This window comes from Brevibacterium sp. (genome assembly GCF_052105255.1).
GTDB classification, from domain to species: Bacteria; Actinomycetota; Actinomycetes; order Actinomycetales; family Brevibacteriaceae; genus Brevibacterium; species Brevibacterium linens_B.
This window is the reverse complement of sequence record NZ_JBQDYQ010000017.1, coordinates 1-57,671: the sequence shown is the minus strand read 5'-3', so window position 1 is coordinate 57,671 and position 57,671 is coordinate 1. Positions and strand designations below refer to the sequence as shown.

35 protein-coding genes and 2 pseudogenes (1 of these 37 running past the window's edge) are annotated in these 57,671 nt (G+C 65.1%); 19 read left to right on the top strand and 18 right to left on the bottom strand.

From position 1 onward, the window contains the following. The 6 genes in view from ACTIIH_RS07030 to ACTIIH_RS07005 are tightly spaced (at most 53 nt apart) and all read left to right on the top strand, a layout consistent with a single transcriptional unit that may run on beyond the window. Positions 1 to 9,317, top strand: the 3' portion of a protein-coding gene (locus ACTIIH_RS07030) for an amino acid adenylation domain-containing protein (protein ID WP_441451242.1). Its footprint begins 754 nt before the window's first position; only the last 9,317 of its 10,071 coding nucleotides appear in the window; its start codon lies off the left edge, out of view; its stop codon occupies positions 9,315 to 9,317. Then, complete coding sequence (locus ACTIIH_RS07025; RefSeq protein WP_096157087.1) at positions 9,314 to 14,800, top strand: non-ribosomal peptide synthetase; 5,487 nt, start codon at positions 9,314 to 9,316, stop codon at positions 14,798 to 14,800. Before ACTIIH_RS07030 ends, ACTIIH_RS07025 begins: the two co-directional genes overlap by 4 nt. Next, complete coding sequence (locus ACTIIH_RS07020) at positions 14,797 to 15,906, top strand: saccharopine dehydrogenase NADP-binding domain-containing protein (protein WP_441451241.1); 1,110 nt, start codon at positions 14,797 to 14,799, stop codon at positions 15,904 to 15,906. Before ACTIIH_RS07025 ends, ACTIIH_RS07020 begins: the two co-directional genes overlap by 4 nt. Positions 15,907 to 15,959: 53 nt before the next feature. After that, a complete protein-coding gene (locus ACTIIH_RS07015) occupies positions 15,960 to 16,715 on the top strand; it encodes a thioesterase II family protein (protein WP_096157089.1) in 756 nt (251 codons plus the stop codon). Positions 16,716 to 16,755: 40 nt separating this feature from the next. Further along, entirely contained in the window at positions 16,756 to 18,390 is a 1,635-nt protein-coding gene (locus tag ACTIIH_RS07010; protein WP_096157090.1) for a (2,3-dihydroxybenzoyl)adenylate synthase, read from the top strand. A gap of 45 nt (positions 18,391 to 18,435) precedes the next feature. Then, complete coding sequence (locus tag ACTIIH_RS07005) at positions 18,436 to 19,110, top strand: 4'-phosphopantetheinyl transferase family protein (protein ID WP_096157091.1); 675 nt, start codon at positions 18,436 to 18,438, stop codon at positions 19,108 to 19,110. A 439-nt stretch (positions 19,111 to 19,549) separates the two neighbouring features. Here the strand turns inward: ACTIIH_RS07005 and ACTIIH_RS07000 are convergent, their stop codons facing one another. From ACTIIH_RS07000 to ACTIIH_RS06955, 10 genes and pseudogenes are all read right to left on the bottom strand, one after another. Continuing rightward, complete coding sequence (locus tag ACTIIH_RS07000) at positions 19,550 to 21,331, bottom strand: type IV secretory system conjugative DNA transfer family protein (protein WP_441451240.1); 1,782 nt, start codon at positions 21,329 to 21,331, stop codon at positions 19,550 to 19,552. Between the two features lie 50 nt (positions 21,332 to 21,381). Next, positions 21,382 to 21,858: a hypothetical protein gene (locus ACTIIH_RS06995; protein WP_441451239.1), complete on the bottom strand. Its 477-nt coding sequence runs from the start codon at positions 21,856 to 21,858 to the stop codon at positions 21,382 to 21,384. Positions 21,859 to 21,979: 121 nt separating this feature from the next. Then, on the bottom strand, positions 21,980 to 22,291 hold the full coding sequence (locus ACTIIH_RS06990) for a hypothetical protein (RefSeq protein WP_441451238.1): 312 nt from the start codon (positions 22,289 to 22,291) through the stop codon (positions 21,980 to 21,982). A gap of 143 nt (positions 22,292 to 22,434) precedes the next feature. Continuing rightward, a complete protein-coding gene (locus ACTIIH_RS06985; protein ID WP_441451237.1) occupies positions 22,435 to 23,859 on the bottom strand; it encodes a conjugal transfer protein TrbL in 1,425 nt (474 codons plus the stop codon). 36 nt (positions 23,860 to 23,895) lie between these two features. Beyond that, a complete protein-coding gene (locus ACTIIH_RS06980; protein ID WP_101593292.1) occupies positions 23,896 to 24,219 on the bottom strand; it encodes a DUF6112 family protein in 324 nt (107 codons plus the stop codon). Between the two features lie 86 nt (positions 24,220 to 24,305). Next, positions 24,306 to 24,605 carry a DUF6112 family protein gene (locus tag ACTIIH_RS06975; protein WP_219618100.1) on the bottom strand — a complete coding sequence of 100 codons (300 nt, stop codon included), beginning with the start codon at positions 24,603 to 24,605 and terminating at the stop codon, positions 24,306 to 24,308. Between the two features lie 81 nt (positions 24,606 to 24,686). Continuing rightward, positions 24,687 to 25,028, bottom strand: a pseudogene (locus tag ACTIIH_RS06970) (M23 family metallopeptidase); the annotation flags it as partial. A 43-nt stretch (positions 25,029 to 25,071) separates the two neighbouring features. Further along, positions 25,072 to 26,358: an ISL3 family transposase gene (locus ACTIIH_RS06965; protein ID WP_441451236.1), complete on the bottom strand. Its 1,287-nt coding sequence runs from the start codon at positions 26,356 to 26,358 to the stop codon at positions 25,072 to 25,074. A gap of 1,170 nt (positions 26,359 to 27,528) precedes the next feature. Continuing rightward, entirely contained in the window at positions 27,529 to 29,016 is a 1,488-nt protein-coding gene (locus ACTIIH_RS06960) for an APC family permease (protein WP_441451235.1), read from the bottom strand. Positions 29,017 to 29,208: 192 nt separating this feature from the next. Beyond that, positions 29,209 to 30,612, bottom strand: coding sequence for a glutamate decarboxylase (locus tag ACTIIH_RS06955; protein ID WP_101593283.1), 1,404 nt, complete (start codon positions 30,610 to 30,612; stop codon positions 29,209 to 29,211). A gap of 153 nt (positions 30,613 to 30,765) precedes the next feature. Between ACTIIH_RS06955 and ACTIIH_RS06950 the strand changes: the two genes are divergently transcribed. The 4 genes and pseudogenes from ACTIIH_RS06950 (at position 30,766) to ACTIIH_RS06935 (ending at position 33,810) form a co-directional block, all read left to right on the top strand. Continuing rightward, positions 30,766 to 30,999 (top strand): hypothetical protein, encoded by a 234-nt coding sequence (locus ACTIIH_RS06950; RefSeq protein ID WP_127364485.1) that lies wholly within the window; start codon positions 30,766 to 30,768, stop codon positions 30,997 to 30,999. Then, entirely contained in the window at positions 30,999 to 31,949 is a 951-nt protein-coding gene (locus ACTIIH_RS06945; protein ID WP_441451234.1) for a carbohydrate ABC transporter permease, read from the top strand. Before ACTIIH_RS06950 ends, ACTIIH_RS06945 begins: the two co-directional genes overlap by 1 nt. Beyond that, positions 31,946 to 32,785: a carbohydrate ABC transporter permease gene (locus ACTIIH_RS06940; RefSeq protein ID WP_101593278.1), complete on the top strand. Its 840-nt coding sequence runs from the start codon at positions 31,946 to 31,948 to the stop codon at positions 32,783 to 32,785. The genes ACTIIH_RS06945 and ACTIIH_RS06940 overlap by 4 nt, the downstream gene beginning before the upstream one ends. Then, positions 32,782 to 33,810: pseudogene (locus ACTIIH_RS06935) on the top strand (glycoside hydrolase family 66 protein). The gene ACTIIH_RS06940 and the pseudogene ACTIIH_RS06935 overlap by 4 nt, the downstream one beginning before the upstream one ends. 337 nt (positions 33,811 to 34,147) lie before the next feature. On the opposite strand, the gene ACTIIH_RS06930 reads toward ACTIIH_RS06935, so the two are convergent. The 4 genes from ACTIIH_RS06930 to ACTIIH_RS06915 all read right to left on the bottom strand — a co-directional run bounded on the left by ACTIIH_RS06930 (position 34,148) and on the right by ACTIIH_RS06915 (position 38,976). Next, positions 34,148 to 35,401, bottom strand: coding sequence for an MFS transporter (locus ACTIIH_RS06930; protein WP_441451233.1), 1,254 nt, complete (start codon positions 35,399 to 35,401; stop codon positions 34,148 to 34,150). Then, positions 35,398 to 36,789 carry a sodium:proton antiporter gene (locus tag ACTIIH_RS06925; RefSeq protein WP_441451232.1) on the bottom strand — a complete coding sequence of 464 codons (1,392 nt, stop codon included), beginning with the start codon at positions 36,787 to 36,789 and terminating at the stop codon, positions 35,398 to 35,400. Before ACTIIH_RS06925 ends, ACTIIH_RS06930 begins: the two co-directional genes overlap by 4 nt. Before the next feature lie 219 nt (positions 36,790 to 37,008). After that, positions 37,009 to 37,512 carry a DedA family protein gene (locus tag ACTIIH_RS06920; protein ID WP_025780077.1) on the bottom strand — a complete coding sequence of 168 codons (504 nt, stop codon included), beginning with the start codon at positions 37,510 to 37,512 and terminating at the stop codon, positions 37,009 to 37,011. A 249-nt stretch (positions 37,513 to 37,761) separates the two neighbouring features. Then, complete coding sequence (locus tag ACTIIH_RS06915; protein WP_441451231.1) at positions 37,762 to 38,976, bottom strand: amidohydrolase family protein; 1,215 nt, start codon at positions 38,974 to 38,976, stop codon at positions 37,762 to 37,764. A gap of 257 nt (positions 38,977 to 39,233) precedes the next feature. Between ACTIIH_RS06915 and ACTIIH_RS06910 the strand changes: the two genes are divergently transcribed. Both ACTIIH_RS06910 and ACTIIH_RS06905 read left to right on the top strand, forming a co-directional pair. Further along, on the top strand, positions 39,234 to 43,172 hold the full coding sequence (locus ACTIIH_RS06910; protein ID WP_441451230.1) for a Pls/PosA family non-ribosomal peptide synthetase: 3,939 nt from the start codon (positions 39,234 to 39,236) through the stop codon (positions 43,170 to 43,172). Beyond that, the gene (locus tag ACTIIH_RS06905) at positions 43,165 to 44,619 is read left to right on the top strand and encodes a M1 family metallopeptidase (protein ID WP_441451229.1); all 1,455 of its coding nucleotides are present in this window, start codon (positions 43,165 to 43,167) and stop codon (positions 44,617 to 44,619) included. Before ACTIIH_RS06910 ends, ACTIIH_RS06905 begins: the two co-directional genes overlap by 8 nt. Before the next feature lie 45 nt (positions 44,620 to 44,664). Here ACTIIH_RS06905 and ACTIIH_RS06900 read toward each other — a convergent pair whose 3' ends face one another. Both ACTIIH_RS06900 and ACTIIH_RS06895 read right to left on the bottom strand, forming a co-directional pair. Next, complete coding sequence (locus tag ACTIIH_RS06900; RefSeq protein ID WP_441451228.1) at positions 44,665 to 45,525, bottom strand: GNAT family N-acetyltransferase; 861 nt, start codon at positions 45,523 to 45,525, stop codon at positions 44,665 to 44,667. Then, the gene (locus ACTIIH_RS06895) at positions 45,522 to 46,838 is read right to left on the bottom strand and encodes an MATE family efflux transporter (protein WP_441451227.1); all 1,317 of its coding nucleotides are present in this window, start codon (positions 46,836 to 46,838) and stop codon (positions 45,522 to 45,524) included. Before ACTIIH_RS06895 ends, ACTIIH_RS06900 begins: the two co-directional genes overlap by 4 nt. A gap of 368 nt (positions 46,839 to 47,206) precedes the next feature. Between ACTIIH_RS06895 and ACTIIH_RS06890 the strand changes: the two genes are divergently transcribed. Beyond that, the gene (locus ACTIIH_RS06890; protein ID WP_441451226.1) at positions 47,207 to 50,140 is read left to right on the top strand and encodes a hypothetical protein; all 2,934 of its coding nucleotides are present in this window, start codon (positions 47,207 to 47,209) and stop codon (positions 50,138 to 50,140) included. 65 nt (positions 50,141 to 50,205) lie between these two features. Here ACTIIH_RS06890 and ACTIIH_RS06885 read toward each other — a convergent pair whose 3' ends face one another. Continuing rightward, complete coding sequence (locus tag ACTIIH_RS06885) at positions 50,206 to 51,540, bottom strand: acetyl-CoA C-acyltransferase (protein WP_441451225.1); 1,335 nt, start codon at positions 51,538 to 51,540, stop codon at positions 50,206 to 50,208. Positions 51,541 to 51,591: 51 nt separating this feature from the next. Continuing rightward, on the bottom strand, positions 51,592 to 52,335 hold the full coding sequence (locus ACTIIH_RS06880) for an SDR family oxidoreductase (RefSeq protein WP_101553332.1): 744 nt from the start codon (positions 52,333 to 52,335) through the stop codon (positions 51,592 to 51,594). 447 nt (positions 52,336 to 52,782) lie between these two features. Between ACTIIH_RS06880 and ACTIIH_RS06875 the strand changes: the two genes are divergently transcribed. The 6 genes from ACTIIH_RS06875 to ACTIIH_RS06850 all read left to right on the top strand — a co-directional run. Further along, positions 52,783 to 54,000: an ABC transporter substrate-binding protein gene (locus ACTIIH_RS06875; protein ID WP_101593266.1), complete on the top strand. Its 1,218-nt coding sequence runs from the start codon at positions 52,783 to 52,785 to the stop codon at positions 53,998 to 54,000. A gap of 87 nt (positions 54,001 to 54,087) precedes the next feature. Further along, positions 54,088 to 54,954 (top strand): branched-chain amino acid ABC transporter permease, encoded by an 867-nt coding sequence (locus tag ACTIIH_RS06870; RefSeq protein WP_101593264.1) that lies wholly within the window; start codon positions 54,088 to 54,090, stop codon positions 54,952 to 54,954. Positions 54,955 to 54,959: 5 nt separating this feature from the next. Beyond that, positions 54,960 to 56,066 (top strand): branched-chain amino acid ABC transporter permease, encoded by a 1,107-nt coding sequence (locus ACTIIH_RS06865; protein WP_257943946.1) that lies wholly within the window; start codon positions 54,960 to 54,962, stop codon positions 56,064 to 56,066. Between the two features lie 85 nt (positions 56,067 to 56,151). Beyond that, positions 56,152 to 56,835, top strand: coding sequence for an ABC transporter ATP-binding protein (locus tag ACTIIH_RS06860; protein WP_308297795.1), 684 nt, complete (start codon positions 56,152 to 56,154; stop codon positions 56,833 to 56,835). Continuing rightward, the gene (locus ACTIIH_RS06855) at positions 56,835 to 57,227 is read left to right on the top strand and encodes an ATP-binding cassette domain-containing protein (RefSeq protein WP_101593261.1); all 393 of its coding nucleotides are present in this window, start codon (positions 56,835 to 56,837) and stop codon (positions 57,225 to 57,227) included. The genes ACTIIH_RS06860 and ACTIIH_RS06855 overlap by 1 nt, the downstream gene beginning before the upstream one ends. A gap of 89 nt (positions 57,228 to 57,316) precedes the next feature. After that, positions 57,317 to 57,671: transposase family protein (locus tag ACTIIH_RS06850; RefSeq protein WP_441451224.1), on the top strand; the 355-nt coding region annotated here is incomplete at its 3' end.

Sequence of the window (57,671 nt, the reverse complement as noted above, 5' to 3'; positions counted from 1 at the left end):
TGCACGTCAATCTCGACATGATTGCCGCCGATGCAGCCAGCTTCAGGGTCCTCATGGCCGATCTCGCTACCTACTATCACGACCCGGACTCCGTACTGCCGAGCCTGACGTACAGCTTCCCTCAGTATCTTGCCGACCGCCGTCAGGCGGAACAGTCCGAGACTCACACGCGGGAGTATGCCGAGGCTCGCGACTGGTGGCAGGCACGGTTGCCCACACTGCCTGGTGCTCCTGACCTGCCGCGTCTGAGGCAGACACCCGGGCGGACGCCGACGCGCGTGCAGCGGCTGCACCACTGGTTGAACCCGGTTGAACGCGAACGGTTGGAACATATCGCGCGAAAGCATGGCGTGACGCCGGCAATGGCATTGGCGACCGCCTTTGTCGAGGCCATTGGCGGGTGGGCCACCGATCCGCAGTTCCTGCTCAACCTGCCCCTTTTCGACCGTGCAGATTTACACGCCCAGGTGCCACAGTTGGTCGGAGATTTCAGCAGCTCAGTGCTGTTGGCCGCAGATGTCACGGACCGTATGCCGTTTGCCGAAAGAGCTGTTCGTCTACAACAGGAGTTGCGAGCGGCGATCGATCACCGCGCCTATCCCGGCGTCGAAGTGCTGCGCGATCTGTCCCGCCTCGCCGGAGGAGAACGAGTCTTGGCACCCGTCGTGTACACGAGTGCGCTCAACCTGGGAGAACTGTTCGCACCGAACGTGCGGGAGGTCTTCGGTGATCCGGTCTGGCTCGTTTCACAGGGGCCGCAGGTATGGCTCGACGCGCAGGCCACGGAACTCGATGGTGGCTACCTGGTGAACTGGGACGTCCGTGAGGGCTTCTTCGCCCCCGGCGTGGCTGAGTCGATGTTCGGTGCGTACCGGGATGTGCTGTCCCAGCTCGTCGCAGACGACGCCGCCTGGCAACGCCCCATTGACGACCTACGGCCCCCTGCGCAGGCAGCCCGACATTCCGCTGTCAACGAAACCGGCGCACCGCAACGGGCCAACATCCTGCACGAGCCCTTCTTCCGGGTGGCCGCCGAGTGTCCTGACGCGACTGCGCTTGCATGGGAGACCGCCGAGGGGCCAGCCTCCCTCAGCTATGGCGGTCTGTGTGAGCAGGCCCTGCGTGTGGCCGGTGCTTTGGACGCCTCCGGGATCAGTGCCGGCGACCTGGTCGCAGTGAGCCTGCCGAAGGGTCCAGCACAAGTGGCAGCCGTTCTCGGTGTGCTCGCGGCCGGCGGCGCCTATGTACCGATCGGCGTCGATGAGCCGCCTGCCCGACAGACGGCGATATACCGCGCCACTCCGATGGTAGCCGTCATTACCGACGCCAACGCCCATCTTCCAGAGGATCTGCCCGGTAGCCCGGCCATCGTACGAATCGCTGATGCTCTGGAAGCCACCCCGCTGTCGGCAGCCCGTCGTTCTGATCCCGATGGGCCAGCCTATGTGCTGTTCACCTCCGGTTCTACAGGCACTCCGAAGGGAGTGGAGATCACCCATCGTGGGGCAAGCAACACCATCGAGGATCTCAATGACCGGTATGAGGTCGGCCCCACCGATGCTGTGCTTGCCGTGTCCGCGTTGAAATTCGACCTGTCTGTCGTCGACATCTTCGGATTGCTCAGCGTCGGTGGAACCGTCGTCCTCCCAGATGAGGCCCGCCGCGCCGACCCTGATGCGTGGATGCAGCTGATGACCGACACGCCGATCACCGTCTGGAACACCGTGCCCGTGCTCCTCGATATGCTGCTCACGGTCGCCGAGTCGTCCCCGCCCGCCGCCCGACTGGTCGCCAGCTTGCGGCTAGTGATGTTGGGTGGTGACTGGGTGGCGTTGGATCTTCCGCGCCGACTGGCGCGTTTGGCCCCCGGCTGTCGGTGCGTTGTGCTCGGAGGGGCGACCGAAGCATCGATCCAGTCGGTGCTCTTCGACGTCAACGACATCGATCCTTTGTGGCGGTCGATTCCATATGGGCATCCGATGCGCAATCAGAAAGTGCGGGTCGTCGATGGACAGGAGCGTGATCGCCCAGACTGGGCCGCGGGCGAACTCTGGATCGGCGGGGCGGGTGTCCACGGCCGCTACCGCGACAACGACGAGCTGACTGCGCAGAAGTTCGTTGAGCGGGACGGGCACCGCTGGTATCGGACCGGTGACCTCGTGCGCTGGCGAGACAGCGGCGAGTTGGAGATTCTCGGGCGTACAGACTTCCAAGTCAAGATCGCCGGTAATCGCATTGACCTCGGCGAGGTCGAATCCGCGGTTGAGCAGTATCCCGGCGTTCGGCGGGCAGTCGCGACCGTCATCGACGCGGAGAAGAGACCGCGGATCCGCGTGCTTGCCGTCGTCGATGACCCTGAAAACCATGCGCCGGACCTTGACGCGACCATTCGCGAACGGGCCAAGAAGTATCTCCCTGAGGCGATGGTGCCGGAACTCATCGTGAGCGTGACCAGCCTGCCATTGAACAGCAACGGCAAAGTGGACCGTCAGCGGGTGGCCGCTCTCCTGCAGGAGGCCGCTCCTTCGGCGGACGTCGACGGCGAACCACCGCAGGGGCCGGTGGAGGGGGCAATCGCACAGGTGTGGTCCGAGCTGTTGGGTATCACTGTGTCGGGACGAGACGATGACTTCTTCCGACTCGGCGGTGACAGCCTCACCGCGACCCGTTCGGTGGCCCGACTGCGCACCTACACGTTGCCGGGCGGCGTAGCGATCGCTGAATGCACCATATCCGGCCTGATGCGGGGCCGCACGGTGAGAGGGTTCGCATTGACTCTTCGCACGACGCAGGCAGGGCCGCGCTCTGAGAACGCGGTACTTCGCGCCCGCCCTGAGGCCCGCTTCGAGCGCTTCGCGTTGACACCCGTGCAACATGCCTACCTCGTCGGGCGTGACGAGACGCTCGCCCTGGGCGGAATCGGCGCGAACTTCTATCTCGAGCTCGATGGTGACCGTCTCGATCATGAGCGCTGGGAGAACGCGTGGCGGCACCTGGCAGAGCGCCACGACATGCTGCGAGTCACGGTCCGGGACGGACGCCAGCAAGTGGTCGAACAGATGACCGTGACCGAGCTTCCCCGACTGACCGCACCCACTCTTGAAGCCGCACGAACGCTGCTGGAACCCTTGCGGCGGCGGTCGTTCGATCTGGCCAGTGAGCCGCCCTACGCTGCCATGGCCGTCGAGTACGGACCGTCTGCACGTGTCAGGGTCGGGATCGTCGTGGATCCGATCGTGTTCGATGGGCGCAGTGTGAAGACACTTCTGTCTGAACTGGCACATCTGTACGACGATCCTGACTTCGACCTGCCGCCGTTGGGTCTCACCTTCCGTGACTATCTCACCGAAGTCGCCGTCGATCCGGACGACAAGGCCCGCGCTGAGGCGTACTGGGACCGTGTGGGTCCCGAATTGCCGCCAGCTCCTCTACTGCCCCTGGCTTCGGCCCCTGCGGCCCTCGGGCGGCCCCGCTTTGCGCGCGTCGCCCACCGGGTGCCCCGTGCACGTTATCGGCTCCTGCGGGAACGAGCGGCCTTGGTCGGGCTCACACCTTCAGCGCTCCTCCTAACTTGCTACGCACAGACGCTGTCGCGGTGGAGCGCCCGCCCGGAGCTGACGCTGAACCTCACCTTGTTCGACCGCCAGCCCGTGCACGACGATGTCGATTCCGTCATCGGCGACTTCAGTTCGCTGCTGCTGCTCGCACATCGTCCTGATGGGCAGGACGATCTCGTGAACCTCGCGCGTCAGGTGCAGGACGAACTCGCCCGGGCACTTGAGCATCGCAGTGTCTCGGCAGTGGAAGTGCAACAGCGGATCGCGCTGACTGAGGGGATCACCCAGGCCATCTTTCCGGTAGTGTTCACCAGCACCCTCGGCATTGGCGGCGGGCTCCTCGACGACGCGCCAGGCGGGTTCCCAGCGTACGCCGACGGCGCATCACAGACCTCGCAGGTGTGGCTCGATCATCAGGTAGTTGAGCAGGCTGGGGACTTGCTACTCAGCTGGGACTCGGTAGAGGGGCTCTTTCCGGAGGGACTCGTCTCGGCGATGTTCGAGGCCTACCTCGGTCTCGTGGACACGTTCATCGACTCCGCAGACGTTGACGCGATCCCCGCAGACGTCGCACTGCCAGCGGCGCAACAGGACAGCCGTGCTCGCGTCAATGCCGTGCCCAGCCTCGCGCCACAGGCGAATGCCTTGCATGTCGAGTTCTTCGCCAGGGCAGCCAAGCAACCAGCGGCTGTCGCGTTGCGCTGGGGACTGCCTGGCGCATCCGAGTCGGGATCTCTCACCTACGGTCAGCTCGCCGAGCGGGCGCTTCGCCTGGCCCGGCATCTTCAGCAGAACGGAGTGAGACGCGGCGACGCCGTTGCCGTGAGCATGCCGAAGGGACCAGACCAGGTCATCGCGGTGCTCGGAACGCTCGCCGCCGGCGCCAACTACGTACCGATCGGAGTCAATCAGCCCACCGCCAGGATCGAGCGCATCACGCGAACCGTGCAGCCTCGGTTGTTCCTCAGCAGCCTGCCCGACCTGAACGACCTCGCCCCACTCCCGGAACCTTCCCCGACAAAGGCTTCGGAGACGGCGTACACGATCTTCACCTCGGGCTCCACCGGCGAACCCAAAGGCGTACAGATGAGCCATCGAGCCGCCTGGAACACGATCGCCGACATCAACGCGCGGTTCGGGATTACAAAGGCTGATCGGGTTCTGTCGATCTCTGCGCTCGAATTCGATCTGTCCGTGTATGACATCTTCGGGCTTCTCACCGCTGGCGGGGAGGTGATCTGTGCGCTGGAGCACCAGCGGCGTGACCCTGACGAATGGCACGGCCTCGTCCGTCACCACGGCGTGACCGTCTGGAACACCGTGCCGCAGCTGCTGGACATGTACGTCACCGCGGCAGCATGGCACCCAGACACCAGCTCGAGTCTGCGGACCGCTTTCGTGTCCGGGGACTGGGTGCCACTCGACCTGGCCCATCGCCTCGCAAAGTCTGCTCCAAACGCACGGCTGATCGCGATGGGCGGCGCGACCGAAGCAGGTATCTGGTCGAACTTCTACCCGGTCGCCGACGGTATCGACGGATGGCCGAGCGTGCCCTACGGAACTCCGCTCGGCGGGCAAGCGTTCCGGGTGGTCGACGGTGTTGGACGGGACTGTCCGGATTGGGTGCCCGGTGAACTGTGGATCGGAGGCGACAGCCTGGCCGACGGGTACTTCGGGGATCCGCAGCGAACACGAGAACGCTTCCCTGTCGTGGGCGGCCACCGTTGGTACCGGACCGGTGATCTCGGCCGGTACCGGTCGGCGGGATTGCTCGAGTTCCTCGGACGTGACGACGGTCAGGTCAAGGTGCGCGGGCATCGCATCGAACTCGGCGAGATCGAGACGGCCTTGCGGGACCACCCCGATGTTGTCAGCGCCGCCGCCGTGGTGCTGCGGGGCACAGCTGATCGGATTGCCGCCGCGGTTGTTGCCCCCTCGGCCGATGACGAGCGAGACGCGGATGGCGGCCTCAATCTGGACGCGATCGCTCGGCATGCTGCGGGTCTCCTCGCACCCACCATGCGCCCAGACGTTGTCGTCGAGCTTCCGGCCATCCCGCTGACTGCCAATGGCAAACTCGACCGCGACGTAGTTGCCACCAAGATCCTCGCGATCACGAACGCGGAACCCGGAGCACCGGCCTCGCCCGAGCCAAGCAGTCGGTCCGATGAGCGTGTGGAGCAGGTGGCCGCGGTATGGGCGGAGGTTCTCAGCCTGCCGACCTTGCCCGCACCATCTGACAGTTTCTTCGCCCTGGGTGGCGACAGCCTCGCCGCTACCCGGGTCGTGGCTCGGCTACGGGACGCGCCGAGCACGGGCAGGGCACTCGGCGGTGTCGGAGTCGGAGCGCTCTTCGAGCATCCGGTGCTCGCCGACTTCGCCGAACGTCTACGCCCGGCCATCTCAGATGCTCCCCCGTTGCAGCTAGAACCGGATCTGGCCCAGCGGCACGAGCCTTTCCCGCTCACCGACGTGCAACTAGCCTATCTGCGTGGCCGCGCTCCGGGGATGCCGCTGGGCAACATCGGCACGACCTACTACCTGGAACTAAGCGCCGAGAGCGTGGACACTGGCCGCTGGCAGCAGGCCTGGCGTCGCATGATCGACCGACACGACATGCTTCGGGTGATCGTCGAGGGCGAACAGCAGCGCATTCTCCCGCCGGAGGATCTACCGGCTCCACCGGTGAGCATCGGCCGCGCCGACGATGAGCAGTCGGCCTCGGCCAGGCTCCACGAGCTGCTTGCACGTTCCTCGTTCGATCTGTCGACGTGGCCGACGTTCGCGACCGCGCTCATCCGTCATCCCGGCGGAGTGCGCGTGGGAATCGCAGTCGACTATCTGCTGCTGGACGGGTTCAGCGTCCAACTTCTCCTCACAGAACTCGCCGCGTGCTACCTCGACCCGGAGACGTCGCTTCCCGAGCTTGACGTGTCTTTCCGTGACTACGTCCTCGCAGTGGACACTTCCCCGGCAGACCGAGAAGCATCCGTCTCGTACTGGACGGACCGGCTGGAGAGCCTGCCACAGGCCCCGCACCTACCGGTAGCCGTCGATCCGGCACAGATCGACGCGCCCGTCTTCCAACGGCGTGCCGGACGGTTGGAAGCCGAGCAGTGGACCCAGGTCAAGCAGTGGTGCCGGCAGGCCGGCGTGACGCCATCCTCGGTGCTCTTGGCCTGCTATTCGCATGTGCTCTCTGCGTTCAGCGCGCGGCCCGAGCTCACGCTCAATCTGACCCTCTTCGACCGTTCCCGCGTTCATCCGCACATCGACCGCGTGCTCGGGGATTTCACGAGTCTCACGCTCTTGGAGCATCGCCCGACCGCTGAGGAGAGCCTCGCCGATGCGGCACAACGGCTGCAACGCCAGCTCGCCTCAGACCTCGATCACCGGGGTGTCTCGGCGTTGTGGGTCCAGCGAGAGCTGGCCCGAAGAACCAGCCCTACCGAGGCCGCGATGCCGGTCGTCTTCACCAGCACGCTGGGCCTGTCCGATGACGTTCTCGACCGGCTCCGTCCACCATTTCCCACATTCGTCGGCGGCGCGTCCCAGACCCCACAGGTGTGGCTCGACCATCAAGTCATGGAACAATCCGGAGCCTTGCTCTATCACTGGGATGCCGTTGAAGGTCTGTTCGCCCCCGGACTCCTGGACGACATGTTCGAGGAGTATCGGCGCCTGTTGGAACAACTTCCGAACGCCGACCTGTCTGCTGTCAGGACCCGCACGGCTGAATCCGCTCCCAGCCTCACGACCCCAGTGGAAGTCGCGGCCATCGACGCGTCCCCGAACGGGGATGCTACCCTCTCACAAGACCAGGTCGGCGCGATATGGGCTGACGTACTCGCTGTCGCTGAGGTCAACACTCACGACAGCTTCTTTGCCCTCGGGGGCGACTCCCTCCTGGCCACCAGGTTGATCGGACGCCTGCTCGATGCCGGGGCGACAGGAGTGCAGGTCGCCGATATCTTCACCCGCCCCGTGCTCGAGGACTTCTACACCGGCCTCGCTACGCGGACCCCACGTCAGGATCGACGGCGGCGAGTCGTGCCGAACCCGGCGGAGATGACCGAGCCGTTCGAGGCCACCGACGTGCAACGCGCGTACTGGGTCGGCCGTCATAGCGACCTCGCCCTGGGCGGGGTCGGTGCCTACTACTACAGCGAGTTCGACGGCGCCAAGGTGGACATCAGCCGCCTCGAGCAGGCGTGGAACACTCTCGTACGCCGCCATGCCGAGTTGCGTAGCGTGTTCACGCCCGACGGCCGACAGCAGTTTCTGCCATCTGACCAGACGGTTCTGCACGTGCCACACACGCAGCTGGACGCCACCACTGCGCCCGAGGCCGTGAACCAGGAACTGGACACACTGCGCGATCGCCTCTCGCATCGCGTGCTCGACCCCGGCCGATGGCCCCTGTTCACGGTCGAAGCGGTCACCTACCATCAGCTCGGTCAGCAGCGCACACGGGTCGGCATAGGACTGGACAACATCATCCTCGACGGCCTGTCGATGATGATCGTCTTTTCCGAACTCGAAGAACTCTACCGCGATCCCGGTGCCTCACTGCCCGAGAGGGAACTGACGTTCCGCGACTACCGCGTTCAGGTTGAACCATCGGACACACAACTGCGCGCCGATCGACAGTACTGGCAGGAACGTCTGGACAGCATCCCGCCTGGACCGCAGTTGCCAACACTGGTCGACCCCGACACAGTGACGCAACCCCGTTTCCGGCGCTGGCAGCGCCGCATCCCCGCGGAGACCTGGAAAGCGGCCCTGCAGAACGCCCGCCACCTGGGGCTCACCCCAGCGGTGGTCCTGTTGTCCAGCTACGCGGAAGTGCTCGGCCGATGGAGCACCAGTTCAGAGTTCAGCGTGAACGTGACGCTGTTCGACCGGCAGGAAGTTCACCCGCATATCGATCGCATTCTCGGTGACTTCACCTCGCTGCTCCTCGTCGAGATCAGAACCAGGCCCGGCGACACGCGCGGCGTACGGGCTATTCGCCTCCGCGATCAGCTGGCCTCCGATCTAGAGCATCGCTCGGTCTCAGCAATCTGGGTGCAGCGTGAACTGGCCCGCCGACGCGGTGCCGTGGCCGGCGCCTCAGTGGTCTTCACCAGTGGTCTCGGGCTGGGTACGGCGATGTCCCTCGATCCGGGGCCTGGCTTTCCTGACCGGATCTGGGGCATCTCGCAAACCCCACAAATCTGGCTCGACCATCAGGTTTCGCAGACTCCCGACGGAGAGCTGGTTATCCAGTGGGATGCCGTAGAAGGGTTGATTGCGGCCGAAGCCATCGGGTCCATGTTCGACGAATATGCCCGGCTCGTCTCAGCAATCGCCGATCCGGGTTGGGCCGACTCCCGTCCAGGCCTACCGGCAGCATCCGCGTCCCACCTCGCCCAACCAGCATCGTCTCCTCAGGGGCCCGTCTCGATACGAGGCGAGAGTTCCCCAGTCGCCGAGGCAGGCAAGCCCCGCCCCGGCGTCGAGTCGACTGTTGCCCGGATCTGGGAGGAGCTCCTCGGGTCGACCGGGATCGATCGTGTTGCTGACTTCTTCGGTCTGGGCGGCGATTCCCTCGTCGCTACCCGCATGGTTGCCCGAGTGCGCGCTGAGGTGGGGATCGAACTGAGCCTTCGCGAATTCTTCGCTGACCCAACGATCGCCGCGGTGGCTGCGACCGGGATGGGACCACATGGTGGGCAGATGCAGGCCGGGACTGAGGATTTCGAGGAAGGAGAGCTGTGAACGCCAACGCACTGATTACCGAACTTGAACATGCCGGGGTGCATCTCTGGCTTGACGGCGACAAGCTCCGGTTCCGCGGGCCCCGCGGTGTCATGAGCCAGGAACGACGCGAGCAAGTTTCCGCACGACGTGACGAGATCATTCAGCTGTTGCGCCAGCAGGCATTGCCCGAGGCCATCCCCGAGCCGGATGCCTGTCATGCGCCCTTCCCCTTGACCGACGTGCAGGCCTCATATCTGCTCGGGCGGGTGCGGGGGAACCGACTCGGTGGGGTGGGGTGCCACAGCTACATAGAGATCTCTTTCCGCTCCCTGGACGTGGACCGCCTCGAACGCGCATGGCAGGCAGTCATCGATCGGCACCCGATGCTTCGTGCAGTCATTTTGCAGCGTGGCGAACAGCGTGTGCTGCCAGAGGTACCGCGCTACAGAATTGCGGTCACGGACCTACGTGGCGCTGATCGGGAAGCGTGCCAGTCGCATCTGACGCGAACGCGCGCCGAAATCGATCACACCGTGTACGTCACGCATGAATGGCCCCTATTCACACTCCGGATCACAAGGCTGCCGGATCAAGACATCCTGCATCTGTCGATCGACATGCTCATCGCCGACTTCGTCAGCATCCAACTGCTCCTGGCTGATCTCGACCGAAGCTATTCCGGGGTCGACACCGATGAGCCGAGAGTCACGTTCCGCGACTATGTGTTGGCTCATCGCCAACTGCCTCAGCATCCAGAGTGGAGGCGCGACCGCAGTTACTGGCTCGACCGCATCGATACCCTCCCCTCGGCACCGGAATTGCCCGCGGCTGGAGATGGCACACCCGTCGCCGGCCCCGCCCCTGTCGAGGACTCCCATCCTCGCTTCACCCGTCGAACGCTGCGGTTGTCACCGCAGTCGTGGGCTGCACTGCGAGAAGCCGGCCGCAACCACGGACTCACTCCCTCGGGAACACTGCTGTCCGCCTACGCCGAAGTGATCGGGCGCTGGTCACGACACGACCGGTTCTCCCTCAATGTCACCTTGCAGGGGCGCCTGCCCCTACATCCTGATATCGATGCTGTCGTAGGCGATTTCACCTCGGTGATCCCCTTGGCCGTGGATCATTCGGCCGCGACCTACGTCGAGCGGGCCATGGCCGTGCAGAATCAGCTCGCCGACGACCTCGACCATCGAATGTTCTCCGGCATCGAGGTCCTGCGTGAACTCGGTCGCCGTCACGGGTCCGAGACCGCACTCATGCCCGTCGTGTTCACCAGCGCACTCGGGCTCACCCGCACAACCGAGTCAGACACAGGTCCCACCGAGGGCACTGCAGACGGTCTCATGACGGAAGCGACCGCCCGCTACGGCATCAGCCAGACTCCACAGGTTCACTTGGACTGCCAGGTGCTCGAAGACCGCGGCGGCCTCGTCGTCAATTGGGATGTCCGCGACGGCGCCTATCCAGCGGGCGTCATCGAGGACATGTTCGCCGCGTTTGAGTCACTTCTCCACGTCCTCGCCGGAGGGCCTGCGTCTACCGAGGGACCCAGTGATCGGGACCCCGCTTCACTCCAAACATGGGAACTGCAGTGCCCCATACCGGTGCCGGAATCCCAACTACGCACCCGGGAAAACCTCAACCGCATCACCACCCCCGCAGCTCCCGGACCGGACGCCGGGCTCGTACATAGTCCACTCCTCGCCGCCGCGCACCGCACCCCGGACGCACCGGCGATCATTGCGCCGGACACAACCCTGACGTACCAGGAACTCGTCAGCGCCGCCGCCCAACTGGCAACCCTGATCCCAGACCACGACTCGCCGGTTCCAGTAGCAGTGGCGCTCGACAAGGGGGCCACGCAGATCGCGGCCGTGATCGCCGTACTGCTGGCCGGACGACCCTACCTGCCTCTCGATCCACGACAGCCGCTTACACGGCAGATGAGCATTGTTGACGACGCCGGCGTCGACGTGCTGCTCACGGACGGCGCCGATCCTCACACATGGCCCGATGCCCTCACTGTGGTCCCCATCGACCATATCCCTGCCCCGGACACAGCCGCCCTGGTCCCGGCCGGCAGCACCGGCCCGGACGAGCTCGCGTATGTGATCTACACATCAGGTTCGACGGGCCGCCCGAAAGGCGTCGCGGTGTCCCATCATGCGGTTCGGGCGACACTCGACGATATTGTCGACCGATTCCAGTTACACCCGCAGGACCGTGTGCTCGGTCTCTCCGGTTTGAGCTTCGACCTGTCCGTGTTCGATATCTTCGGCACCTTTGCAGCAGGGGCCGCGGTCGTGTTGCCGGAGTCGCACCGGCGCGGTGATCCCGCTCGCTGGGCCCAGCTCATCGATGACCATGGTGTGTCGGTGGTCAATAGTGTTCCGGCTCAGCCTCAGATGCTCGTCCAGTACTTGCGCTCGCAGCCAGAGAGCGGGCGTGCGCTTCTCGAATCGGTGCGCTTGATCATGATGAGCGGAGACTGGATACCCACTTCCTTGCCCGGCGAGCTCTCGGAGGTGTTGCCGCAGGCGCACCAGGTCAGCCTCGGCGGGGCGACCGAGGCATCCATCTGGTCGATCTTCCATCCCATAGCCGAGGTCCCGCCACATTGGCGCAGTATTCCGTACGGGGTGCCGTTGCTGGCCCACAGCTTCGCCGTCCGTGACGAACACGGCCATGATCAGCCCGATTGGGTACCCGGTGAGTTGTGGATCGGCGGGGACGCTCTTGCCACCGGTTATTTCCGTGACGCCGACCTGACCGCTGTCCGGTTTATCACCGATCCGCTGTCCGGGGCTCGCATGTACCGCACCGGCGATATCGGACGGTATCTACCCGGCGGGATCATCGAGTTCCTCGGCCGCGAAGATCAGCAGGTCAAGATTCGAGGGCACCGGATCGAACTGGCCGAAGTGGAGACGGCGATGCAAACCTTCCCACCGGTCGCTGCCGCTGCGGTCATCGTTGACGGTGACCGGGCCCTGGAACGTCGGCTGGTCGGTTTCTACACTCGCGACCATCAGCGCGAGGCTGCTGTACCCGATCAACAGCTCGCAGTCGCCGCGAAGGATGCTGCCGCTGGCATCGTGAATGGAACCGACCCGGATCGGCTGGCAGAGTTCGCGGACCGGATGGACCGGGCAGCTCGGTTGTCCATGACATGCGCCCTTCGTGAACTCGGCCTGTTCTCTGACCCCGAGGTCGCGTACAGCACCGAAGGGCTGCTCACGCAGTCCGGGGCCACCCCTGCCAACCGACGGGTGGTGCGGCGTTGGCTGCGGATGCTCGCTGCCGACGGTCTCGTCACCCGCACGCCGGAGGGCGACTGGACCAGATTGGCCCCGGTGACGCGCCAGGATGTCCAGGATGCGTGGGACTCAGTGGAGCAGGCGCATCATGGCTTGGACGACGGGGCCGAGCTCATCACGTTCTTGCGTTCGTGTGCCCAGGAGCTGGCCGACCTGGTGCGCGGCGAGGATTCTGCCCTGTCTCTGCTGTTCCCGCACGGCGATATCGGAACGGCCGAGGCGGCGTATAAGGACAACATCATCAGCAGATACGTCAATCAGGCTGTGACGGCCGTGATGAGGACACTTGCCGACCAGCACACGGGAACTCTGCATGTGCTCGAAGTCGGTGCTGGCGTCGGAGGGACGACCGCTGACGTCGTCACGGCACTCGCCGGCACACGAATCGACTACTTGTTCACTGATCTGTCGCGGTTCTTCCTTACCGACGCGCAGCGGCAGTTCTCCAACGTGCCGGGGATGCGATACGGGATTTTCGACATCAATGCCGACCTCGACGGACAGGATGTCGAACCAGGCAGTTACGACGTGATCCTGTGCGCGAACGTCCTGCATAACGCCGCGTCGGCCGATGTGGTCATCGACCGGCTTCGTGCCCTCCTCGTTCCTGGTGGGCGACTCGTGTTCATCGAGACTGTGCGCGAGAACACATCGGTGATGATGTCGATGGAGTTCTTGATGACCTTTGACGACACCACACGCCCGGACTTCGCCGATGCGCGACACGGGCAAGATCGTATCTTCCTGACTCGCGATGAGTGGCTTGATGTTCTGCACCGGGCAGGCGGGGCCATTGAGGTCTGCCTCCCCGATGATCGGGTCATGGAACAGTTCGGGCAGGCCGCATTCTGTGTGCGGTTCGGCTCCGACGTCGACGGCGTCCAGGATCATGGCCTCTCCGAGTGGCTGTCCGAACGGTTGCCCGAACCGATGGTGCCCTCACGCCTGATCCCGGTAGATGCGCTCCCACTCACGGCGAACGGGAAGGTCGATCGAGCTGCTCTCGCCGCGCGTGTGCCACGCTCGCAGCCTGCCGCCATAGGAACCAGCGATGCACCGCGTGACGACCTCGAGCGGCGCCTGGCCACTATCTGGGCGGAGTTGTTGGGGCTCGAGACTGTGGGCCGAAATGACGACTTTTTCGCCCTCGGCGGTGACTCGCTGCTGATTGCCCGGCTCGCTGAACAGTTGCGGACTTCGGTCCCGGAGGCCTCTGACATCACGTGGGAGGCACTGATCCCGGAGCTGATGTCACGGCCGACGGTCATGGACCTCGCCGCCCAACTGCGCCGTGCCGACTCCCCACGACCCCTGCGTGTATTGCGTGGCGCCTCCGCCACGTCGGAGCGTCGGCGGGTGCTGGTGCATGACGGAAGCGCGACCCTGCTGCCATACCGGTCCCTGATCGCTTCGCTCGATTCCGATGTTCCACTACTCGGCCTGGCCCCGCCACGGCTGGACGAATACCTCGCCCGTCCAACCGAGAACCTCGTGACCGGGCTGGCAGAAGAATACGCAGAACTACTGGCCGGAGGTCCTCCGGTCGAGCTTATCGGCTACTGCATGGGGGGCATGACCGCACTGGAATTGGCACGCGAACTCCGCCGCCGCGGGACACATGTCCAACGCCTCACCGTGATCGGCAGCCACCGCGTTCCCTACTTGGTCGAAGAGCCCGGACTGGTCGAGTACGGGTATGCCAGGTTACGCGGCATCGACCCGTCCGCCGTGGGCCTGCCTGCCGATCCTGGTGCTGTCGGCCACGAAGTACGGGTGGCGCTGGACCGGCATGGGCTCGTGCCCAAGGGCAGCCTCGACGCAGTGCTCGGGTCCTATCTCACCGCTACCCGCGCCGAGCGCGTCTCCGCACTGGCCGCGCAGACCGGAGACACAGCCGAGCAGTTAGATCAAGGGCTCACCGTGTTCACCCATAGCATCACCGGGGTCGTTCAATGGCGCCCGGACCCCTACGACGGGCCGGTGGAGTTCTTGAGCCATGCCTCCGACGTGCCCTTCCTCCCTGGCGTCGTGGACGAGCCCACAACCTTCTGGCGAGAACTGTGCGGCCCCTCATTGACCATCCATGACATCCCCGGCGACCACTTCGCATGCTTGCACGATCCCCACGTCGACACGGTGGCGGCATGGATCGAGCACCGAGACCAGCAGGCCGAACGATGATCGGCATCATCGGCGCCACCGGGATGGTCGGCGCAGCCGTTGCAGAGCGACTCCACTCAGCTGGCTTCCCGATTCGACTCGGCGGCCGTCGGAGGTCAGCGATCAACCATCCAACGCACGCTGACATCGAGAGCACACAGGTGGACATCACCGACCCGGTCTCCCTCGATGCCTTCTGTCGGAACTGCTCGGTCGTCGTCAACTGTGCTGGCCCGTCCTACAGGATCCTGGATACCGTCGCTCGCGCTGCCTTCAGCAATGGAGCACATTACGTCGATCCCGCAGGCGACGATCCCGTCTACACTCGTCTCGAACAACCCCCTGGTCCACAGAGGGCAGCGGTCGTCTCTGCCGGGCTCTTGCCCGGCGTCAGCGCTATGATTCCGTCCTGGCTCGCCACCCGATTCGACGAGCCCATCCGTCGCCTTTCCTGCCTCGCTGGCGGCATCGCACCATTGTCCGATGCCGCCGCTGCAGACTTCCTCCTCAGCGAGGAAGCGGGAATAGGCCAGCCGCTGGCCGACTGGTCCAATCATCAACGCCGGACCGCGGCTCTACGCCCAATCCGACAAATCAATCTGCCGTTCTTCCCCGGCAGCGTATCGGCATTTCCGTACCTGCCAACTGAACTCGAGCGAGTGTGTCACCGGTACAAGGTGCCGGAGGCACGATGGTTCAACATCTTCCCAGCCGGTCAGGCCGAACAGGTCATCGCCACGCTCGGACCCATACCTGATACCGGCCTCGACGACGCCGTCGCTCAACTGCGAAGCGCCGTCGTACACGACATGCAGGGCCAGGCTCCATATCACAGGATCGTGGTGCAAGCCGCCACCGATGCCGGTGAAGTCCGCACCACGGTCCTCAGCTGCGAAGACGGGTACCAGGTGACCGCGTTCGTCACTGCCACGGTGGCAACGCTTGTCCACTCCGATCAGATCCCAAATGGCGTCTATCGGGCCGAGGATATCCTCGATCCATCCGACATCATCACATCCCTCCACGGCCTACAGGGTGTTTCAGTGATCGAGATCGGTCCTAGCCTTGAACTCATTGATCCCACCCAGGCCCAGACTTCCACGCATGAGGAGGAAGGAGAGCTTTGACTCGACCTCACGACACTTGGTTACGTCCGCTGACGAGCCCTCATACGCCTGACATGACCGTGATCTGCCTACCCCACGCCGGTGGAGCGTCAAGCTATTTCCGACGGTGGATACCTGTCACACCCGAACGGGTCGAACTCCTCGGCGTTCAGTATCCCGGCCGCGAGGACCGGATATCCGAGCCTGTGCCAGGGACCGTGTCAGCACTCGCTGACGAGGTCGCGGCCGCCGTTGCCAGTGAACTTCGAGAGCGCCCCAGACCACGGTGGGCACTCTTCGGGCATAGCCTCGGAGCAGCCATTGCCTTCGAAGTCACCCGACTCTTGGAAAACCAAGACCTCCAGCCTGACCGTCTGATCGTGTCTGCCCGGCACGCACCGCACATCCGGAGGGCAAGCACCTTGCACCTTGCCAGCGATGACCAGCTCGTCGCCGATCTGCGTCGGCTCGGTGGGACTGCTTCGCCAGTCCTGGACGATCCCGAGATCCGTTCGCTGCTGCTCGCCACGATCCGGGCCGATTACCAACTCGCGGAGACCTACCAGCCAAGCGCGTTTGAACCGCGCCGTGCTCTGACCGTGGCGTGCACTCCTATGATCGAGACGCCGGTCACCGCAATCGTCGGCGATCGTGACTCAGAAGCCAGCCCGGCCGACGGACGAAAATGGGCGGCCGTCACCCGTGGCTTTTTCGAGATCCGGGTGCTGCGCGGCGGACACTTCTATCTCGCCGAAGATCCTCGAACGGCCGTCAGCGAAGTCACCAGTGCAATAGCACCCGAGCTCACCAACTGGCCGTCCACCCCGTAATTGTGCCTGCCACCCACTGTTCGAGACCAGGAGCCTCCAAATGACCCTCACACCACCTATCCGACCATCCGGCCTGACCCCGTGGCCGAACGACGCCGCCCTGACCTACCGACGAGCTGGAGCGTGGGCAGACCGCCTTCTCACCGAGTCATTCAACGACTGGTGTCTCAGGAGTCCTGACGGCATTGCCGTGATAGCAGGCGCGGAGAAGCTCACATACACGCAACTCGCCACCAGAGTTGCCCGCCGGGCGGCAGGGTGGGCTGGCCATGGCATCCGTTCGGGTGACCGGGTACTGGTGCAGGTGCCCAACCGTATCGAGTTCCCGATCGTGTTGCTGTCACTCATCCGTGTCGGCGCCGTGCCGATCCTCACCATGCCGGCGCATCGACACAGGGACATAACCGCCCTCGCGAGACGCTCTGGAGCCGTTGCCTACGTGACCGTCGATCGTGAGCGGGGTTTCGACTACCGGAATCTCGCTGCCGAAGTACAGTCAGCAGCTCCTCAACTTCGATACGTCTTCGTCGACGGAGACCCGGGACCGCACATATCGCTGGCACGCGTCGACGCGGACCCTGCGAGTATGCCAAGCGATGACGGAGCAGACCCGAGCGACATCGCGCTCCTGCTGCTGTCCGGTGGCACTACCGGCGTACCGAAGCTCATTCCGCGCACCCACAACGACTACGCCTTCAACGCCCGCGCCTCCGCCGAGCTCTGCTGCTTCGACTCCCACACCGTCTACCTTGCCGCTCTTCCGGCAGCGCACAACTTCGTACTCGCATGTCCCGGAATTCTCGGTACATGGGCGTCCGGCGGCACCGTGGTTCTGGCGCCATCGCCCGCACCAGACGAGTGCTTTACCCTCATCGCGCAACACCAGGTCACGCATACCGCGCTCGTTCCCTCACTCGTGCAAGTCTGGCTCGACGCCGCCGAATGGGAGCACCCCGATCTGTCCAGCATGGACCTGTTGCAGGCCGGCGGCTCACGACTGTCCGCCAGTCTTGCCCGGCGCGCTCGAACTGACTGGCAGCTGACTGTGCAACAGGTTTACGGCATGGCCGAAGGACTGCTCAATTTCACCCACCTTGATGACCCCGACGACATCACCGATAACACCCAAGGGCGCCCTTTGTCCTCCCTGGATGAAATCCGGATAGTCGACGAACACGGGCAAGACGTGCCTGCCGGTGAGGAGGGCGAGCTCTGGACCCGAGGTCCCTACACCATCCGCGGATACGTCGCCGAGGACGAGGTCAACCAACGAGCCTTCTCGAGCGAGGGCTTCTATCGTTCTGGCGACCGCGTTCGACGCTTGGGCAACGGAAACTTGGTCGTCTCCGGTCGAGTCAACGAAACAATTAGCAAAGGCGGGGAGTCCATTGCCACTGATGACATCACCGACATCCTACGAGAACACCCCGCTATCGACGACTGTGCAGTAGTCGGGATCGCAGGTGACGGAGTGGATCAGCGGATCTGCGCAGTCATCGTCCCCTCAGGTACCCCGCCGGTCCTCACGCAACTGCGGGAGTTTTTGCTGGCTGAAGGGATCGCCGCTCACAAACTCCCTGACGTCGTCGAATGCATGCCCGCACTTCCGCTCACGACCATCGGAAAAATAGATTCCAACGCCATCCGCCAGAACCTCGGCCTGAAGAAGGAATAGACCGACAGCCCGAAACCATCCGAATAGCAAAGACACAAACCTACCATGGATGAGAGACTGTACAGTCCCGATGGCTTTCGCGCACTACTTCCTGTCACCTTCGCTGTCGAGGAGACTGACAAGGATGTGAGCGAATCGGAGCTCTTTCCCGAGGAGAAAGTACAGGTGATGGATGCCGTCCGATCGCGACGCCGGGAATTCGCAACCGTACGCGTTTGTGCCCGCCAAGCTCTAGGGAAACTCGGATGGCCACCTGTTTCCATCCTATCCGGTCGGCGGCGCGAACCAATTTGGCCCGAAGGCATTGTTGGGAGCATGACGCACTGCGACGGCTACCGAGCCGCCGCAGTTGCATCGAAGACCGACGCGGTTGCAGTTGGAATCGACGCCGAGATCAACGAGCCACTACCCGTGGAAGTGGTGGATTTGATAATGGCCGGACACGAAGCACAAGCACTCAGCATACTCGCCTCATCCGATCCGCAGATTGCCTGGGGTCGCCTCCTTTTCAGTATCAAGGAGAGCATCTATAAGGCCTGGTATCCACTGACGGCGTCGTGGCTCGATTTCGCCCAATGCGAGGTATCAATCGGGGCCAATACCTTTACAGGACGCCTCTGCGTTCCGGCTCCCGCAGTAAACGGCATTGACCTAAGTTGCATACGAGGACGCTGGACAGTTTACCGCGAGCATCTCCTGACGGCGGCTCTTGTGGGGTAAGTCACATGCTGAACTAATAAATAAGTCCAGCCACTCACTCGCTATGTCCGGCCGCCAAGCCAATCACCATCACCCGCTCAAATAATCACTCTCTGCCTGAATACTTTCAATCCTCGTTGAAGGCGATGAACTGACTGGGCAGATGACACAGATTTGAAGGAGAAGAAAATGCTATACCACCAGTGCGCTTCCGAGTCCGTCACCGAAGGACACCCCGACAAAATCTGCGGCTCAATCCTCGATGCGCTGCCCGAAAAAGGTTAGGGCGCGCGGGTCGCGGTCGAAACACTTGTGACGTTGTGGTCGTGGCCGATGTGCGAGGCGTGAAAATACTCCTCCGTGACCTGCTGCCCATCACGGGTGGCCGTGTATTCCTTGGGCTCGCCGAAAGTGGCCTCTCCCGGCCCACCCCGACGGCGACCAGCCGGCCACGGGGCAGTCATGCAGCGAAGGACTTCTCGGTGCCCGGCTGGGTGCCGGCGCGCAATAGCTCCTCGATCTCGGCGCGATCGGTGCGCAGTTGGGCGGCGTCGGCACGGGTGGGCCAGGCGCGGAGTTTCGTGATGATCGGGCGTGCGGTGCGCAGCATGACCACCCCGGTCCCGAACGGCATCGTGCGCAGCGTGTCCGGCGGCAGGATCGGCACCCTCCGGAGGGAGCGCTGGTTCGAATGCGACCCGTAGGCATCGGTGCTCACCGAGTCGGTGGTCTCGTCCCGGTCCCCCACGAGGGTGGAGACGTCTTGGAGGTCCTTGGAGTTGCTCGCCCCGCCGAGGAGGATCTTCACAATCGAGGCATCCCAGAGCGCGTTCGCATTGTTCTCGCCCCACTTCTCCCTCGCCTGCGCCAGAGACTGCAACACCGGCAAACACGTGATCCCAGTACCCCCGCCTTCGGCCATGAGCACCGGCAGCGCCGGCAGCGGCGCCAAGTTCCCAATCTCGTCCAATGCCAACAGCAGGGCCGGGTCCATCCGGGCCCCGGCGGAGCGGGCCGCGAGCTTCCGGGCGGTCTCGACGAGGTCTTCGATAAACGCGGCCACGAGGGCTGCGGCCGCACCCGATCCGCTGCCAGTAGCCAGCAGATACAGGGTCCCGTTGGCGGTGAGGAACTCCTCCGGGTCGAACTCTTCGTCAGGTCCCGGTGACACGGCATCGAGCACGCGCGGATCGGCCAAGGCGGCGAAGGCCAGGGACACGCCTTGCCAGATCGAGTCCCTCGTGCGGGGGTCGGCCTGGACCATCGCATCGAGGGAATCGGCCCACCCATCGGCAGCATCCGGATGGGTCGAGAGGATACGGACCGCGTCGGCAGCCGAGGTGGGGTTGAACGCCCACTGGTAGACGGTGCGTGCACCCTGCCCGTCGAGGGCTGCGGCATGGAGCATGGCCTGGATCGCGGCGGTGGTCTTGCCCTCCCAGAAGCCCCCATCGGAGACGCCGCCGAAGTTCGCTGCCGTCGCCAGGCCCTTGGCCCGGATCATCGCCGTCAGCGGGTCGGCGCAGCCGCGGACCGGGCTCCACCGCATTCCCGCCGGCAGGCCGGGAGCCAGCTGCTGCGGGTCGAAGATCGCCACCGGCCCCTTACGCTCCCGTGCTTTCATCGTCACGGTCAGGTTGTCCGGCCGGGTCGAGGTCGCGATCACCGGGCCGGCGGCATCGAGGATCATGTTGATCACGATGTTCAGTCCCTTCCCGCTACGTGGCGGGCCAAGCAGCAGCATGGAGTCCTCGATCGTGGCCCACACCTGCCCGCCCCGCGTCGTGCCCAGCAAGTACCCGACGTCGCTGGGATCGACCCGCCCCGTCAACGACGGACGCAGCGTCGATGCCTTCTGGATGAGGGCTCTCCGGGAGGCCACGCGCGCGACTTCCTCTGCCGTCGCCGTCCCGTCCAGGCGATGGATCTGATTGCTCTGCCTCGACCGGCGCACGATCCGCCAGACCAGCCCGGCCAGCAGCGCGAAACCGGTGAGGGTGAGGAGCACGAGCGCCCAGAACACGAACGGGTTCAAGCCTGGTGCTCCCATCGCCGCCCCGGGGTCTAACGGGGAGGCGAAGACACCGATGCCGGTCGCGGGCCCGCCGGTCGGTTGCGGCCGGCCGGTGACGAACGCGGCCGCTGAGCCGATACCGCGTAGGAGCAAGGCGAGGGCGGCGAATCCGGCCAGAGCGCCGAGGGCGAGACTGACGAGTTGGTCATTGGGTGGGCGGTTGTTCACGAGCGGGTCTCCTTCGTGCCAGCCGGCCAGAAGAAGAGGCCGGGCAGCACTCAGGTGAGTGGCCGGATCGTCACGGTGCGCGAGAGGCGCCCGGCCAGCACCACCTCGACAGGCTCGGGCAGCTCGTCGACGTCGAGCTCGCCCCGGTCGATGAGGACACGGGTACGGCCACCGGCATCGGCGGAGGCGTGCCGGATGACGAGGGCGACGAGGACCTCCTCCCCGGAGGTGAAGTCCTCACCGGTGAGCTCGACCAGCCCCGACTCCTCCGCACCGTCGTCTGCCCTGTCGGTGTCGTCTTCGTCTGAGGTGTCGGACTCGGGCGGTGGCGGGTCGAGAATGTCGGCCAGGACGCGACCGCCGGGTTCATGCATTTCGACGCGCGTGGCGACCCCGAGAGCGCTGACCTGCTCGGCGATATGCGTCCAGAAATCAGCGCGGGCGATCGTGGTCGCGGTGGCCTTATCGCCGTTGGTAGTCACCACGAGGGTGTCCTCGTGGGCCTCGGCGACGATCAGCGGCAGCACCGGAGGGATCGCCTCTGCCCGGGCCGCGGTGTGCCTACCGGTAGACGTGCTGGAAGGGCGGGAGCGTTTCTGACGTGATCTCACACCCGGCAGGTATGTCGCCTGTCCGGCCAGTCCGCTTCTACGGTGCGTTCACAGCACTTAGCAGGCGAGCAAGCGCGAGACCCACGAGGAGGACACCCACGATCGCGCAGATGCCGCCACCGATGCGCAGGAGCCGCACGCCGCCACTCTCTGGGTCCGCATCGGTGGCGGCGAACACCGGAGGCCCGCTGACACTAGAACTTCCCTGCTGTGCTTGGGGCGCGGTCAGACGGCGTTCGACTCTGCCGTCGAGGTGGTGGATCTCGACGTGCGTGCGCCCGCCCAGCTGGCCTGCGAGCTCGTCGATCGCCGCGTCGAGCTCGCTGGTGTGGATCGGGGCGCAAGGCATGCGGGTGCCGTTGATCGTCGCGATCAGCCACGCCTCATCGTGGGCATCGAAACGAAGACGTTGCTGACCACCAGGGTGTGCTGTTCACGGGCCACCGCCCGGATGACGGAACGTAGCCTCCTTACGGTGGTGGATCTCTCCGGTCAGGTCTTTGGTGTGGGCTTCGGCGGCGGCGGAGCCTGCCCACCACCGCTGTTGTTCGCGGGCGGGGTCTGCGGCTTCGATGCAGGCGCGCTCGGCGCCGGCGTGGTGGGGTGCGCGGGCGGCACTGACCGGTCAGGTGGTGGCGTGGCCTGCCCCTCGCTGGCGGCTCCGGCGTGGCTGTCGGCGGTGCGGCCGATCGCGTCGCCGAGCTTCGGGCCGGCCTCCGCTGCGCCCTTGGCGATCTTCGCCCCGGCGACTGCGGCGATCCCGACCGGACCTGCCGCTGCAGCACCCGCCCCGGCTCCCGCTCCTGCACCGCCTCCGGCAGCGCCACCACCTGCGCTGCTCCCCGCCGCTCCGGCACCACCTCCGCCGCCCGGCGAGGGTTTGGGCCCACCCCCTGGCGGGGGCGGCGGATTCCCTCCACCACCATCGTTCTTGCTGTCTCCCCCGCCGTCGAGGATCTTCTGTGGCCCGCCACCGTCGGGCTTGCCGGGGAGGGGCATGGGCCGGTTCATGGCCTGCTTCGACTCTTGCTCCGCACTCATGACGTGGTACATGTCGAAGTCGACGAAGGAGATGAACTTGTAGACCATGCAGGGCGCGAACGCGGCGATGAACATCAGCACAATCCCCGCGATCGGATCCGCAATCGAACTGAGGTCCATATCGATCGGCGCGTTGACCTGATTGATCGCCACCAGGAACACCACGACGATCACGAGTTTGGAGAAGATCAGCGCAAGCACAAACGACGCCCACTTCCCGAACCACCCCTTCGTCGCATCCCACGACGCTCCCGATAGCGCGATCGGTGCCATCACGACGGCGACCAGGATCAGCGCCTTCCGGATCAGGAGGCTGAACCAGACGATTGCTGCCGCGCAGATCGCGAGGAAGCTGAGGAAGATGGTGATGATCGCGCCGGCTCCGGGTACGGTGAGGTTGATCGCGGTGAGACCTGCGACGAGGACCCCGATCTTCCCGCCCATCTCCTCCAACGTCGTCCCGGTCGCCTGGATGATCCCGATCGAGAGTTGGTCGACGATCTCGAGCAGTGTCGCGGTCAATGTGATGACCAGGAACGACCCGAGCACCGACTTCGCTAATCCGAGGGCGGCGCGGGAGAGGGCGGTGGGGTCGCGTCTGATGAGGCCGGTGATGAGTTGCAGGCAGAAGAAGATCAGCATGACGAAGATCGCAATCCCGAAGATCACGTTGTACACGCCGATGTAGCCGGCCCCGGTGATGTCGACCAGGGTGGTGGAGTCGAACAGTGCCCAGACGCCTTGGAAGATCCAGGACGCGGCCGCTCCGATCGCTTGGGCGAGCCAGTCGAATGGTGCAGCGACGAGGGTGGCTGCGCCTTCACCGACGGCGTCGCAGACGTTGCTGATGATGGGGACGTCACAGATACCAGCCACAACACCCCTCCCTTCTACGGGTCGAGATGGTGGTGGTTAGGAGACGGCCTGGCCGACGTTCCAGAAGAAGTTGATCAGCGTCACCGATGCGCCGGTGATGATCGCGGCCCCGCAGGAGATCAGCACCCCGACCTTCCCCCGTGACGCCAGATGTGGGTTGGAGGAGTTGGAGCCGAATCCCCATATGACGGCGGAGATGATGAGGGCGAGGACGGACAGGATCAGCCCGATCGTCATCACCGCGCCCACGACCGCGCGCAGAGCGGCGATGCCGGGCAGCCCGGAGTCGTTCGGGGTGATGTCCACATTCGCGGGCAACACCGCGGCGAGAGTGGTGAGAGTGTCGAGAACGGCAAGCATGGATGGGCTCCTTCACAAGCGATCGCCCCGTACTTGGTCGTGCGGGGTCACTGGGACAGGTGCGATGCCGGAACGCGCGACCAGGCTCAGAGGGTGTCTCCGAGGTTCAGGAGGAAGTTCATCCATGCCACTCCGGCACCTGCGAGGGCGGCGGCTCCGAGGGCGACGAACACGCCGACTTTCCCTTTCGCGGCGGTCTGCGGGTTCCCGGCGGAGGAGGACACTGCCCACACGATCCCGGAGACGACGAGCATGAGCACCGATACGATCAACACGATCGTGAGCAGCGCGCTGACGATCTCGATGAGGGTGGAGCGGCCTCTGACACTGGAGAGATCGGGGTAGACGTTCTCAGCTTGTAGCAGGGCCAAGGTGATGGCAGGCATACGGTTCTCCTCACGACAACGGGGCTGGGTGGGCACCGGTCAGGTGCGCCACCCACCCCGCCAGGCCTCCCTCAGCTCGGGTCAGGTGGTGCAGCCTGGCCCTCCACCGACCGGGGCGTCGATGCCCTCGACACCGCGTTCTGCGAGCCACGGGTCTGCGTCGACGGCGGGGGCGTTCGCGCCGTCGGGGTGGACTTGGAAGTGCAGGTGCGAGCCGGTCGAGTGGCCGCTGCTGCCGACGTCGCCGATGTGTTGGCCGGCGGTGACCCTGTCGCCAGTGGTGACGTGGATGCCGTGTGCCCACATGTGGATGTACTTCGTCGCGACCTTTTCGCCGCCGATGGTGTGCTCGATAGTGATCTGCCCCGAATACCCATCGACCATCCCCGCATAGGTGACCAGGCCGTCGGCGAGGGCAAAGAGGCTCGTCGCGGTTCGTGGTGAATGACCCTGCTGTGGCGGGTGTTCACGCTACGGTTCTCGCGGCGCTGGTCAGCAGGATACGCATCCGGTAGTTCTCCGGGTTGCGGAATCCGCGGCCGGTGCGTTTGATGTTCTTGATGCCGGTGTTCGCGGCCTCGACCTTCGCGGTGGTCGCGCCGGTGACGATGAGGACCTCGATCGCGTCCCACCAGGTCACGACGGTGTCGTACAGCTTCGTCGTCTCGGGCATGTTCGCGATCTGGGCGAAGTAGCCCATCCGCATTCGCTCCTGCCAGGCCTGAGCGAGGGTGTCGGTGGCCAGGAGGCGTCGGAGCTGCTCTTTGATGCCCCAGGCGGCGGAGAGCTCGTCGGTGGGGTCATCGGTGCGGAAGACGTCCTCGAGCCGCTCCCAGGCTCGCGGGGTGAGGGTGTCGCCGCCGCGTAGCAGCAGCATCCGGTGGGCCCAGGCCGGGTCGTCCTTGCGGCCCCGACGACCGCGATGGGTGCGGGCCAGGCGTTGACGGACGGTGGTGACCATGTCGTTTCCGAGCTTGACCAGGTGGAACTTGTCGACCGAGACCGCAGCCCGCGGCAGCCAGGTCCGTAGTGCCTTGCGGAACGCGGCCGAGGGGTCGATCGCGACGATCTCGATCCGCTCCCGCCACCGCTCAGAGCGTTGGCTGAGCCAGTCTCCGACGGCGGCGCTGTCGCGGCCGTCGACGATGCCGAGGACCTGCCCGGTGTCCAGGTCGACCAGCGTCGTCATCCACGGCTCGAACCGCCTCCAGGAGCCCTGATCGGTGCGGAACCAGCGCACCGACCGGTAGCGGTGCTCATCGATGCCCAGCCGCCTCACGCGCGTCGCCTCGACATCAGTCAGGACCACAGCAGCAGCTGCCAGGGCGGCCTGGACCAGCCACCACGAGACGCCATGGGCCCGGGCGACTTCCGAGGCTGCCCGGCCGGAGGTGATCACAGCGGAGACGACCTGGTCCCGTAGCCGGGACGTCGAGCGGGCGTATCGAGGGATCTGCACGGTGGCCTCCCAGAACGTGCCCCTGTCACAGCCCGGCTCGAGGCAGAACCAGCGCCGCTTGGCCCACATCACGACCGTCGCGCCGGCGACGGGAACGTCCCGGACCCGTTGTGACCGGCGCGAGTGAACCTTCGTCGCGAGCACCCCGCAGACCGGACAGCCCGGCGTGACGGTCGAGGTGATCACCACCCGCCGGTCCCCGTCGGGCAGGTCGGTGGCGTCGATGACGCGGTAGTTGGGCAGGTTGAAGATCGTGCTCGCAGCATCGCGCTGCGAACCAGTATTCTCGTGCACAGGCTCGTGGTCCTCTGGGATGTGGATGTCTTGACAACACCCATCACAGCAGGGCCACGAGCCGTTCTACGTGAGCGACGCGACGCTCCCCATCACCACGAACCGGGAAGAGCCCGTTTGCCACAGCACCGTCGTACGGCAGGCGCATGATCCCCCGATGCGCCCATTGCGCCGCTGGCGGTTCTCGCCGTGCGCTCCGTACATGTGTCTTCTCCGTCGAATAAGTGAGAGAGCCTGAACTCTGCGCTGACGCTAGCACACGAGTATCGTCTATCTCCACTCAAGGTACGTAGGCTTCTCGGCTATCGGGCGGGTGTAGCCGGAGAACACTCGATCAGCGCTACGCGCTCTCTCGCCGAAGCCGTGGCTGGGACGGCTGTCGCATCGACAGCTTGCTTGACATCGTCGACGGCAAGTGGCCACTTAACTCTCTGCCAGGCACCCGCATAGTATGCGGATTGCGGGCCGCTTCGATGACCCCGGTTCGACCCGCGATGTCGGCTTGGCGCTCGCAGTCACCGTCATGGGGATGGTGCTGGCGGCCGTCGCGGTCGGTGTACTACTCGCTGACTTACATCGGGTTCTTCATCCCCGCCGTTCTTGCGCTGGTGGGTGCGTGGCTCTCGTGCACGGTCATGTTCGTCATCGGCGCGGTTCTTGCGCTCATCAGTTTCAGGATCGTCGCTCTGAGCTGGCGCAGGCATCTTCCGTAGCGCGTCGCCGGGCATTGCCGTCCGATGCGACTGGCAGCGCAGTCGCTCCGGAGGCAGCCGCCAGGCTCAAAAGATGCTTGCGATCCGGCGGGCCTGTCGCTGTCAAGGCACGCCGTGCAGTCGAATGCAGGGAGAGTGGCATGGTGACGTCTGCGCTCGGGGTGCATGTGGTCTCGCCTTCGCACGGTCGCGCGATGATCAGGTTCGCCGCGTATTGCGACAGGTTGATCAGTATGGCAGCCATGAGCGGTCCGATCGCGAGTGTCGTCGCGACATCGAAGATGCTGAGATCGCGCGCGTCGCTTTTCCTCAGGGAGTATGCGGATGGACATCGCCATGCGGCGTCCCGGGATACGGAGGACTCGCCCGAAGTTGTGGGCTCTATCGAGCCAGTCTCCCGCGACACCTAGTCCGTCGTCCGCAACGGGCTATGTCATTATGCGGCGCCTGGAGGCGTTCAGTCCTCGTGACGTTCCTGCGGCTTCCTCCCAGTGGGCTCGCTACCGCTGTCGGGCGTGCCCGAGTCCGCCTCAGCACCCATTATCGGATTCACCAGAACGATGTCGGAGCTCGATTTCTCCGCCGTGCTCCGTCGGTCCCAGGTTGGGCGGCGCACGGCGTAAAAGACCAGCGGAGGGCCGCCCAGTAGCAGCACGACGACGGCGACGACCAGGGGGTAGGTGGCATCGGAGAGCCCAGAGAACCCGGTAGGGCGGATGAAGGCGAAAACGAAGGCTGCGGCGCAGGAGATGAAACCCAAGCCTGCCACCAGGGGCATCACAGGCGTCCGGTAGCTACGAACAACCCTTGGTTGCGTCCGGCGCAGCCGGATCGCGGCGGCGAACATCAGCATGTACATGATGAGGTAGAGCGCTGCTGCCATGTCCACCAGGGCGACGAATGCTGTGTTGCCATTGGGGACGAGGACGAAGAGCAGTGCGAGCAACGTCACGATCACTCCTTGCACCGCGAGGATGCCCACCTGCACCCCTGCCTTGTTCCGGCGCTGGAGAAACGGCGGAAGCAGTCCCCTCCGCGCGGCGGCGAGCAGGCCGCGTGAGGGCCCGGCAATCCACGTCACCACCGAGGCGAAAGCACCGAGTGCGACGAGCAGCGAGATCACCGGTGTGCCCCACGAGATGCCCCAGTGGTCGAAGAAGGTCTGGAAGGCCAGGTTGATGCCGTTGGTCACCCCGAGGTCGGTTTGCGGCACGGCCACGGCGATCGCGATTGTGGGGAGGATGAACACACCCAGGATGAGGATCGTGGCGAAGGCTATCGATCGGGGAAAGCCGCGTCCCGGGTTCTTCAGATCGTTCGCGTGCACCGCATTGACTTCCATGCCTGCATAGGCGAGAACGTTCGAGACCACGAGGACGATCGCGGCGATCCCGGTCCAGGGCGGTATGACCGCTGAAGGCTGTAGTGAGGTCTCGGAATGTTCTCCCGTGCCCAGCCAGAGCGCTCCGAGCGCGATCAGGAGAACCGCGGGGAGGATCGTGCCGAAGATCCCGCTCCAGCTGCCGACTTTGGCGAAGAGGTTGCCGCCGGCGAGAGTGATGAGAGTCGATCCCCAGTAGAGGACGAGGATGACGATGGCGGTGTAGATCCCGCTCTGTACGAGATCGGGCTTTCCAACGACGAACGACAAGCTTGCCGCGATGAAGGCGATATGCATGGGATACCACACGACGTTCTGAATCCACTGGAGCCAGATCGCGACGAACCCTGCGCGTTCGCCGAAGGCCTCACGCACCCAGGTGAAGATGCCGCCTTTCCACCCCGTTGCCAGCTCCGCTGCCACGAGCGCGGTCGGCACGAGGAACAGAATCGCGGGGATGACGAAGAGCGTGATGGAGCCCAGGCCATAGGTGGCCATTGCGGGCAGGGATCGCAGCGACGCCACCACTACCACCGTGAGCATTGACAGCTGCACGACCGACATGTAGGCCGTCGCTCCTGCCGCGGGGGCACCAATCGCCGGCCCTGTGTGGTTTCTTGGGCGGCGGTTACCCGATCGGCCGTACGGATGAGGTTTGACGTGCTCCGCCGTAGGGGCCTGAGTGCCGTCCGCGCGCTCGTCCGGTCCTGCGGACTCGTGGTGAGACATCAGCTCGTCCCTTCCTTGTGCTCTGGGTCAGTGGTGGAATCCGGAGTGTTGGCCTTCTGCGGGCATCGGGCCTTCGAGGGCATCGAGGTAGGCGACTGCTTCCCGGAGGTCTGCGAGGAACGAGAAGGCGAGGTCGTGGCTGAACCCGTTGCGGACGACGATGCGCTGGACGGTGATGTCCACGAGGTCGGCCGGCATCGGATACGCGGGCACGAGCCAACCCTTCATGCGGAGCCGTTCCGACAGGTGGTACAGATTCCAGTTCTGTGTGTAACCATCTCGTAGGCGCCACGCGAATACGGGGATGTCCGAGCCGTCGTTCCAGAGCTCGAAGGCCGGAATCTTCGCGATCTCGCTCGAGAGGTACAGCGCAACGTCTTGGGTCGACTGCTGCACGGCGTGGAAACCTGTGCGTCCCAGTCGCAAGAATAGGTAGTACTGCAGGAGGACCTGCGCGCCGGGGCGGGAGAAGTTCAGAGCGAATGTCGGCATGTTGCCGCCGAGATAGCTGACGCGGAAGATCAGGTCGTCGGGGAGCGCGGTGATGTCCCGCCAAACGACCCAACCGAGCCCCGGGTAGACGAGGCCGTACTTGTGTCCCGATGTATTGATCGAGGCGACGCGCTCGATGCGGAAGTCCCATTCCAGATCCGGCTGCAAGAAGGGAGCGATCATGGCACCAGACGCGCCGTCAACGTGGATGGGCACGTCGATTCCGGTGGCCTCCTGGATGCGATCGAGCGCCGCGGCGATGGCCGCGACGGGCTCGTACATCCCTGTGTAGGTGACGCCCAGGATCGCGACAACGCCGATAGTGTTCTCGTCGACATACTTCTCGAGGCCGTGACCGTCGAGAACCTTATGTTCCTCGGAGATGGGAACATACCTTGGTTCGACCTCGAAGTAGTTGCAGAATTTCTCCCAGCACACTTGCACCGCGCTGGAGAGCACGATGTTCGGCTTCTCGGTGGGTTCTCCAGCACTGCGGCGCGCATGCTGCCAGCGGCGCTTGAGGGCGAGGCCACCTAGCATGCATGCTTCGGACGAGCCGATCGTGGATGTCCCGATGCTATTGGCGGGGTCCGGAGCGTGCCAGAGATCGGCGAGCATACGCCAACACCGCGTCTCGATGGCTGCCGTCTGCGGATACTCGTCCTTGTCGATCATGTTCTTATCGGCGGCTTCGAGATAAAGCCGAGACGCGTGATCGTCCATCCAGGTGCCGACGAAAGTCGCGAGATTGAGTCGGGCATTCCCGTCGAGCATCATCTCGTCGTGGACGATCTGATAAGCGGTTTCCTGCAGCGATTCCTCCTCGGGGAAGAGAAACTTCGGCAGCATCGTAGCCTCTCCCGGCCTGGAGAAGATCGGGTTGAGCTCGACCCGGTCGAGTCCATCCTCGTGCCGCGTGATGCGTTGCGTGTTCGACATTATTTTCCTCCTTCACCGTGCAGCGCAGGCGGGGTTGCCAACAGCCAATTCCAGTGTATCACCGAGGCGACGGAGCACGCGGACGCCGCCTTCAAGTTCGTCGAGTTCACGCAGTCCGAGGCCTACCAGCTGGGCATGGCGAAGGTCGGCCAGATGACGGTCAAGCCGGAGTTCGCCGACGCGCAGGCGAAGATCGACCCCTACTTCCAGACGTTCTCGGATCAGCTCGAGACCGCACGCGCCCGCCTCCCCATCCCGCAGGCCGGCGAAGTGGACGCCATCCTCAGCACCGAGCTCGTGCCCGCGTTCGAGGGGAAGGTCGGCGTCAAGGAGGCGCTGAGCTCCGCCGCGAAGCAGATCGACGCCCTCCTCGCCGAGAACAAGTGATGGCCCTTCTGCAGCATGAGCGCGGGGCAGCTCCGGCCGTCCCGCGCCCGCAGTCCCCTCCGCCGCGCCGCCGGCGCCGGGTCTCCCTCACCCCCTACCTCTTCTTGCTCCCCGGCGTGCTGCTGTTCGGGCTGTTCATCCTGTACCCGATCGCGCAGGCCGTGCAGATCAGCTTCTACGACTGGAACATCCTGCGCGGCGCCGCCAGCGAGTTCATCGGCCTCGACAACTACCTCCGCGCGATGCAGGACGACCGCTTCTGGCTGAGCCTCGGCAACAGCGGCATCTACATGCTTTTCACGGTGCCCCCGCAGATCGTGCTCGGCCTCGCCGTCGCGATGCTGCTGCGCTCGAAGGCACCGGCGCAGCCGCTCTTCCGCGTGCTGTACTACCTGCCCGTCGTAACCAGCTGGGTCGTCGTCTCGCTGCTGTTCAAATACCTGTTCGCCGACGAGGGACTCATCAACTTCACGCTCGGCGACCTCCTACACCTCACCGACGGGAGCACCTCCTGGCTCTCCGAGCGCTGGACCGCGATGATCGCGATCTGCGCCCTCGGCGTGTGGAAGGGCGTCGGCTGGTCGATGATGATCTTCCTCGCGGCCCTCCAGGGCGTGCCGAAGTCGCTCGAGGAGGCGGCGACGGTCGACGGAGCCGGGTGGTGGCAGCGCTTCCGCGTCGTCACGCTGCCGGCGATCTGGCCAGCCATGATCTTCGTCATCGTGATGCTCGTGATCGGCGGCTTCAACGTGTTCACCTCCGTGCTGCTCATGACCGGCGGCGGGCCAGGAGGGCAGACCGAGGTGCTGCTGACCTACATGTACCGGCAGGCCTTCTCCGATCTCGATTTCAGCTACGGCTCGGCGCTCGCCGTCATCCTTACGATCATCGTCTTCTTCGCCTCGGCGATCCAGCTGCGGGTGTTCCGCGAGAAGGAGGAGAACCGATGACCCCCGTCGCATCCCGCCGGGCGCTCACCGCCCTGCGCGTCGTCGTGCTCATCGTCGGCGCGGTCGTCATGGTGACGCCGTTCGCCTACATGCTGTCGACGTCGTTCAAGCCGCAGGCGTACGTGCTGACGACGCCCCCGCAGTTCATCCCCGACCCGTTCACCTTCGACAACTACGTGCAGGCGTGGACCACGCAGGACTTCGCGCGCTACGCCCTGAACTCGTTCTTCGTGGCGGTGATCTCCACCGCGCTCTCGGTGCTCATCAGCTCTATGATGGCCTACGCCTTCTCCCGGTTCGATTTCCCGGGCAGGGAGTGGATCTTCCGCATCCTGCTGATTGGTCTGATGGTTCCGGCGATGATGCTGATCATCCCGCAGTTCGTGCTGGCCAAGTACTTCGGGCTGCTCGACTCGCTCGCCGGGCTCGTCGTGTTCTACGTGGCCGGCTCCCTCGCGCTGAACACGTTCCTGCTGCGCGGCTTCTTCGCGGCCCTTCCGGGCGAGCTCGACCACGCCATGCAGATGGACGGCGCGAACGCGTGGACCCGCTACTGGCGCCTCGCGCTGCCGCTCGCGCGGCCGGCGCTCGCGACCGCGACGATCTTCACGTTCCTCGCCAGCTGGGACGAGTTCGCGTGGGCGCTCACCATCATCAACTCCCCGCAGAACCGCACCTTGCCGATCGCGATCCAGCTCTTCCAGGGGCAGAATGCGACGCAGTGGGGTCTGGTGTTCGCGGCCTCGATCATTGCGATCATCCCGGTGATCATCGTTTACCTCGTCTTCCAACGCCACTTCGTACAGGGCCTCACCTCGGGGGCCGTCAAAGGATGAAAATGCTCACTCTTCTCCCCACCCGCACAAGCTATCGGCCGGGCGAGCCCGTCGTGATCGAGCTCCGCGGCGACGTTCCAGCCGCGGGCGAGTTCGTCGTGCGCCGCCTCGGCGAGGTCGTGCACCGCAGGCCGCTGCATCCCGGAACGCTGCAGACGCCGCCTTCGCTGCTCCCCGGCGGCTACGGCATCGAGCTGGAGACGACCGCGGGGGTCGTGCGCACGGCGGTCGAGGTCACGGCCGATCCGCGATCGCGCCTCCGCTACGGCTTCGTCGCGAGCTACCGCCCTGGCAAGGACGTCCAGGCGGTCGCGGATCTCGCCCGTCCCCTGCACCTCAACGGCATCCAGTTCTACGACTGGGCCTATCGGCACGCCGACCTGCTCGGCGGTGGCGAGCAGTACGACGACGCGCTGGGTCAGCCCATCACTCTCGAGACCGTCCGCGCTCTCGTGGACGCCCTGCGCGATGCCGGCACTGCGTCATACGGCTATGCGGCGGTGTACGCGGTGGGACCGCAGGAATGGCCGCGCTGGCAGCAGCACGCGCTGCGGAAGCCGACGGGGGAGCCGTACGCGCTCGGCGACTTCCTGTTCATCCTCGACCCCGCCGCGCCGGAGTAGCTCGCGCACCTCGCCGAGGACCTGGCGGCGTCGACCGAGAGCGTCGGCTTCGACGGATTCCATCTCGACCAGTACGGCTACCCGAAGCACGCCGCCACGCCGGACGGCGCGCCGGTCGACGTCGCGGCATCCTTCGTCTCGCTGATCGAGGGGGTGCGGGAGCGTCTGCCCGAGAGCCGCCTCGTCTTCAACAACGTGAACGACTTCCCCACCTGGGGCACGGGCGCCTCGCCGCAGGACGCCGTCTACATCGAGCCGTGGAAGCCGGTGCTGACCCTCGGGGCGCTCGCCGACGTCGCCACGAGGGCCCGGAGCGTCGCGGGCGGCAAGCCGGTCGTCCTCGCCGCCTACCAGCACGTCTACGACGCGGCGCCCGGCAATGCATCCATAAACCCCACATAAACCCCTGACGGATCTGCCGGTGGCTACCAAGAGCCGGGACCTGGCCGGGACCTGACGCATGCAAATCATGCAATCCATGACGTGAAAAGGGACCTTCTGAGGGGCAGAAAAGCCCGGAAAATCAAGGATCTGGGCTGAACCGTCTACCTGGGGGGGTCAAGTCCCTTTTCGTGGGTTCAAATCCCGCTAGCCCGACCACCACATGTGTCGCCGCTTCGCATCGACGAGGTAGCGGCACATTTTTCGTTCCCGGAACTGTTCTGCACCCTGCGTAATCTCGAGTCCACCCATACATTGCGCAATCTCGACCCCGCTCCCGCGCCGACTCCGGCAAGCGTCAGGTCCGGCGCACGTCCAAGCGGTTCGCGAAGACCATCGTCAGGATGCCGACGAGCACGAGTATGCCGAGGCCCCAGCGCAGTCCGGCTCCGGTGGCGACGACCCCGATCAGCGGGCTCGTCCCGAGGTAGCCGACCCGCATCAGCCAGTTCACAAGCGTCACTCCCCCGGCCCGGCCCACTCCGGGCAGTCGACCGGCAGCGCCGAGTGCACCGGGCACGAGCGTCGCAGACCCGAATCCGAACGCTCCCATCGAGATGAGCAGCAGGATCGGCTCCTGGGCCGCGATGACGCCGACCCCGCCCACGGCGATGAGTCCGCCCCCGAGGCGCGCGATCCGGCCGGCCCCGAACTTCGCCACGAGCACGTCTCCGCTGAATCGTCCGAGGCATTGGCTGCCGATGACGATGCTGAAGGCGATCCCCGCCGAGGCGGCCGGAACGTCAGCGAAATCGACCGCGGCCAGCCCTGCCCAGTTGTTCGCGACGTCTTCGACCACGGCGCCGCAGATCGCCACGATCGCCAAGGGCAGCGCCGCCAAGAGAACCGCAAGTTTCGAACGTCCCACGGCCCCGGCGCCGCCACGGCTCGCGCGCTCAACCTCTCCGGTCAGATCAGCCGCACGGGAGTCCGATCCGGATTCCGATCCGGAGTCGGCCCCGGAATCGGACATCGAGCTCGGATCGGAGCCGGCGATCCGCCTCGGTGAGGCAGAGCCGCCGATGAGTCGCCGTCCCACGATGGTGACGAGCACGGTCGTGACGCCGATGAGCGCCAGCCACGCCCGCATGTCGGCGCCGGAGCTGGCGGCCGCGGTCGCAGCGGCTCCGCTGAGCAGTCCGCCGAGGCTCCACAGCGCATGCATCGATGACAGGATCGTGCGGCCTGATCTCTCCTGGACGGAGATGCCGACGACGTTCTGCGCGACGTCGACGATCGCATCGCAGCAACCCAGCAGGAGCAGACACATCGCCATCATCACGCCGTTGACCGACCATGCCGTCGCCGAGGCGGCCACGCCGAGCATCACCGTCCCGACGATGACGACCCGGTGCACTCCGAACCGGGCGATGAGCGCGGCAGGCAGGGCCGAGGACAGCAGCGATCCGACTGCGAAGCAGGCGACGACGAGTCCGAACTGCCAGGAGCTCAGCTCGAGGCGGTCGACCAGCAGCGGATACCACGGCAGCAGCGCCGCGAAGACGGCCCCGTTGCCGGTGAAGTAGAGGCCGACTCCGGCCGCGGCCCTCATTCTGTCTCGACGATTGTCGCTGCGCGCAGGTCTCGCCCGGCCTGTCCGAGGATCACGAGCGCGAGAAGGACTCCGAGCAGGCTCCACCACAGCGAGTCGGTCATGAAGACGAGCACCATCGAGGCGAGGATCGGGACGAGGCGGCGCAGCGACCACCACACATAGCCGCCGAAGCTCGGCATCGCCACGTTCGCCGAATCCGCGACGGATTTGACCATGAAGTTCGGCCCGTTGCCGATGTAGGTGATGGCCCCGCCCATGACGGCACCGAGCGAGACCGCGATGAGCAGCGTCTCGGACACTCCCGCCACTCGCGGTTCGCCCGGCACCTGAGCGGCCATCTCGAAGAAGGTGACATAGGTCGGGGCGTTGTCGAGGACGGAGGAGAGACCGCCGGTGAAGACGAATAGGGAGATCTCGCCCAGCGGGATCTTGTGGGCGACCTGGCCGAGGTAGGCCAGGGCCGGCATCATCGTGAGGAAGATGCCGATGAAGAGCGCTCCGACCTCGAGGATCGGCGTCCACGTGAACTTGTTGAAGTTGAACCGGGCACCGCGATCACCGACGAGGAACGATGTCGCCGCGGACACGAGCATGACGAGCTCGCGCCACGGCACGAAGTCCGAAGCACTCGCATGTCCCGTGTCGATCGCGTGCAGGTCGACCGAGGGGATGAACGCGACGGCGACGATGATGATCGCCAGGAACAGCAGACCGCTGGCACCGCGCAGGCCGATTTTCGTCGCATGCTCGGCGTCCTTGGCCAGGGCCTCGACCGGTTCCTTCGCATACATCTTCGTATCGAGGGCGAAGTAGCTGATGAGCAGCAGAGCATTGACGAACAGCCAGTACGGCCACAGCCCGAACGTCCATTCGAAGGGGACCCCACGCAGCATGCCGAGGAACAGCGGCGGATCGCCCAGCGGTGTGAGCAGACCACCGCAGTTCGCGACGATGAAGATCGTAAAGATGACCGTGTGGGTGCGGTGCCTGCGGTCCTGGTTCGTGTTGAGGATCGGGCGGATGAGCAGCATCGCCGCGCCCGTGGTGCCGATGAACGAGGCGAGCACACCGCCGACGGCGAGGAAGATCGTGTTGTTCCGCGGTGTCGCCTTGATGTCGCCGACGAGGAAGATCCCGCCCGAGGCGACGAAGAGGCTGCCGATGAGCATGATGAATTGGAAGTACTCGAGCAGCGCGTGGATGACGGCCGCCGACTCCCCGCTGAGCAGGAACCACACGGCGATCGGCACGCCGAGGACGAGGGCGACGATGAGCTTGACGGGGTTGCGGTCCCAGATCGTCTCCGTAGCCGGGATGAGCGGGAGCACCGCGATGCATCCGAGAAGCAGAACGAACGGAATGATGCTCCACCAGGCCACGACCATCCGGGGACTCCTTCACTCACTGTCGACGAGCAGACTCGTCCCATCGACCCTGACGCTGTCCCACTTTACTGAATTCGTACACTGTTTCGGATCACGGCCTGCCACACGGACACCGAGAACTGCGGACCACGGACCTTCAGTCGGACCAAGGGCCTTCAGTCGGCCGCCGGCTGCCGGCGAAGGCCTGCCAGTTCGCCGCCGGCTGCGGGCGAAGGCCCGTCAGTTCGCCGAGGCGGTGGTCGACTCTTCGGCGGGGTCGCGGTCCCTGCGCAGTCCGATGAGCAGACCGATGATCGCGATGACGAACACGAGTCCCAGCCCGACGGTCAGTCCAGGTTCGGCCCGGTAGGCCCGCGCCACCGCTGTGAAGCCGAGGAACCCGACGGTCGAGTAGATGAGCGCCCACAGTGATCCGCCCACGACGAGCGCCGGGATGTAGCGGCGGTAACGCATCCCCGTGGTTCCGGCCGCGAGGTTGACCACCGTCTGCAGCCCGACGGTGAGGAAGCTCAGTGCCACGACGGGAGCCCCGAAGCGGTCGATCGTGTCCTCGGCGCGGCGGTATTTGGGCCCGGCCATGATCCTCTCGACCCGGGCGAATCGGCGGATTCCCCTGCGTGCGAAGCGACCGAGCAGGAAGGTGCCGCCGGCGCGGCAGATGATGATGCCGAACATGATCAGCCAGGTCACGGCGATCGGGAACGACCAGTCGAGCGGATTCATCGGTGCGGGCCACTCCTCCCTCCGGGCATTCTCGCCGCAGTGGCGCGCTGCGGACTGATGGATCGGTCGCTCCCATCATAGCCTCATGAGGTTAGGTTTGCCTCACTGAACATTCGGTCGAGACCGATCTCACTCGCCGAGGCGGCTGTGCCCTCGCCGACGGACGATCCGGGCGTACCGCCTCGGCGACGTTGCTCGGCGGCGTTCCTCGGCGGCGTGGCTCGGCGGCGTGGCTCGTCGGTCAACCGCTCAGACGAGCGCACCGTCGAGGTAGACGGAGTTGACCCGGTCCTCGATTCCGCGGACGTCGGCTGTGCGCAGGTCAACGTCCACGACGACGAGGTCGGCCAGCCCGCCCTCGCTGATCCGCCCAACCCGATCGTCATCGAGCAGCCGGGCGGCCACGGAAGTTCCGGCGGCGAGCGCCTCCGTTGTGGACAGTCCCACCTCGGCCAGCAGGCTGATCTCTTCGAGGTTCTGCCCGTGTGGGCCGACTCCGGCATCGGTGCCCAGGGCGATCGGGACTCCCGCCTCGTGGGCCCGGGCGATCGACTCCTGGTGGGCGTCGACGACGCGCCGGGCCTTGTCCACGACGGAGGCGGGCAGACCGGCCCCGGCATCGGCGGCCTTGATGACGGCCTGCGGAGCCTGCAGGGTCGGGACGAGGTAGGTGCCGTGCTCACGCATGAGGTCGATGGCTTCGTCGTCGAGGTAGATGCCGTGTTCGATCGACCGCACCCCGGCGCGCACGGCGTTCTTGATTCCCGGTGCGCCCTGGGCATGGGACATGACATGGGCACCTTGGGCGGCCGCCTCGGCGACGATGACGGAGATCTCGGCTTCTGTGAACTGCGAGTGCCGCGGGTCGTCCCGCGGGGACAGCACTCCCCCGGTCGAACAGATCTTGATGTGGTCGGCCCCGGCCCGCAGCAGCTCCCGGGCCTTCTTCTGCACCTCTTCGAGTCCGTCGGCGACTCCCGACGGCCGGCCCGGGTGCGGGGCCAGGAACGGGGATTCGGCTCCGGAGACGAGGTGGAAGTCCCCGTGCCCGCCGGTCTGGGACATGATGTTCACGGCGATCGTCAGTCGCGGACCGCGCACCACACCGGTCTCGACGGCGACTTTCGCGCCGAGGTCGGTGCCGCCGGCGTCGCGCACGGTCGTCACTCCGCCCTTGAGGGTGGCTTCCATATTCTTCACCGAGTTATAGAACTGCAGCGAGAACGGATCGTGGAAGTTCGAGGTGGCTGCCGCGCCGGAGCTCGTGAGGTGGACGTGGCAGTCGATGACTCCGGGAATGATCGTCTGTCCCGTGCAGTCGATGTGGTTGTCTCCGGCGTTGTGCGAGCCCTGCCCTCCTTCGGTCACCGCGGCGATTCGACCTCCGTCGACGACGACGTCCCGGGTGCCGGGCAGGAAGCGGGTTCCGTCGAAGACTGTGGCGTGGGTGAGTACTGTGACCATGGGCGTGCTCCTCATCATTGAAAGTCAGCTGGTCGACCGTGGACGGTCGTCTACTCACATCTATCACGGACGCCCCCGCCGTGACGATCCGCGCGCTGATCAGGACAGCGCTGACGATACGATGGGGCCGTGGACCCGGAACGCGCACATGAGGCGTCCCGACCCGAGTTCACGTCCGCGACACCTTCGTCGGCTACGTTCACCGGCGGTGCCGGTCGCCCCGGCACCAGTCAGCTCCCGATCGACCCGGAAGACACGTGAGAGAATACGCACCGCAGTTCCGATCCCCCGTACGTCCCCGTGAGGACCGCACCCTCATCGACGTCCTCCTCGAGTCGGCCGCTGCTCATCCCGATCAGCCTGCCCTCGACGACGGCGCTCGGGTGCTCAGCTACTCTGAGCTCATCACCGCGATCCGCGATCTCGCCCTGGAGATGGCCGCTGCCGGAATCGGGCCCGGGGACAAGGTCGGCATCCGTGTCCCCTCGGGATCGGTGGACCTGTACCTGGCGATCCTGTCCACGCTCATGCTCGGCGCGGCCTACGTTCCCGTCGATGTCGACGACCCGGATGAACGTGCGCGCACCGTCTTCGCCGAGGCGGCCGTGACCGGGGTGATCACCGCCGGACCACACATCGAATCCCGCACCGACCGCGGGCCCCTCGATCGCTCGGAGCTGCGGTCGCCCACTCCCGATGACGACTGCTGGGTGATCTTCACCTCCGGATCGACGGGCACCCCGAAGGGCGTTGCCGTCACTCACCGTTCGGCGGCGGCCTTCGTCGACGCGGAGGCGGCCCTGTTCTGTGTCGAGGAGCCGCTGGGATCCGGCGATCGCGTGCTGGCCGGACTGTCCGTGGCCTTCGACGCCAGCTGTGAGGAGATGTGGCTGGCGTGGAGGCACGGCGCGTGCTTGGTCCCGGCCCCGCGTGCACTGGTGAAGTCCGGGATGGATCTGGGTCCGTGGCTGTCATCGCGGCAGATCACCGTCGTCTCGACCGTGCCGACCCTGGCCGCACTGTGGCCGGCAGAGAGTCTCGACAACGTCCGCCTCCTCATCTTCGGCGGAGAGGCCTGCCCGCCCGAGCTCGGCCGCCGGCTGCGCGACGACGACCGCGAGGTGTGGAACACCTATGGCCCCACCGAGGCGACCGTCGTCGCCTGTGCGGCCATGCTCGACGGGTCCGAGCCGGTGCGCATCGGCCTGCCCCTCAAGGGCTGGGACCTCGCCGTCCTCGATGCCGCGGGAGTACCCGTCGCCGCAGGCGAGACCGGCGAACTCATCATCGGCGGGGTCGGACTGGCCCGCTACCTCGATCCGGCGAAGGACGCCGAGAAGTTCGCCCCCATGCCAAGCCTCGGCTGGGACCGGGCGTACCGGTCCGGCGACCTCGTCGTCAACGATCCGGCCGGGCTCATCTTCGTCGGCCGTGCCGATGAGCAGATCAAGCTCGGCGGCAGGCGCATCGAACTCGGCGAGATCGATGCCGCCCTGCAGGCCCTGCCCGGTGTCGAAGGTGCCGCGGCCGCGGTGAAGAAGACCGCGGCCGGCACGGACGTCCTCATCGGCTATCTCGCCCCCGGTGCCGGTGCGGGCGAGGCCGACCTTCCCGATTGGGAGGCGCGGCTGCGCGACGAACTGCCTGCCGCGCTCGTTCCCCGTCTGGCTCTCGTCGCGGACCTGCCCACGAAGACCTCCGGCAAGGTCGACCGCAATGCCCTGCCCTGGCCGCTCGACGCCGGCACCGAGGCGGCCGGATCCGATGAGGTCTTCGACCACGACACGGAGTGGGTGGGGCAGCAGTGGGCCGCGGTCCTCGGCGCCCGTCCGGGCAGCGATACGGACTTCTTCACGGCCGGCGGCGGCTCCCTGGGTGCGGCACAGCTCGTGTCCCGTCTGCGCACCCGCCATCCCAGCGTCACCGTCGGCGATATCTACGCCCATCCGCGCTTCGGCGCCCTGGCACGGCTCTGCCTCGGCGAGGAAGGATCCGGGACCGGACCGACGGGACCCAAGCGCACGATCACCCGGACCTCGCGAGGGATGCAGGCCTTCCAGGTGCTGCTCGGGATTCCGGTGCACATCCTCGGAGGGGTCCGGTGGGTGGTGCTGGCGATGGTGGCGGCGAACCTCGGCGTGAGTCTGGGCGCGGATCTGCCGCTGACTCCGTGGCCGGTCGTCGCCGTCCTCTTCCTCGTCTTCGTCACCGCATGGGGGCGGATGCTCATCTCGGCAGGAGCGGCACGGCTGCTCATGATCGGGATCCGGCCCGGGGTCTATCCGCGCTCGGGCTGGGTGCACAAGCGGCTGTGGCTGGCCGAACACATCGCGGATCTCGCCGCGGCGGTCTCGGTGGCGAGCGCTCCCTGGGTGACCTGGTACGCGAAGCTGCTGGGCAACCGGATCGGGCCCGATGCCGATCTGCATTCGGTGCCGCCGGTGACCGGTCTCCTCACCCTCGGCGAGGGTGCGGCGATCGAACCCGAGGTCGATCTCAAGGGCTGGTGGGTCGACGGGGATCTGCTGCGCATCGGACGCATCGACATCAGTCGCAATGCCACGATCGGTGCCCGGTCGACGCTCATGCCCGGCGCCGAGGTGGGGGTCGGGGCCCTCGTCGAAGCCGGATCGGCGGTGACCGGGCGGGTGCGGAAGAACCAGATCTACTCGGGTTCACCGGCGGTGCGCGTCGGGAAGGCGAAGAAGTCCTGGCCGGCTCCCCCGCCGAGGCGACGGCTGCCGTTCCTGTTCTATGCCGTCGGTTCCCAGATCAATGCGCTCCTGCCGTACCTGGCGGTGGTGCCGGGCATCGCCCTCATGCTCGGGGTCTCCGGGATCGAGGTCGTCGAGTCTCCCTGGCTGTTGGCGGCATGGTCGCCCGTGGTCGCGTGCCTGTGGTTCGTCACCACGGCCCTGTTGGTCCTCATCGCGGTGCGGATTCTGGCGATCGGCATGGACGAGGGCGAGTTCCCCGTCCGTTCGGCCAGAGGTTATCGGGTGTGGGCGACCGAGCGTCTGCTCGACATGGCCCGGGACCTGCTGTTCCCCCTCTACGCGTCGATGCTCACCCCGTGGTGGCTGCGCCTCCTCGGTGCGAAGGTCGGGCCGGGCACGGAGATCTCGACGGTCGTCTTCGTTCCGAAGATGACGACGATCGCCGCCGGCGCCTTCCTCGCCGATGACACCATGGTCGCCAGCTACGAACTCGGCCACGGCTGGATGCGGGCCGGGCGGGCGAAGGTCGGTAAACGCGCCTTCCTCGGCAACTCGGGGATCGCCTCCCCCGGCCGCAGGGTGCCGAAGAACTCCCTCGTCGCGGTGCTCTCGGCAGCGCCGGCGAAGGCGAAGAAGGGGTCGTCGTGGCTCGGTTCTCCCCCGGTGCAGCTGCGCCGCGCGGCCGTGGAGTCCGACGAGTCGCTCACCTATGCCCCGACCTTCGGGGTCAGGGCCGCACGTGCCTTCTGGGAGACGCTGCGGATCTCATCGATCATCGCCGGCGGTCTGCTCATCACCGGAGTCGTCCTCACCATCTGGTTCTTCCTGGGACTGTCGGGCGGGGTGGCTGCAGAGTCGACGACGTTCCTCGCCTCGGTGCTGCTGGCCCTGCTCACCTCGGGCATCGTGATGATGGCCGCAGGTGCTGTGGCGGCGGGACTGGCCGTGGCGGCGAAGTGGATCCTCGTCGGCCCCATCCGCCCCGGGGAGCATCCGCTGTGGTCGTCATTCATCTGGCGCAACGAGGTCGCCGACTGCTTCGTCGAACTCGTGGCCGCCCCCTGGTTCACCAGGAACGCCGTGGGCACGCCGGCGATCGTGTGGTACCTGCGGGCGATGGGCGCCAGCATCGGGCACGGCGTGTGGTGTGAGAGCTACTGGCTGCCGGAGGCCGACCTCGTCGAACTCGGGGACAACTCGACGGTCAACCGCGGCTGTGTGGTCCAGACTCACCTGTTCCATGATCGGGTGATGAGCCTCGATGCCGTGCAGTTCGATCCCGGCGCCACCTTGGGACCCAACAGCGTCATCCTCCCGGCATCCACGCTCGGTGAGAACGCCACGGTGGGAGCGACGTCTCTGGTCATGCGCGGTGAGTTCGTGCCGGCGCATGCCTACTTCAGCGGCAATCCTGTCATACCCTGGGTGGATGCCCCAGAACTTCCCTCACTCGAAGAGACAGGCCGATCGCATGCTTGATTCCTATACCCAGGGCGTCGGCAACGCTGACCTTCGCATCGACCACTACGATCTCGACCTCGACTACCGCATCGGCCCGAATCGGCTCTCCGCCCGGGCGGTGCTCAAGGGCCGGGTGCTCACGGACACCTCATCGATCGTTCTCGACCTCACGGGGCTGCGGGTGACGAAGGCCAGCGTCAACGGCAAGAAGGTCCGCTTCTCCGCCCGCGGGAAGAAGCTGCGGTTGACGACCCCTGCGCTGGGCAGCGACCAGCCGGTGGTCATCGACATCAGCTATACGGGCAATCCGGAACCGGCGATCGGCACCTGGGGTGACATCGGCTGGGAGGAGCTCGAAGACGGAGTGCTCGTGGCCGGACAGCCCGTCGGCGCATCGACATGGTTCCCGTGCAATGACCATCCTTCGAACAAATCCCAGTACCGCATCTCGGTGCTCGTCGAGTCCGAGTACACGGTGGTGTCCAATGGGTCCCTGACGAAGAAGACCCGCAAGGCCGGGCGGACGCGGTGGACGTATGAGTCGACGACTCCCCTGGCGACCTACCTGGCGACGGTGCAGATCGGCCGGTACAGGTACGGGCAGATCCCGCTGAGCTCCGGAGCCACCGGGGTCGGCGCCGCAATCCTCGGCGCTGCGAAGGACGCCGTCGCGGGATCGGCCGGCGATGCCCTGTCGAGCGCCGCCCGAGGAGTCGCCGGTGCTGTCGGCAAGGACGTGTCCGTTCACGATTCCTCGGGCAGGCGCACGACTCACAGCCGGACCGAGTCCCCCGTTCCCCTCGGCGTCTACGCCGACGATCATTGGGATGTGGCGATCGAGCGCCTCGGTGTCCAGCACGGAATGATGAACCTGTTCATCGAACGCTTCGGCCCCTACCCGTTCGACGTCTACGACGTGGTCGTGACCGATGACGTGCTCGAGATTCCGCTCGAGTCGCAGCCCCTGTCAGTGCTCGGGCCCAATCATCTGGGTCCCGAGTGGGAGGCCGAGCGCCTCGTCGCCCACGAGATGGCGCACCAGTGGTTCGGAAACTCGCTCACCCCGTCACGCTGGCGCGACATCTGGCTCAACGAGGGCTTCGCCTGCTACGCGGAATGGCTGTGGTCGGAGGAGTCCGGGCGGGCGAGTGCCGATGAACGTGCCAGGCAGTGGTGGGAGGAGCTGTCCGCTCAGCCGCAGGATATTCTGCTCGGCGACCCGGGCGGGCCGGACATGTTCGACGACCGCGTGTACAAGCGCGGCGCCCTGTGCCTGCACGCTCTGCGCCGCGAGCTCGGCGATGCGGACTTCTTCGCCGCCGTCGGCGAGTGGACGAAGCGGTACCGTCATTCGTCGGTGAGCACCGAGGAGTTCATCCGCTGCTTCTCCGAGTCGACAGAGCGTGACATCGCTGAGGTGGTCCGTCCTTGGCTCGAGGAGCTCGAACTTCCCGAGCTTCCGTAGAGGGGTTCCGGAGCTTCCGTAGAAAGGTCAGGGGCCGACTGCGCCTCAGCCGAGCTTGCGGACGAGCACGTCCGAGTCCCCGTTGCGTCCGACGGGCTCGAATCCGTGGTCGGCGTAGAGCTTCGCCGCCCCATTGCCGTCTTCGACGGACAGACTCACCGCAGGGAAGCCGCTTATCCGGGCCAGCGCGCAGACCGTGTCGAGGAGGGCTCCGCCGATGCCCTGCCCCTGGTGGTCGGGCAGCACTGCCATCGAGAGTTCGGGGATGTCCGCCGCCACCCAGCCGTAGCCGGTGAACGGCGTCTGTTCATCCGACGGCGCCTGTTCATCCGACGGCGTCAAATCGGCGGCTGCCGGCTCGGAGCCAGTCGGCTCGGCAGTTGAGTCGTCGGCCTGACCGCCCTGACCGGGTTCGGGGCCGGCCCCGGCCTCCGCATCGTTCTGGGCCTCTGGATCGCGCTGGCCCTCAGCCGTCGCCCCGGCACCACCGTCGGGCACGACCTCGCTGCGGACCACCTCGGTGCCGGTCTTGTCCAGGGCAGAGGCGAAGTCTCCGCCCACCCGCTCATCGGCTTTGCCGACGACGTCGTCGATATCGGCCAGACGCACCCACGCAAGTCCGACGATCGGCGACTGCGCATCGGCTTCGGCGTGCGCGGCGACGGCGATATCTCCCTCGCGTCCCCAGCCGCGGTAGTAGAAGACGGCATCGCTGCGGTATCGGAGGTCCTCGAGCTCGATCCGGGGTCTGTCCATCGACCAGTTGAAGCACAGATCGAGGAACGGCAGGAAGGTCTCGTCATCGGTCTCGGCGGGAAGCGGACGGATCCGTCCGCGCAGCAAGGCGCCGGCCGCCTCGGCGGAGGTGTTCGGCGAATCATGAGCGTCAGTGTGGGCAGCGTTCATGAGATTCCTTTCTCGACGGCGCGATCGATCCACGCCCGGTTGCGTACTCGCCAGCCCAGGGTCAGGGCGCGGAAACCGACGAATCCGATGCAGAATCCGGCCCAGAGCCCGGGTGCTCCCGGCCAGATGCTGATGATCGGAATGAGCAGAATCGCGTATCCGATCACAGCGACCAATTGTGCCAGAGCCAGGTATCTCGCGTCTTCGGCTCCCATCAGCACGCCGTCGAGGACGAAGACAAAGCCCGCGATCGGCATGCTCAGTGCCAGGACCGGCAGGAGGGCGGCCAGCGCCGACACCACGGCGGGGTCGGAGGCGAAGGCACGGGGGATGACTCCGGAGCCGGCGAACAGGACGACGCCGACGACGATGCCGAAGACGATCCCCCACAGGCACAGGCGGCGGTTGATCGCGGCGACCGCCTCGGTGTTCTTCGCGCCCAGCTCGAGGCCGATCATCGCCTGGCCGGCGATGGCCAACGAGTCGAGGGCGAGCGCAAGCGCGAAGAAGATGCTCTGAGCGACCTGGATCGCGGCGAGGTCCGTCGTGCCCATCGCCGTGGCCAGGAAGACGAGCAGGATGAGTGCGGCACGCAGCGAGGCATTGCGCACCAGCAGCCACCCGGACGTCTTCGCCGAAGTGAACACGCCGGTCCAGTCGGGGCGGATGCCGGCGTGGAGGCGGCGGGCCGCGCGGACGGAGATGGCGAGGTAGACCGCGCACATTCCGGCCTGCGCAAGAACCGTGCCCATCGCCGATCCCGCGACCCCCATACCGACCCCGTAGATGAAGAAGGCGTTGAGGCCGATATTGGCGATGCACCCGGCAGCGGCGACGACCAGCGGGGTCTTCGTGTCTTGGAGTCCGCGCAGCAGTCCGGTGGCCGCGATGACCATGAGCATGAATGGCAGCCCCCACCACGAGATCGCCAGGTAGGAGTGTGCGCCCTCCGTGATCGCCGGATCCGGGTCGAACGCCTCGATCGCAGTTTTCAGCAGGGGCAGCCCGACGATGATGAGCAGGATGGACGTGCCCAGTGCCAGCCAGATTCCGTCGAACCCGGCCGTGATCGCGCCCGGTCGGTCCCCCGATCCCATCCGTTTGGCCACACGCGGTGTGGTGGCATAGGCGAGGAAGATCATCAGACCGAGCACCGTCTGCAGGATTGTGGAGGCGATCGCCAGCGATCCCAATGCACCGGCACCGAGGTGGCCGACCATGGCCGTGTCCGTGAGCAGGAAGATGGGTTCGGCGATCAGGGCTCCGAGTGCGGGAAGAGCCAAACGGAGAATGTCTTTGTCGATCGCTGCCACGTCCCCGATTCTAGCGAACCGGTCTCGCTGGGCCCGAGTGCCGAGGATCGCCCCGGCGCGAACGTGGGCCGACTGGTTCCGAGGACCGCCCCTGTGCGAAGGCGGGCCCGAGTGCCGAGGAGCGCCCCTGCGGGAAGGCGGGCTCACCTCGATCGCACTGTCGTGTCAGTGCCGAACTGTAGATTCGGAGGACAAACAGAGCATCATCGCCGAGGATGAGAATGAATAAGTCATGATCGATCAATAATCGTCTTTTGTTCTATTTGTAATCGTATTGTGACATTAATATATGCCTGCAGATCATATAATTGAGATAGGCGATTTCCCGACGAGTGACTTCCACAGAGGCGTGGAGAGGTGAGACACCGATGAAGAACATCGGAGACAACGACGGACGGACGTCGCTCCTGCCTGCCGCTCCCTCAGCAGAGGCAGACAGGCGGACCCTGTCCCAGTTCCGTCGTGCGCACGGGCGTCGCATGGAAGAGGCCGAAGACAGTGACCTCGTCGACCTGCTGGATGCCTATACGCAGAGCAGCCTCGCGCAGATCAACTCCATGGTCGCCACCAGTCGTGCCGTTGCACAGGATGTTGCCTATGCTCTCGGGCTCCTGGGATGCCATCCCGACGCAGTCTATGAATTCGCATCATTCACCGAGACCTGTACCCGTCACTCCTCGGCTGAAACCGGCAGAACACTTGCCGGCCTCGGCGAGAAGAAGGCTCAGACCCAAGCAGCCGACGGTGCCGTCGGCTCGCACCGAAGCCGCGACTGCGATGCCATCGACCAGAAGATCTGCGCAGTCGACCTCCCTTCCGACGACCTCTTCTCCACGCGCAGGACCTGGACCAACCGAGAGAATCTGGCGTGGACACGAGCTGTGGCTCAGGTCGAAGCCGAATCGGGTACGAAGATCGGCATCAGCGCTGGGCCGAAGAAGGACCGTGCCGCCGGTCGCCGTCTCCGTCGAGTCCGGAAGTTGGCCGAGGAGTTCCTGTCCGATCCTGCTCTGCTGCCTGACTTTCCAGGCTTTGACCCGGAAATGACTTTCTTCGCATGGCTGCGCAGCAATATCGAGCCGACTGAGGCGGGCGTGTACTCGACCCTGCTCGGTGCGACCACGAGCAGATCGCTCCAGCACATGACGTCGTCGATGACGCTGGCGCACGGGCTTCCGCGGTTCCTCAAACGCTGTCTGGATGGAGACTTCACGATCGAGCATGTCGATTGTGTGACCCGCGCGTGCCGAGACCTGCACTTCGAGCATCTGCCTGCGCTCGACGACTATCTGGCTCACAGGCGCGCCGACATCACGATCGAGACGTTCAAACGTTCGGTCGCGCTGAAGATCGCCGCGCTTCAGCCGGCCGAGGATACGGTGAAGAGCGTATCGCTGCGGCGTCGGGTCGACTTCAGCACCGGCGACGACGGAACTGCCTACCTCACGCTGACCGGTCCCGCCCCAGAACTTCAGGCCTGCTTCAGGAGGCTCGATACCTTCTGCCGGGCAGTGCATAAGAACAATACGAGTGCGTTCACGAGCCAGCTCAAGGCAGGCGACTGCTTCGATGAGGAACGGTCGATCTCTGCCCTGATGTTCGACATCCTCACGCGCACGCGTCCTCAGCTGAAGCTGCGCATCATCAGCACCAATGACGCAGACGGCTCGTCGACGAGTTCCGATTTCTCTCTCGACGGCCTCTTCGCCGGCCCCGACGGCACCCCGATGCACGAAGGCGAGGCCCTGCTCGACTACATCGAGCGGGTATTCGACGACATGGACAAGAACGGTTACGAGGCACCGACGCAAGCCGCGTCGGCCGATTCGGGAGCCTCAGCACAGAGCGAATCCCGCCCCAATGCGCCGATCACTCCGGCAGGACGCACGTTCGAGTCCCAGCTGCTCGAAGCCGTCCTCAGCAGCAACAGCACGACCGATCCTGACGCGGCCGAATCACTCTCGACTCTCATCGGCTCGCGTGCCAGTGGAGCTCGCCCCGCCGCCGAGGGCTCCGAGTCGGCATCAGCAGGCGCTGTCGACGCATTCGGCAATCCCATCCTCGATGCCGGCGAGCGCCGCATCAGCTTCGAATTCCTCCTGGATATGCCGACCAGTGAGTATTGGCTGGCGAATCAGGCGAGCACATTCATCACCGTTCCTCTGCTGACGCTGCTCAGCCAATTCCAGTCGGAAGACGGCAGTCCTCCGCTGTCGCCCACGGATCCCCCGGGTGCACCGCCGCCGAGCAGCGATCCCCCAGGTGCACCACCACTGACCGGGGAAGCCTCAGATCCGCCGCTTCCCACCGAGTCACCAACACCCCCGATCACCCCAAGAGCAGAGCCCACAGGCCCTGACGTACCGCTGACCTCAAGTGAGGTGTGCGATCTGGCGGGTATGCTTCCAAACGGGTCGCCGATCCCTGCCGACATGGCACGACGGGTCGCCGGCTACTCCACCACATGGACCAGGCTGCTCACCGACCCGGCGACCGGGACACCTGTCGACGCGAAGGCAACGTCCTACGCGATTCCCAACAGCGTGCGCAAGACACTTGTGGCTCAGTTCGCGACGTGCACATTCCCCGGCTGCACTCAACCAGCTGAGGTGACAGAGGTCGATCACATTGACCCGTTCAATCACTCCGACCCTACCCAGGGCGGACTCACTCGGTTCGGCAACCTCCACTGTCTCTGCAAGGCGCACCACCAGCAGAAGACCAACGGCAATTTCGACGTGCGGATGACCGAACCCGGCCACTTGGAGTATGTCTTCCGCAAAGGTCTCACCGTGGAGGTCGTCTCACCGGACAACCCCATCAGCGTCGAGCATGCCCGACTGTTCCTCGAACGATTCGGCAGTGGCCTCGCACGACAGTGCCGAGCAGTCACAGTGGAGCAGTCGAGCACAGAGGATCCATCTGCCCACGACCATGCGCCAACGCCCGAAAGTGAATCTGGCGCCGAGCGTGACTCTGACATTGAGCGGGGATCTGGCACCGACCGGGGATCTGACTCTGAGCGGGGATCTGGCACCGAGCCGTCGACGGCCCAGAGCGGCGGTGCAGATGCGAAGCACCCGGCTCCCGGCGATCGGAAACGGGCGCGGGAATGCCCTGAACCAGCGGCAACCGAAGGCACCCCCGGCTGGAGGGAACTCGTTGCCGGGGATCTCTGCGCATTCACACCGGTGTCTGCGCCGAGCAGAATCGGCGAAACGTCCGGCGCCCTGCCGGGCGATGAAGACGGCCCGGAGCTGCGCGATTGGTTCTGGGACTCCGGCGAACCTCCACCATTCTGAAAGGTGTACTGCGCAACGAGCCTCCGTTGACGTCCGACTACGACGACTTCATCACCGCTGACGGCTCACTGTCGGCACACCACCGGCGAGAAGTCGGCATCCACACCGCTCGTCGACGCAGAAAGGGCCGACGACATCGGGTCAGAATCGACTCGAATATCGTCGGCCCTTCGCTCTTGCGCAGCTGCCGAGGGAATGCCTCTGCAGACTTCGAACAGTCCGGCAGCTCCCTGTCCCCCGCCGATGCACATCGTGACGACGACGTACTTCACTCCGCGGCGACGTCCCTCGATGAGGGCGTGCCCGACAAGCCGGGCACCGGTCATTCCGTAGGGGTGTCCCACAGAGATGCCGCCGCCGTCGACGTTGTATTTCTCCGGGTCGATGCCGAGCCGGTCGCGGCAGTACAGCGCCTGAACAGCGAACGCCTCGTTGAGCTCCCACAGCCCGATGTCATCGATCGACAGACCATGGGTCTTCAGCAGCTTCGGAATGGCGAACACAGGACCGATGCCCATCTCGTCCGGTTCGCAGCCGGCCACGGCCATGCCGCGATAGATGCCCAACGGTTCGAGCCCGCGACGGCTGGCTTCTTCGCTCGACATGACCACCGAAGCGGAGGCTCCGTCAGAGAGCTGAGAGGCGTTGCCGGCGGTGATGCTCGGAACCTTCGACGCCACACCGGGCTCGAGAACCGGGTTGAGTCCGGCGAGGCTGTCGAGCGTCGTCGACGGCCGATTGCCCTCGTCGGCTTCGAGCAGCACATCCTGACGCGAGGTCTCCTTCGTCTCCTTGTCGACGACGACCTTCGTCGTCGGCAGGGGCACGATCTCGTCGTCGAACCGACCGGCTTCCTGAGCGGCGGCGGTGCGCTGCTGCGAGGACAGGGAATACTCGTCCTGAGCTTCTCTGCTGACGCCGTAGCGTTCGGCCACGACCTCGGCCGTGGCCAGCATCGGGTAGTAGATGCCCGGGATGCGCTCTTCGAGCCACGGATCCTTGGCCCGGAACGTGTTCATCTTGTCGTTCTGGACCAGCGACACCGACTCCACGCCACCGCCGACGGCGATCTCCTGGCCGTCGAAGAGGACCTGCTTCGCCGCGGTCGTGATGCCCATCAGCCCGGATGAGCACTGCCGGTCGATCGACATTCCGGGAACCGTGACAGGAAGTCCCGCACGCAGTGCCGCCTGCCGAGCGACATTCGTACCTTGGCTGCCCTGTTGCAGAGCGGCGCCGAAGACGACGTCTTCGACCTCGCCTCCTTCGAGGCCGGCCCGTTCCACGGCGTGTTTGATCGCGTGGCCGGCCAGCTCCTGAGCCTGGGTGTCATTGAAGGCACCACGGTAGGCCTTGCCGATCGGCGTGCGGGCCGTCGACACAATGACTGCTTCTCTCATAGTTCTCACCTTTCGAAGATGTTTGTGAACCCGTCGCGAGGACGGCGGCGATCAGTCCTTCGGACCGCCGGCAACGTAGATGACCTGACCGGAGACGAAACCGGCGCCTTCGGAGGCGAGGAACGATGCCGTGTGAGCGATATCCTCGGGCTTTCCGGACCGAGCCACGGGGATCTGCTTGACCGAAGCTTCGACGAAGTCGTCGAACCCCATCCCCACGCGCTCGGCAGTGGCCTTGGTCATGTCGGTTTCGATGAAGCCGGGGGCAATGGCGTTCGCGGTGATGCCGAACTTGCCGAGCTCGATCGCCCAGGTCTTCGTGATGCCCTGGATACCGGCCTTGGCGGCGGAGTAGTTCGTCTGTCCGCGATTGCCCTGCGCCGAGGTCGACGACATCGAAATGATGCGGCCGAACTTCTCGTCGACCATGTAGGACTGGACGGCCCGCGCCATGAGGAAAGCTCCGCCGAGATGGACGGAGAGGACCTTGTTGAACTCCTCGTACGTCATCTTGAACAGGAGGTTGTCGCGCAGAATACCGGCGTTGTTGACCAGAACGGTCGGCGCACCGAGGGTCTCGGCGACCTGCTTGACCGCGGCATCGACCGAGTTCTCGTCGGAGACGTCGGCCTCGAGTCCGAGAGCTTCGCCGCCGGCGCCCTTGATGGCGGCGACGGTATCGTCGGTCGGACCCATATCGAGGACGGCGACCTTGAGTCCGTCGGCTCCGAGCCGCTTGGCGATGGCGGCTCCGATGCCGCGGCCTCCACCGGTGACGATTGCAGTACGAGTCATGAACACGCTCCTAAAGATGATGTTGCGTCATTGCCGAGGGGAACCGAGTCATCAACTGCGGTTCGCGTCCGCATCGGACCTGATGTGACACAGATCTCGCATGCAGTTATGCCCACTGTAGACCAGATCCGCCACTGAACGATTGTTTGCTCACCTTTCAGACAGAGAGCCGCCTCGAACGCGTCAGCGACCCGAAACATCTCCCGACGTTTCTGCGCACATGTCGCCCGACCTCGTCTTATGCCCTCCGGGCCACATCCGATCCCGAAGATTATCGAACGTTCAAAAATCTAGCTCAAAACCACTGACTTCACCAGAGTGATTTGGAAGTGTTCACATCAGTCGAAGTCCACTACGGATTGACGACGACTCCGAGCACGGTCACTGACGACGGCTCGGGAAACGTGTGGAGCAAACGTGTTCCAAGAGCTTTTCAAAGGAGAAAAGATGAACTCTGTCTCGCGAAGTCGCCGCCGCAGACTATCGGCAGCCGCAATCATGGGTGCCATCGCCTTGACCGCCACCGCGTGCGGCGGCGGTGGTAGTGGCTCGGGTGAGGGCGACTCAGTCGTCATCGGCTACACCGGACCCCTCAGCGGAGGAGGCGCCGCGTACGGTGAGAACGTGAAGATCGGCCTCGAAATGGCCATCGCCGATCTCAATGCGGACGGTGTCGAGGTCGATGGCGAACCCGTGACTCTGGAGCTGAAGTCCCTCGACGACAAATACGCACCGTCGACTGCCGCCAGCAATGCTCAACGACTGGCCGACCAGGACAAGGCCCCGGTGGTCGTCTCCCCGAATGCCGGAGCGATCAAGGCGATTCAGCAGATCAACAGCGGCAGATCGAGCTTCCTCATCTCCGCGTACACCTCGGATCCGGCGATCGTGCAGGCGGACAATCCTCTGACGATGATGATTCCCCCGAATTTCGAATCCTACGCGACGGAGTTCTCCGAAACCGCCATGGAACACGGAGGCAAGAAGCTCGCTCTGCTCGGAACTCAGAGTGAGTACGGGCAGCAGTGGTCCAAGTCGATCACAGGCGCGTGGAGCGACGCCGGCGGAAAGGTCGGCGGAGACAACAGCATCGACTATGCCACCGTGTCCGATTTCGCGGGGCCCGTCTCGAAAGCCCTGGCCGAGAAGCCCGACGCGATCTTCGTCGGCGGACCATCCCAACCGACCGCTCTGATCATGGAGGAAGCTCGCAAGCAGGGCTTCGAAGGCAGCTTCCTCGTCATGGACCAGGCGAAACTGGATGAGATGGCGACGGTGACGGAGCTCGACAATCTCAAGAACTCGGTCGGAGTTCTGCCCGTCTCCGAATATCAGGATCCGGGCACCGAAGACTTCCTGAAGAAGTTCGCCGAGAAGGCCGGTGAGAAGAAGGTCCCGACCAGCGAAACGGCACTGAACTACCAAGGAATAGCGATCATCGCCAAGGCGATGGAGGTTGCGGGAACGACGGACGACCCCGAGAAGATCAGGGAAGCCATCGGTGAAGCACTGCCGGAGGTCGATGACAAATACAAAGTCAATGGCTTCCCCGATGAGATCACGGAGCAGGGGCACCTCCTCAACCCCGACCTGGAGGCAACTTTCCTCGATGAGGACGGCGAATACACGAAGGTGCCGATCGAACAGGCATCCGACGACAAGTAATCTCCGTCAGCGGCATCTCCCAGGGGTGAGGCGCGTCCGTGCGCCTCACCCGGGCCGCACTCATGCCTGCAGAGGACCCGATTCACCATGACCCTCTTCATCCAACAGCTCTTCAACGGCCTTGCGCTGGGCGGCGTCTACTGCCTGGCCGCGATCGGTCTGACCTTGGTGTTCGGAGTGCTGCGCATTCCCAACCTGGCTCACGGTGCGCTGTATATGCTCGGCGCCTACATCACCTACTTCTTCCTCACAACTGTCGGTGTTCCCTATATCGCGGCGATCGGCATCGCGGCGATCGTGCTCTTCGTCGTCGGCGTCGGGCTCGAACGTCTCGTGTTCCACCCCTTGCGCAACTCCCCGCACACTCACCACATGATTGCGGCAGTCGGTGCGATGTTCTTCTTCCAGGCTCTGGCTCAAGCGATCTGGGGCGCCGACTTCCGCCGCATGGACACTCCGATCACCGGCGAGCTGCGAATACTCGGCGCCGAGATCTCTGCGCAGCGCATCGTCATCATCGTCACCGCTGTGATCGTGCTGGCGCTGCTGGCGTGGTTCATCAAACGATCCATCCACGGTCAGACGATCGAAGCGATCGAACAGGATCGCGTCGGTGCATCGCTCGTCGGCATCAACCCGTCGATGGTCGCGATGCTGACGTTGGGTCTGTCCGCCGTGCTCGCGACCATCGCGGCGGGACTCGTCGCACCGATCAATCTTCTGTCACCGACGATGGGAGACGCACTCAACCTCAAGGTGTTCGCCATAATCATCCTCGGCGGGCTCGGATCTCTTCCGGGGGCCATCGTCGGCGGATTCGCACTCGCGATCGCCGAGACGATGACAGCGACCTACATCTCCTCAGCGGTCGGCGAGGCCGTGGCATTCGTCGTTCTCGTGGCGGTGCTGGCCATCAAGCCCAACGGACTGTTCACGAAGGCGGTGCAGCGATGAACTCCATGAAGAATCCTCGAATCATCGGCACCATCGCCGTCATCATCCTGCTCGGCCTCACGCCCCTGGCGTTCGGGCAGGAGAACTACACGATGCGGGTGATCACCGTAGGCATGTGTGCGGCGATCGCCGTCTATGGTCTCAACATCATCCTCGGCTTCACCGGTCAGCTGAATCTGGCTCAAGGCGGATTCTCCGGCATCGGCGCCTACGGGGTGGGGCTGCTCACCACCGACTACGATTGGTCCTTCTGGGCTGCCTTCTGCGTGTCCGTGATCGGCACCGCGGTCATCGGTTACCTCTGCGGGCTGATTGCGCTGCGGACCAAGGACGAATACTTCGCCATCTTCACCATGGCCATCGGCTTCATCATCTTCCTCGTCATCAGCCGCTGGGAGTCCGTCACTCATGCACATTCCGGAGTCAACAATGTGAAGTTCCCCGAAGGCGGAGGACTCATCGACTTCGAATCGCCCACTGCGATGTTCTACCTCGTCTTCGCCGTTCTGCTCGTCTGTGTCTACACGACGTACGCGATTCGGCGCTCGAGCGTGGGCCGCACGCTGCTGACCATCAGAACGAGTGAAGATCTCGCGGATGCGATCGGTGTGCGTGTCGGCTTCAGCAAACAGCTCGCCTTCGCGGCATCCGCTGTCTTCGGAGGGATGGGCGGAGGTCTCTACGCATCCGTGGTCGGCTTCATCGGACCCGATTCGGCGACGATCGACAAGACCTTCGAATTCCTCATGTTCATCCTCGTCGGAGGAATGGGCACTGTCGCAGGTCCCCTGCTCGGGAGCATGATCGTGACATTCCTGTTCGAACTGTTCCAGGACTTCCAGGCGTATCGATTCATCGTTCTGGGCCCCATCATCGTCGCCCTCGTGATCTTCGCACCGCGGGGAATCGTCGGTTACCTCGGCGGTATCGTCGACAGACGCAATCGACGGCGCAGGGCCGAATCTGCCCGCGGTGCCGATGATGATCATGAATCGACAGATGCTTCGACCTCCGGCGAAACGGGCGACCACCGCGCACGGAACGTCGCCGACGGAGTCGACTCGAGTGTCGGCCGGACCGGAAGCACCCCGTCGTCCGAGGAGACGAAATGACAATGCTGGAAATACGAGACCTCGGTAAGCGCTTCGGCGGACTCGATGCGGTCAAGGACGTCGACCTGGACGTCGAGGCGGCCAGATCACCGCTGTCATCGGTCCCAACGGAGCAGGCAAGTCGACGCTGTTCAACCTCGTCCATGGCTTCTATCGACCCACCGCGGGGACCATCACTTTCAAGGGTGACGACATCACTCATTCGTCCCCGCACCGTACGGTGTCCGGCGGTATCGCGCGCACATTCCAGACGACGAATCTGTTCGACGACAGCACCCTGTTGGAGAACGTCCTGGCCGGTCGGATCGTCCGTTCGAAGTCCACTGTCTTCGACGCTGTCTTCCACACTCCTCGCCACCGTCGTGAATCACGGATCAACGAGGACAAGGCGATGGAAGCTCTCGAGTTCTGCGGAGTCGCGGACTATCGGCACGATCTGGCGTCCAATGTTCCGCAGGAGGTGCAGAAGCGCACCGCAGTGGCCATGGCCCTGGCCACGGAGCCTGAGCTGCTGCTGCTCGACGAACCGGCCGGCGGCATCCCCGAAGAGGAGACCGTCGACTTCGGCAACCTCATCCGCTCCCTGCCGCAGCGAGGGGTCTCCGTCCTGCTCGTCGAACACAAGATGACGATGATCATGGACCTCGCGGACACGATCCTCGTCCTCGATCACGGGCAGAAGCTGGCGCTCGGTGCACCGGCGGAGATCCAGTCGAATCCGGATGTCATCCGTGCCTATCTCGGTTCGACAGCACAGGAGGAGGACTGATGCTCACTCTCGACAATGTCAGCACCGGATACGATGCCGCCGATGTGCTCCACGGCGTGAGCATCACTGCGCGGCCCGGAGAGCTCACCGTGGTCCTCGGCGCGAACGGATCAGGCAAGACGACTCTCTTCAAGACCATCAGCGGACTGATGCGGGTCCGTACCGGTTCGATCACCTATGAGGGACGGCCGCTGCATCGAGCACGCGCGAATGCCATCGTCAAGGCCGGTATCGCGCACTGCCCCGAGAGCCGTCACCTGTTCGGGAAGATGTCGGTGGAGAAGAATCTGCGTCTGGGGTCATATCCTCACCGGAACGGTTCTCGAACCGAAGAGATCTACTCTGACGTGCTCGATATGTGGCTCTTCGTAATTGAGAGTGTAGATCGGTGATTCCAGGACACGGCGAGTCGCTGCGCGGATAGACGTCGAGGTCTTCCGATGATGGAAGTTCTCACACAATCCATCCGAAAGACCTCGACGTGGCCAAGCCTACTTTCTCGACCCCTGACCTCACGACATTCTGCCGACTCGACACCCTCGACCTCGCCTGCATCGGCCAGCACATCACCGGGCACAAGGCCATCCTGGAATGCCGGCCCAACACTGCTGATGACTGGTGCCGTCGGTGCGGTGGCCACGGGATCATTCGCGACACCGTCGTCCGCCAGCTGGCCCACGAACCTTTCGGCCACCGACCAACTACGCTTCATCTTCGCCTCCGCCGTTACAAATGCATCGAGTGTGGCCGCGTCTGGCGCCAAGACGCCACAGCCGCGGCACCACCACGAGCGAAGATCTCGCGAACCGGCCTCGACTGGGCGCTGCGTGCCCTCG

What these genes read in the sequence shown, in the direction of transcription:
- ACTIIH_RS06925 (WP_441451232.1), bottom strand. Translation starts at nt 36,789, where the DNA reads ATGGTCGTGGCCTGGTGGAGCATCATTCCGTTCGTTCTGCTTCTCGGA.
- ACTIIH_RS06880 (WP_101553332.1), bottom strand. Translation starts at nt 52,335, where the DNA reads ATGACTCGTACTGCAATCGTCACCGGTGGAGGCCGCGGCATCGGAGCC.
- ACTIIH_RS06940 (WP_101593278.1), top strand. Translation starts at nt 31,946, where the DNA reads ATGACCCCCGTCGCATCCCGCCGGGCGCTCACCGCCCTGCGCGTCGTC.
- ACTIIH_RS07010 (WP_096157090.1), top strand. Translation starts at nt 16,756, where the DNA reads ATGACCCTCACACCACCTATCCGACCATCCGGCCTGACCCCGTGGCCG.
- ACTIIH_RS06890 (WP_441451226.1), top strand. Translation starts at nt 47,207, where the DNA reads ATGAAGAACATCGGAGACAACGACGGACGGACGTCGCTCCTGCCTGCC.
- ACTIIH_RS07015 (WP_096157089.1), top strand. Translation starts at nt 15,960, where the DNA reads ATGACCGTGATCTGCCTACCCCACGCCGGTGGAGCGTCAAGCTATTTC.
- ACTIIH_RS06915 (WP_441451231.1), bottom strand. Translation starts at nt 38,976, where the DNA reads ATGGTCACAGTACTCACCCACGCCACAGTCTTCGACGGAACCCGCTTC.
- ACTIIH_RS07020 (WP_441451241.1), top strand. Translation starts at nt 14,797, where the DNA reads ATGATCGGCATCATCGGCGCCACCGGGATGGTCGGCGCAGCCGTTGCA.
- ACTIIH_RS06855 (WP_101593261.1), top strand. Translation starts at nt 56,835, where the DNA reads ATGCTCACTCTCGACAATGTCAGCACCGGATACGATGCCGCCGATGTG.
- ACTIIH_RS07005 (WP_096157091.1), top strand. Translation starts at nt 18,436, where the DNA reads ATGGATGAGAGACTGTACAGTCCCGATGGCTTTCGCGCACTACTTCCT.
- ACTIIH_RS06950 (WP_127364485.1), top strand. Translation starts at nt 30,766, where the DNA reads ATGACGGTCAAGCCGGAGTTCGCCGACGCGCAGGCGAAGATCGACCCC.
- ACTIIH_RS06920 (WP_025780077.1), bottom strand. Translation starts at nt 37,512, where the DNA reads ATGAATCCGCTCGACTGGTCGTTCCCGATCGCCGTGACCTGGCTGATC.
- ACTIIH_RS06885 (WP_441451225.1), bottom strand. Translation starts at nt 51,540, where the DNA reads ATGAGAGAAGCAGTCATTGTGTCGACGGCCCGCACGCCGATCGGCAAG.
- ACTIIH_RS06945 (WP_441451234.1), top strand. Translation starts at nt 30,999, where the DNA reads ATGGCCCTTCTGCAGCATGAGCGCGGGGCAGCTCCGGCCGTCCCGCGC.
- ACTIIH_RS06900 (WP_441451228.1), bottom strand. Translation starts at nt 45,525, where the DNA reads ATGAACGCTGCCCACACTGACGCTCATGATTCGCCGAACACCTCCGCC.
- ACTIIH_RS06875 (WP_101593266.1), top strand. Translation starts at nt 52,783, where the DNA reads ATGAACTCTGTCTCGCGAAGTCGCCGCCGCAGACTATCGGCAGCCGCA.
- ACTIIH_RS06990 (WP_441451238.1), bottom strand. Translation starts at nt 22,291, where the DNA reads ATGCCTTGCGCCCCGATCCACACCAGCGAGCTCGACGCGGCGATCGAC.
- ACTIIH_RS06930 (WP_441451233.1), bottom strand. Translation starts at nt 35,401, where the DNA reads ATGAGGGCCGCGGCCGGAGTCGGCCTCTACTTCACCGGCAACGGGGCC.
- ACTIIH_RS06870 (WP_101593264.1), top strand. Translation starts at nt 54,088, where the DNA reads ATGACCCTCTTCATCCAACAGCTCTTCAACGGCCTTGCGCTGGGCGGC.
- ACTIIH_RS06975 (WP_219618100.1), bottom strand. Translation starts at nt 24,605, where the DNA reads ATGCCTGCCATCACCTTGGCCCTGCTACAAGCTGAGAACGTCTACCCC.
- ACTIIH_RS06980 (WP_101593292.1), bottom strand. Translation starts at nt 24,219, where the DNA reads ATGCTTGCCGTTCTCGACACTCTCACCACTCTCGCCGCGGTGTTGCCC.
- ACTIIH_RS06905 (WP_441451229.1), top strand. Translation starts at nt 43,165, where the DNA reads ATGCTTGATTCCTATACCCAGGGCGTCGGCAACGCTGACCTTCGCATC.
- ACTIIH_RS06960 (WP_441451235.1), bottom strand. Translation starts at nt 29,016, where the DNA reads ATGTCGGTCGTGCAGCTGTCAATGCTCACGGTGGTAGTGGTGGCGTCG.
- ACTIIH_RS06865 (WP_257943946.1), top strand. Translation starts at nt 54,960, where the DNA reads ATGAAGAATCCTCGAATCATCGGCACCATCGCCGTCATCATCCTGCTC.
- ACTIIH_RS06955 (WP_101593283.1), bottom strand. Translation starts at nt 30,612, where the DNA reads ATGTCGAACACGCAACGCATCACGCGGCACGAGGATGGACTCGACCGG.